This window comes from Streptomyces sp. NBC_00667, assembly GCF_036226825.1.
Lineage (GTDB): Bacteria > Actinomycetota > Actinomycetes > Streptomycetales > Streptomycetaceae > Streptomyces.
This window is the reverse complement of sequence record NZ_CP109022.1, coordinates 6,146,649-6,203,305: the sequence shown is the minus strand read 5'-3', so window position 1 is coordinate 6,203,305 and position 56,657 is coordinate 6,146,649. Positions and strand designations below refer to the sequence as shown.

Annotated in this window: 48 protein-coding genes and 1 tRNA gene (1 of these 49 only partly in view); 22 read left to right on the top strand and 27 right to left on the bottom strand. The window is 72.9% G+C overall.

The window, feature by feature from the left end:
• The 3 genes in view from galK to OHA81_RS28215 are tightly spaced (at most 16 nt apart) and all read right to left on the bottom strand, a layout consistent with a single transcriptional unit that may run on beyond the window.
• On the bottom strand, window positions 1–334 hold the 5' end (the start) of the coding sequence (galK, locus tag OHA81_RS28225; protein WP_329200489.1) for a galactokinase. Its footprint begins 824 nt before the window's first position; only the first 334 of its 1,158 coding nucleotides appear in the window; it begins with the start codon at window positions 332–334; its stop codon lies beyond the left edge, outside the window.
• The gene (gene galT / locus OHA81_RS28220; protein ID WP_329200487.1) at window positions 331–1,395 is read right to left on the bottom strand and encodes a galactose-1-phosphate uridylyltransferase; all 1,065 of its coding nucleotides are present in this window, start codon (window positions 1,393–1,395) and stop codon (window positions 331–333) included. The genes galK and galT overlap by 4 nt, the downstream gene beginning before the upstream one ends.
• 16 nt (window positions 1,396–1,411) lie before the next feature.
• The gene (locus OHA81_RS28215; RefSeq protein WP_329200485.1) at window positions 1,412–3,265 is read right to left on the bottom strand and encodes a glycoside hydrolase family 35 protein; all 1,854 of its coding nucleotides are present in this window, start codon (window positions 3,263–3,265) and stop codon (window positions 1,412–1,414) included.
• A 191-nt stretch (window positions 3,266–3,456) separates the two neighbouring features.
• Here OHA81_RS28215 and OHA81_RS28210 point away from each other — a divergent pair, with 191 nt between their 5' ends.
• The 5 genes from OHA81_RS28210 to OHA81_RS28190 all read left to right on the top strand — a co-directional run bounded on the left by OHA81_RS28210 (window position 3,457) and on the right by OHA81_RS28190 (window position 9,295).
• Window positions 3,457–4,545: a substrate-binding domain-containing protein gene (locus OHA81_RS28210; RefSeq protein WP_329200484.1), complete on the top strand. Its 1,089-nt coding sequence runs from the start codon at window positions 3,457–3,459 to the stop codon at window positions 4,543–4,545.
• Window positions 4,546–4,732: 187 nt separating this feature from the next.
• Complete coding sequence (locus OHA81_RS28205; protein WP_329200482.1) at window positions 4,733–6,091, top strand: ABC transporter substrate-binding protein; 1,359 nt, start codon at window positions 4,733–4,735, stop codon at window positions 6,089–6,091.
• Window positions 6,092–6,513: 422 nt separating this feature from the next.
• The gene (locus OHA81_RS28200) at window positions 6,514–7,362 is read left to right on the top strand and encodes a carbohydrate ABC transporter permease (RefSeq protein ID WP_329200480.1); all 849 of its coding nucleotides are present in this window, start codon (window positions 6,514–6,516) and stop codon (window positions 7,360–7,362) included.
• Complete coding sequence (locus OHA81_RS28195; protein ID WP_443056703.1) at window positions 7,359–8,258, top strand: carbohydrate ABC transporter permease; 900 nt, start codon at window positions 7,359–7,361, stop codon at window positions 8,256–8,258. Before OHA81_RS28200 ends, OHA81_RS28195 begins: the two co-directional genes overlap by 4 nt.
• Before the next feature lie 50 nt (window positions 8,259–8,308).
• Window positions 8,309–9,295, top strand: a complete 987-nt coding sequence (locus OHA81_RS28190) for a hydroxyacid dehydrogenase (RefSeq protein ID WP_329200478.1) — start codon at window positions 8,309–8,311, stop codon at window positions 9,293–9,295.
• 25 nt (window positions 9,296–9,320) lie between these two features.
• On the opposite strand, the gene OHA81_RS28185 is transcribed toward OHA81_RS28190, so the two are convergent.
• From OHA81_RS28185 to OHA81_RS28170, 4 genes are all read right to left on the bottom strand, one after another.
• Entirely contained in the window at window positions 9,321–10,205 is an 885-nt protein-coding gene (locus OHA81_RS28185) for an alpha/beta fold hydrolase (protein ID WP_329200476.1), read from the bottom strand.
• Window positions 10,206–10,499: 294 nt separating this feature from the next.
• Window positions 10,500–10,763 (bottom strand): hypothetical protein, encoded by a 264-nt coding sequence (locus OHA81_RS28180; RefSeq protein WP_329200474.1) that lies wholly within the window; start codon window positions 10,761–10,763, stop codon window positions 10,500–10,502.
• Between the two features lie 157 nt (window positions 10,764–10,920).
• The gene (locus OHA81_RS28175; RefSeq protein WP_329200472.1) at window positions 10,921–11,772 is read right to left on the bottom strand and encodes a sugar phosphate isomerase/epimerase family protein; all 852 of its coding nucleotides are present in this window, start codon (window positions 11,770–11,772) and stop codon (window positions 10,921–10,923) included.
• Entirely contained in the window at window positions 11,769–12,842 is a 1,074-nt protein-coding gene (locus OHA81_RS28170; protein ID WP_329200470.1) for a LacI family DNA-binding transcriptional regulator, read from the bottom strand. The genes OHA81_RS28175 and OHA81_RS28170 overlap by 4 nt, the downstream gene beginning before the upstream one ends.
• A gap of 196 nt (window positions 12,843–13,038) precedes the next feature.
• Here OHA81_RS28170 and OHA81_RS28165 point away from each other — a divergent pair, with 196 nt between their 5' ends.
• The 5 genes from OHA81_RS28165 (at window position 13,039) to OHA81_RS28145 (ending at window position 20,518) form a co-directional block, all read left to right on the top strand.
• A complete protein-coding gene (locus OHA81_RS28165) occupies window positions 13,039–14,223 on the top strand; it encodes a Gfo/Idh/MocA family protein (RefSeq protein WP_329200469.1) in 1,185 nt (394 codons plus the stop codon).
• Window positions 14,220–15,380, top strand: a complete 1,161-nt coding sequence (locus OHA81_RS28160; protein WP_329200468.1) for a dihydrodipicolinate synthase family protein — start codon at window positions 14,220–14,222, stop codon at window positions 15,378–15,380. Before OHA81_RS28165 ends, OHA81_RS28160 begins: the two co-directional genes overlap by 4 nt.
• Window positions 15,377–16,216 (top strand): sugar phosphate isomerase/epimerase family protein, encoded by an 840-nt coding sequence (locus OHA81_RS28155; RefSeq protein ID WP_329200467.1) that lies wholly within the window; start codon window positions 15,377–15,379, stop codon window positions 16,214–16,216. The genes OHA81_RS28160 and OHA81_RS28155 overlap by 4 nt, the downstream gene beginning before the upstream one ends.
• A 121-nt stretch (window positions 16,217–16,337) precedes the next feature.
• Entirely contained in the window at window positions 16,338–18,749 is a 2,412-nt protein-coding gene (locus tag OHA81_RS28150) for a polysaccharide lyase 8 family protein (RefSeq protein ID WP_329200465.1), read from the top strand.
• Between the two features lie 161 nt (window positions 18,750–18,910).
• Window positions 18,911–20,518 (top strand): N,N-dimethylformamidase beta subunit family domain-containing protein, encoded by a 1,608-nt coding sequence (locus OHA81_RS28145; RefSeq protein ID WP_329200463.1) that lies wholly within the window; start codon window positions 18,911–18,913, stop codon window positions 20,516–20,518.
• 104 nt (window positions 20,519–20,622) lie between these two features.
• On the opposite strand, the gene OHA81_RS28140 is transcribed toward OHA81_RS28145, so the two are convergent.
• A tRNA-Trp gene (locus tag OHA81_RS28140) sits at window positions 20,623–20,699 on the bottom strand.
• Between the two features lie 212 nt (window positions 20,700–20,911).
• Between OHA81_RS28140 and OHA81_RS28135 the strand changes: the two genes are divergently transcribed.
• Window positions 20,912–22,558: a GMC oxidoreductase gene (locus OHA81_RS28135; protein ID WP_329200461.1), complete on the top strand. Its 1,647-nt coding sequence runs from the start codon at window positions 20,912–20,914 to the stop codon at window positions 22,556–22,558.
• Between the two features lie 70 nt (window positions 22,559–22,628).
• Here the strand turns inward: OHA81_RS28135 and OHA81_RS28130 are convergent, their stop codons facing one another.
• From OHA81_RS28130 to OHA81_RS28115, 4 genes are all read right to left on the bottom strand, one after another.
• Window positions 22,629–23,108 carry a carboxymuconolactone decarboxylase family protein gene (locus tag OHA81_RS28130; protein WP_329200459.1) on the bottom strand — a complete coding sequence of 160 codons (480 nt, stop codon included), beginning with the start codon at window positions 23,106–23,108 and terminating at the stop codon, window positions 22,629–22,631.
• The gene (locus OHA81_RS28125; RefSeq protein WP_329200457.1) at window positions 23,105–24,184 is read right to left on the bottom strand and encodes an NAD(P)H-dependent amine dehydrogenase family protein; all 1,080 of its coding nucleotides are present in this window, start codon (window positions 24,182–24,184) and stop codon (window positions 23,105–23,107) included. Before OHA81_RS28125 ends, OHA81_RS28130 begins: the two co-directional genes overlap by 4 nt.
• Window positions 24,185–24,361: 177 nt before the next feature.
• Complete coding sequence (locus OHA81_RS28120; protein WP_329200455.1) at window positions 24,362–25,351, bottom strand: PfkB family carbohydrate kinase; 990 nt, start codon at window positions 25,349–25,351, stop codon at window positions 24,362–24,364.
• Window positions 25,341–25,991 carry a bifunctional 4-hydroxy-2-oxoglutarate aldolase/2-dehydro-3-deoxy-phosphogluconate aldolase gene (locus OHA81_RS28115; RefSeq protein ID WP_329200453.1) on the bottom strand — a complete coding sequence of 217 codons (651 nt, stop codon included), beginning with the start codon at window positions 25,989–25,991 and terminating at the stop codon, window positions 25,341–25,343. The genes OHA81_RS28120 and OHA81_RS28115 overlap by 11 nt, the downstream gene beginning before the upstream one ends.
• Window positions 25,992–26,243: 252 nt before the next feature.
• Between OHA81_RS28115 and OHA81_RS28110 the strand changes: the two genes are divergently transcribed.
• Window positions 26,244–28,067, top strand: a complete 1,824-nt coding sequence (locus OHA81_RS28110; RefSeq protein ID WP_329200451.1) for a sigma-70 family RNA polymerase sigma factor — start codon at window positions 26,244–26,246, stop codon at window positions 28,065–28,067.
• A 142-nt stretch (window positions 28,068–28,209) separates the two neighbouring features.
• Window positions 28,210–30,675 (top strand): DEAD/DEAH box helicase, encoded by a 2,466-nt coding sequence (locus tag OHA81_RS28105; protein WP_329200449.1) that lies wholly within the window; start codon window positions 28,210–28,212, stop codon window positions 30,673–30,675.
• A 22-nt stretch (window positions 30,676–30,697) separates the two neighbouring features.
• Here the strand turns inward: OHA81_RS28105 and OHA81_RS28100 are convergent, their stop codons facing one another.
• Window positions 30,698–32,089 carry a glutamate decarboxylase gene (locus OHA81_RS28100; protein ID WP_329200447.1) on the bottom strand — a complete coding sequence of 464 codons (1,392 nt, stop codon included), beginning with the start codon at window positions 32,087–32,089 and terminating at the stop codon, window positions 30,698–30,700.
• Window positions 32,090–32,355: 266 nt separating this feature from the next.
• Between OHA81_RS28100 and melC1 the strand changes: the two genes are divergently transcribed.
• Together melC1 and melC2 are read left to right on the top strand one after the other, a co-directional pair.
• Window positions 32,356–32,754 carry an apotyrosinase chaperone MelC1 gene (gene melC1 / locus OHA81_RS28095; RefSeq protein WP_329200445.1) on the top strand — a complete coding sequence of 133 codons (399 nt, stop codon included), beginning with the start codon at window positions 32,356–32,358 and terminating at the stop codon, window positions 32,752–32,754.
• The gene (gene melC2 / locus OHA81_RS28090) at window positions 32,754–33,599 is read left to right on the top strand and encodes a tyrosinase MelC2 (protein ID WP_329200443.1); all 846 of its coding nucleotides are present in this window, start codon (window positions 32,754–32,756) and stop codon (window positions 33,597–33,599) included. Before melC1 ends, melC2 begins: the two co-directional genes overlap by 1 nt.
• Here melC2 and OHA81_RS28085 read toward each other — a convergent pair.
• Window positions 33,557–34,261 carry a response regulator gene (locus OHA81_RS28085; RefSeq protein WP_329200440.1) on the bottom strand — a complete coding sequence of 235 codons (705 nt, stop codon included), beginning with the start codon at window positions 34,259–34,261 and terminating at the stop codon, window positions 33,557–33,559. The genes melC2 and OHA81_RS28085 overlap by 43 nt on opposite strands.
• A complete protein-coding gene (locus OHA81_RS28080) occupies window positions 34,258–35,910 on the bottom strand; it encodes a sensor histidine kinase (protein ID WP_443056800.1) in 1,653 nt (550 codons plus the stop codon). The genes OHA81_RS28085 and OHA81_RS28080 overlap by 4 nt, the downstream gene beginning before the upstream one ends.
• 155 nt (window positions 35,911–36,065) lie before the next feature.
• Here OHA81_RS28080 and OHA81_RS28075 point away from each other — a divergent pair, with 155 nt between their 5' ends.
• Together OHA81_RS28075 and OHA81_RS28070 are read left to right on the top strand one after the other, a co-directional pair.
• A complete protein-coding gene (locus OHA81_RS28075) occupies window positions 36,066–37,445 on the top strand; it encodes a cation:dicarboxylate symporter family transporter (RefSeq protein WP_329200436.1) in 1,380 nt (459 codons plus the stop codon).
• Between the two features lie 281 nt (window positions 37,446–37,726).
• Window positions 37,727–39,487 (top strand): S8 family peptidase, encoded by a 1,761-nt coding sequence (locus OHA81_RS28070; RefSeq protein WP_329202576.1) that lies wholly within the window; start codon window positions 37,727–37,729, stop codon window positions 39,485–39,487.
• A gap of 57 nt (window positions 39,488–39,544) precedes the next feature.
• Here OHA81_RS28070 and OHA81_RS28065 read toward each other — a convergent pair whose 3' ends face one another.
• Genes OHA81_RS28065 through OHA81_RS28055 form a run of 3 tightly spaced genes read right to left on the bottom strand, consistent with a single transcriptional unit; the run spans window position 39,545 to window position 42,395 of the window.
• Entirely contained in the window at window positions 39,545–40,234 is a 690-nt protein-coding gene (locus tag OHA81_RS28065) for a (2Fe-2S)-binding protein (protein WP_329200434.1), read from the bottom strand.
• 37 nt (window positions 40,235–40,271) lie between these two features.
• On the bottom strand, window positions 40,272–41,510 hold the full coding sequence (locus OHA81_RS28060; protein WP_329200432.1) for an MFS transporter: 1,239 nt from the start codon (window positions 41,508–41,510) through the stop codon (window positions 40,272–40,274).
• Between the two features lie 54 nt (window positions 41,511–41,564).
• The gene (locus OHA81_RS28055; RefSeq protein WP_329200430.1) at window positions 41,565–42,395 is read right to left on the bottom strand and encodes an alpha/beta fold hydrolase; all 831 of its coding nucleotides are present in this window, start codon (window positions 42,393–42,395) and stop codon (window positions 41,565–41,567) included.
• Between the two features lie 140 nt (window positions 42,396–42,535).
• Here OHA81_RS28055 and OHA81_RS28050 point away from each other — a divergent pair, with 140 nt between their 5' ends.
• Window positions 42,536–43,222 (top strand): GNAT family N-acetyltransferase, encoded by a 687-nt coding sequence (locus OHA81_RS28050; RefSeq protein WP_329200428.1) that lies wholly within the window; start codon window positions 42,536–42,538, stop codon window positions 43,220–43,222.
• A gap of 37 nt (window positions 43,223–43,259) precedes the next feature.
• Here OHA81_RS28050 and OHA81_RS28045 read toward each other — a convergent pair whose 3' ends face one another.
• Genes OHA81_RS28045 through OHA81_RS28035 form a run of 3 tightly spaced genes read right to left on the bottom strand, consistent with a single transcriptional unit; the run spans window position 43,260 to window position 46,508 of the window.
• Window positions 43,260–44,291 (bottom strand): TolB family protein, encoded by a 1,032-nt coding sequence (locus OHA81_RS28045; protein ID WP_329200426.1) that lies wholly within the window; start codon window positions 44,289–44,291, stop codon window positions 43,260–43,262.
• A gap of 40 nt (window positions 44,292–44,331) precedes the next feature.
• The gene (locus OHA81_RS28040) at window positions 44,332–45,621 is read right to left on the bottom strand and encodes an MFS transporter (protein WP_329200424.1); all 1,290 of its coding nucleotides are present in this window, start codon (window positions 45,619–45,621) and stop codon (window positions 44,332–44,334) included.
• A gap of 2 nt (window positions 45,622–45,623) precedes the next feature.
• Complete coding sequence (locus tag OHA81_RS28035; RefSeq protein WP_329200422.1) at window positions 45,624–46,508, bottom strand: alkaline phosphatase family protein; 885 nt, start codon at window positions 46,506–46,508, stop codon at window positions 45,624–45,626.
• A gap of 266 nt (window positions 46,509–46,774) precedes the next feature.
• On the opposite strand from OHA81_RS28035, the gene OHA81_RS28030 reads away from it, so the two are divergent.
• Window positions 46,775–48,238, top strand: coding sequence for an alpha/beta hydrolase (locus OHA81_RS28030; RefSeq protein ID WP_443056701.1), 1,464 nt, complete (start codon window positions 46,775–46,777; stop codon window positions 48,236–48,238).
• 21 nt (window positions 48,239–48,259) lie between these two features.
• Here the strand turns inward: OHA81_RS28030 and OHA81_RS28025 are convergent, their stop codons facing one another.
• Entirely contained in the window at window positions 48,260–49,708 is a 1,449-nt protein-coding gene (locus tag OHA81_RS28025; protein WP_329200421.1) for a carboxylesterase/lipase family protein, read from the bottom strand.
• 135 nt (window positions 49,709–49,843) lie between these two features.
• Here OHA81_RS28025 and OHA81_RS28020 point away from each other — a divergent pair, with 135 nt between their 5' ends.
• Window positions 49,844–50,182: a hypothetical protein gene (locus OHA81_RS28020; protein WP_329200419.1), complete on the top strand. Its 339-nt coding sequence runs from the start codon at window positions 49,844–49,846 to the stop codon at window positions 50,180–50,182.
• Window positions 50,183–50,275: 93 nt separating this feature from the next.
• Entirely contained in the window at window positions 50,276–50,554 is a 279-nt protein-coding gene (locus OHA81_RS28015) for a chaplin (RefSeq protein WP_136212270.1), read from the top strand.
• A gap of 108 nt (window positions 50,555–50,662) precedes the next feature.
• Here OHA81_RS28015 and OHA81_RS28010 read toward each other — a convergent pair whose 3' ends face one another.
• The 5 genes from OHA81_RS28010 to OHA81_RS27990 all read right to left on the bottom strand — a co-directional run bounded on the left by OHA81_RS28010 (window position 50,663) and on the right by OHA81_RS27990 (window position 55,278).
• A complete protein-coding gene (locus OHA81_RS28010) occupies window positions 50,663–51,526 on the bottom strand; it encodes a tyrosinase family protein (RefSeq protein ID WP_329200415.1) in 864 nt (287 codons plus the stop codon).
• A gap of 16 nt (window positions 51,527–51,542) precedes the next feature.
• Complete coding sequence (locus OHA81_RS28005; protein WP_329200412.1) at window positions 51,543–51,911, bottom strand: tyrosinase family oxidase copper chaperone; 369 nt, start codon at window positions 51,909–51,911, stop codon at window positions 51,543–51,545.
• A gap of 99 nt (window positions 51,912–52,010) precedes the next feature.
• Window positions 52,011–53,123: an acyl-CoA dehydrogenase family protein gene (locus OHA81_RS28000; RefSeq protein WP_329200410.1), complete on the bottom strand. Its 1,113-nt coding sequence runs from the start codon at window positions 53,121–53,123 to the stop codon at window positions 52,011–52,013.
• Window positions 53,120–54,307: an acyl-CoA dehydrogenase family protein gene (locus tag OHA81_RS27995; RefSeq protein WP_329200408.1), complete on the bottom strand. Its 1,188-nt coding sequence runs from the start codon at window positions 54,305–54,307 to the stop codon at window positions 53,120–53,122. The genes OHA81_RS28000 and OHA81_RS27995 overlap by 4 nt, the downstream gene beginning before the upstream one ends.
• Window positions 54,304–55,278: an NADPH:quinone oxidoreductase family protein gene (locus tag OHA81_RS27990; protein WP_329200406.1), complete on the bottom strand. Its 975-nt coding sequence runs from the start codon at window positions 55,276–55,278 to the stop codon at window positions 54,304–54,306. The genes OHA81_RS27995 and OHA81_RS27990 overlap by 4 nt, the downstream gene beginning before the upstream one ends.
• A gap of 229 nt (window positions 55,279–55,507) precedes the next feature.
• On the opposite strand from OHA81_RS27990, the gene OHA81_RS27985 reads away from it, so the two are divergent.
• Window positions 55,508–56,656: a hypothetical protein gene (locus OHA81_RS27985; protein WP_329200404.1), complete on the top strand. Its 1,149-nt coding sequence runs from the start codon at window positions 55,508–55,510 to the stop codon at window positions 56,654–56,656.
• Window position 56,657 lies beyond the last annotated feature (1 nt).

The window sequence follows — 56,657 nt, the reverse complement described above, 5'->3', positions numbered from 1 at the left end:
CGCCGACCGGGAGCCCCGCCTCGCGCAGCGCCCAGGCCACCCCGGCCGGGTACGCGGCCCAGCCGTCGGCTCCCCGCGGCCGGTGTGCCGGGTCGAGGGCGGCGAGGTCGAGGGTGACCACCCCGGAGCCGGTCGCGGCGGAGTGGAGCCTCAGCAGGCCGTCGGAGCGCGGGGCGGCGGCCACTTCGGTGCGTTGCGGGAGGGCGAAGGGCAGGGCGAAGCCGTCGTTGTAGTCGGTGTGTTCGCCGATCAGGTTGACCCGGCCGGGGGCCGCCCACACCCCGTACGGCCGGTGTCCGTACAGGTCGCGGAACGCGCGCGCCGTCTCGTTCACGGGCTCGCCACCTCGCGCAGGCGCGCGGCCGCGTCCTCGGGCCGGATGTCGTTCATGAAGGCCTCCATGCCGGATTCGGTTCCGGCGAGGTACTTGAGCTTGTCGGCCGCGCGACGGACGGTGAACAGCTCCAGGTGCAGCGCGAAGTCGTCGCGGTCGCGGCCCTCGCCCGTGGGTGCCTGGTGCCAGGCGGAGATGTACGGGGTCGGCTCCGGGCGCTCGAAGAGACGGTCGAAGCGGCGCAGCAGTTCCAGGTACAGGCGGGGGAACTCGGCGCGCGCCTCCTGGCCCAGGGCGGGCAGGTCGGGGACGCGGCGGCGCGGGTAGAGGTGCACTTCGTAGGGCCAGCGGGCCGCGTAGGGGACGAAGGCGGTCCAGTGCTCGCCTTCGAGGACGACGCGGCTGCCGTCGGCCCGCTCGTGGGCGAGTACCTCCTCGAAGAGGTTGCCCCCGGTGCGCTCGCGGTGGGCGGCGACGGTGGCGAGCATGCGGGTGGTGCGGGGGGTGACGTAGGAGAAGGCGTAGATCTGGCCGTGGGGGTGGGCGAGGGTCACGCCCGTCTCGGCGCCCCGGTTCTCGAAGCAGTAGACCTGCCGGACCCCTTCCCTGGCGGAGAGTTCGGCGGTGCGGTCGGTCCAGGCGGCCAGGACCAGTGCGGCGCGCTCCTCGTCCAGTTCGGCGAAGGAGGTCCCGTGGTCGGGGGTGAAGCAGATGACCTCGCAGCGTCCGGTGTCTCCGGCGAGGGAGGGGTAGCGGTTCTCGAAGACGGCCACCTCGTAGTCGGGTGCGGGGACCTCGCTCGTCCGTCCGGGTGTGGAGGGGCAGAGCGGGCAGGCGTCGGCGGGCGGCAGGTGGGTGCGGCCCTGGCGGTGGGAGGCGATGACGACGGCGTCGCCGAGGAGCGGGTCGCGGCGGACCTCGGAGGTGGTGACGAGGGCGGAGGGGTCGAGGGCGCGGGTGTCGGGGAAGGCGCGGGTGGCGCCGTCGGTTTCGGGGTCGGTCTGCGCGTCGTAGTAGAGGATCTCGCGGCCGTCGGCGAGCCGGGCGCCGGTGCGCTTCACGTACGGGCCTTCTCTTTCACTGGAGGGTGACGACCGTGGGGCGGCCGAGGTCGGGCTGGTCGCGCAGGGGCAGTTCGGCGCCGGGGCGTTCCAGTTCGAGGACGACGAGTTCGTTCTCGCCGGTCCGCCACAGGGGCGCGGGGGCGTACAGGGTGCGCTGCGGGCCGCGCGGGGTGTCGTAGTGGCCGAGCAGGAAGCCGTTCAGCCACAGCAGGCCGGTGCCCCAGCCGCCGACGTCGACGAAGCCGTCCGCGGGGGCGGTGGGGAGGGTGTGGGTGAAACGGTGGAACGCGGGGTGGCCCTGCTCGGGGTGTTCGGGTGACCACCGCAGGCCGGTGAGGTCGGTGAGCGGCAGGGGCCGTACCTCCCACTCGAACAGGTGCTGGTGGCCGTGGCGGACGCCGCGCCAGATGCCCTTGCGGTCGTCCAGGAGCGGGCCGTAGTTGACGCGGCCCTGGGCGCGGACGAGCACGTCGAGGACGACTCCGCCTTCGTCGACGGGGAGGTCGATGCCGTCGTCGGGGGCGTTGCGGTCGAGGACGCCGAGGAGGTGGCCGTCGGCGAAGAGGTAGGCGCGGTCGCCGAGGCCGTCGATCCGTACGGGCATGGCGGGGCGGGGGCCGGTGATGGTGGTGCGGTAGTGGATCAGGCCGTGGTCCTGGCCGAGTTTCTCCATGGGCTCGGGCGCGGGGCGCGCGACGGGGGCGCCGCCGAGGAGGGGGAGGTGGGCCAGGAGCGGCGCGGCGCCGGCGGGGGTGGCGAGGGCGGGGGTGATGCGGGGCGGGAGTCCGGGCAGGGGGCCGTCGGGCAGCGGTAGGTACTTGCCGATGACCTCGCGGAAGGCGTGGAACTTGGGGGTGAGTTCGCCCGCCTCACCGATCGGCGCGTCGTAGTCGTAGCTGGTGGTGGTGGGCTGGTAGCCGGGGTCGCCGGGGCGTGAGCCGGTGTGGTTGGCGCCGGCCCAGAAGCCGAAGTTGGTGCCGCCGTGGGCCATGTAGAGGTTGACGGAGGCGCCGGTGGCGAGCAGTTCGCCGAGGGACCGCGCGGCTTCGTCGGCGGAGCGGACGTGGTGCTGCTCGCCCCAGTGGTCGAACCAGCCGATCCAGAACTCCATGGCGGCGAGCGGGCCGGTGGGCTGGTAGCGGCGCAGGTGGGCGAGGCGCTGGGCCGGTTCGGCCCCGAAGGTGGCCGTGGCGAGCCGGCCGGGGAGCATGCCGCCTTGCAGCATGGCGTCTTCGGGGCCGTCGGCGGTGAACAGCAGGCAGTCGACGCCGCGTGCGGTGAGGGCCTGCTCGACGTGGGCGCGGTAGCGGGCGTCGTTGCCGTACGAGCCGTACTCGTTCTCGATCTGTACGGCGACGACCGGGCCGCCGCGGCCGGCGAGCAACGGCAGCAGCTCGGGGACGACGCAGTCGAACCAGCCGTCGACCTCGGCCTGGAAGCGGGGGTCGGAGCAGCGCAGGTGCAGGCCGTCGAGGGCGAGGAGGCGGGCGGGCAGGCCGCCGAAGTCCCATTCGGCGCAGATGTAGGGGCCGGGGCGGACGATGGCGTCGAGGCCGAGGCCGGCGGCGAGGGTCAGGAACCGGGCGAGGTCGCGGGGGCCGGTGAAGTCGGCTTTGCCGGGGGCGGTCTCGTGGAAGTTCCAGGGGACGTAGGTGTCCACGGTGTTGACGCCGAGGGCGCGGAGCCGGGTGAGCCGGTCCTCCCACAGGTCGGGGTGGACACGGAAGTAGTGCAGGGCCCCGGAGACGATGCGGTGGGGGCGGCCGCCACGCCGGAATCCGTCCGGGTCGTAGGTGAGGTCGCGCGCGGATCCGTCCTGGTCGTGGGTTCGTGTGCGCGGGGATCCGTCCTGGTCGTGCGTGAGCATGCGCGGGGCTCCCGGGAGGGGTTCGAGATGCTGGCGTGCGGGGCGGGTCTGTGCCGAATATATGAACGCGCCGCCCACGCCGTCAATGACCGGTTGAACGCCTTCGATCGAATCGATCGTTTCGGTTCTCTATGATGGGCGGGGACCGGCCGCGGGTGCACTGCGGACGACCGCGACCGCAGGGGGAAGCCTTGAGACCACATGTCGACCAGCGCCAGGCGCAGGTGCTCGCGCTCGTCCGGGAGCGGGGCAGCGTGCGCGTCGCGGACCTGGCCCGGGAGCTCGGCATCTCGCCGGTGACGCTGCGGCGGGACATCGAGGCGATGGCGGCCCGGGGCGAGATCCACCGGATGCACGGGGTGATCAGCCGGGTGGAGCGGCGGCCGCCCGAAGCGGCGAGCGCCAAGGCGTCCGAGCGGCCCGGCACGCGGGCCGGTCTGGTGATCGGGATGGTGGTGCCGACCACCGAGTACTACTACGCCGACGTGGTGCGGGGAGCCCGGGAGGTGGTCGAGGCGCGGGGTGCGCGGCTGACGGTCGGGCTGACCCGGTACCTGCCGGGCGAGGACCGTACGCAGGCGGACCGGCTCCTGTCGACCGGGGCCGACGGGCTGCTGCTGACGCCGAACTGGGAGGCGGGTGCGCCCGGCCCCGGGGAGGGCGCCTGGACGGCCGGGCTCCCGGTGCCGACGGTGCTGGTGGAGAGGTGGGCGCCGGCCGGGCACCCGGCGGCCGCGCTGGACCGGGTGGGGTCGGACCACGCGCACGGGGCGGCGCTCGCGGTGCAGCACCTGGTGGAGCGGGGGCACCGGCGGATCGCGCTGGCCAGCCAGGAGACGCCGACGACCGGGCGGCTGCGGTCGGGGTACGAGGCGGCGGTGGCGGCGCTCGGCCTGGAGCCGGCTCCGCCGTGGCCGGCCGGCGGTTCCGCGGAACCGCTGACGGTGGCGCAACGGTTCGCCCGGACGCTGGACTACCTGTGCGAGGCGGTGACGGTGGGCGGGGTCAGCGCCGCCCTGATCCACAGCGACACGGACGCCATCATGCTGATCCCCCGGCTCCAGGCGCGCGGCGTGCGGGTGCCGGAGGACCTGGCGGTGATCACGTACGACGACGAGGTGGCCGGGCTGGCCGACGTACCGCTCACGGCGGTGGCGCCGGCGAAGCGGGAGGTCGGCGCGCGGGCGGCGGGGCTGTTGCTGGACCGGCTGGGGGGCGCGGGACAGGGCGGGGCGGGCCAGCACCTGGAACTGCTGCCGCGGCTGACGGTTCGTTCGTGAAACGACGCCGACGCCGGCTCGCTCGCGGCCCTGGTTGAAGTGATTGTTTTGATCGAGTTGCGCATTCGCTCTTGACGGTGTGTGGGTTCGCGCAAAAGATGGGCGCGTTCTCGCATCCGCCGCGCCTTCCCCCGCCGCAGCGGTCTCCCATCCGCCGTGTCCAGCGGTCGTCCGTAGGAGCCGAACCATGCCGCGCAGCTTCCGCCTCCGTTCCACGTCCCGCCCGTCGGGAACGCCGCGTTCGCCTTTCCCGGGCCGTGTCGCCCTCACCTCCTCGGCCGTCTCGGTGGTCCTGCTCGCCACGGCCTGCGGGGGCGGGCAGGCCTCGCCGGAGCCGGGTCCGGCGGGTACGGCGCACGGGCCCGTGGAGATCACGTACTGGTCCTCCTCGGCGGGCGCACAGCAGACCGCCGACGCCTTCAACAAGACGCACCCGGGCATCCAGGTCCGGTTCTCGGCGGTTCCGGGCGGCCCCGACGGGGCGGCGAAACTGGCGAACGCGGTGAAGGGCGGGAACGCGCCCGACGTCGCGACCATGGACTACTCCGCGCTCCCGGAGTTCGCGAGCGGCGGCAACCTGGAGGATCTGAGCGGGACGTCGGGCACGCTCGTCGCCGAGAAGTTCCCGGCGGCCGTGCAGTCCCTGGTGAAGCCGGGCGGCAGGACGTGGGCGGTGCCGTTCGACGTGACGCCGCTCGAACTCTTCTACCGCAAGGACATCTTCGAGAAGTACGGGGTGGCCGTACCGAAGACCTGGGACGAGTACAAGGCGGCAGCGGAGAAGATCCACCAGGCAGACCCCTCGGTGAGGATCACGAACATGGGCGGCGGTGATCCGGCGGTGCTGGCGGGGCTGTCGTGGCAGGCGGGCGCCAAGTGGTACGGGACGCAGGGCGACAAGTGGAAGGTGGCCATCGATGACCCGGCGTCCAGGAAGGTGGCCGAGTACTGGAACGGGCTGATGGCGTCCGGGGTCGCCTCGAAGACCCCGCTGTGGGGTGAGGGCGAGGCGAAGGAACGATCCTCCGGGCAGGTCGCGACGGTCGTCGGCGCCGCCTGGACGGCCGGGACCTTCCTGGTGAACTACCCGGACCTGAAGGGCAAGTGGGGGATCGCCCCGCTGCCGAGCTGGGACGGGAGAGCGGCGACCGGGATGTACGGCGGCACCTCGTACGTCGTGCCCAAGGGCAGCAAGCAGACGAAGGCGGCCGCCGAGTTCATCCGCTGGGTGACGACCGAACCGGAGGCGATCAGGGCCCGGCTCAGCTCGCTCAAGTCCCCTAGCAGCGCGTTGCCGGCCAACCCGGAGATGCGGGCGGAGGCTGCGAAGCTGTTCGACGCCTCGTACTTCGAGGGGCAGAACCCGTACGCCGTGGCGGGCGAGGCGGCGGCCACGATCGTGCCCGGCTGGAGCTGGGGGCCGGCGCAGCTCCAGGTGAACGCGGCTCAGGGCGCGGCCGGGCCGGACATGGTCAAAGCCCTGTCCGAGGGCCAGTCGGCCGCCGAGAAGGCCATCAGGGACCGCGGCCTCGGTCTGGCCGGCTGATGCCCGCCGACCGGCACACCCCCGCGCCCGACCATGAGACCCCGACACCCCGGGGGACGGGCCCCGCCGACGGCGCGAAGACCCCGGCGGCCCGGAGGACGGGCCCCGCCGACCACGCGAAGAACCCGGCGGCCCGACCGGGGCATCCCACCGACCGCATGGGGCTGCCGACCGACCGGGCAGAGGTTCCGGCGGGTTCAGGGGCGGCCGGTCGCGGCACGTCGGCGCACCTCGCGCGAGCCGGGACCCGGCGCGCCGGTCACGCGTTGGCCGCCCCTCAGGTCGGCGTCGCCGGCCAACGCCGCGGGCCGAGGATCAGGCCGTCCACCCTACCCGGCAGCGGCAGCGGTGCCGTAGCGCGGGCCGCCAGACTGACCGCACGTGCCCCGCGCCGCCGCGGGCCCGGCGTCGCCGGCCTCTTCATGGCCCCGTTCTTCCTCCTCTTCGCGCTCGTCACCGTCGCCCCCATCGGCTACGCCGCCTGGCTGAGCCTCTTCCACGACCAGCAGTCCGGGCTGGGATTCGGCGGCACCGAGCGCGTTTTCAGTGGCAGCGGGAACTACACCAAGGCGTTCGCCGATCCACTCTTCCTGGCCTCGTTCCGCCACATCGCCCTCTACTGCCTCCTCTACATCCCCGTCATGGTCGGCGGCGCCCTCGTCCTCGCCCTGTTGCTGGACTCCGCTCTCGCCCGCGCGAGGCGCTTCTTCCAGATCGCCTTCTACCTGCCGCACGCCGTGCCCGGTCTCATCTCGGCACTCATCTGGCTGTACCTCTACACACCCGGCCTCAGCCCCGTCCTCGACGCACTCGACGGGGCCGGCCTGTCCTGGAACTTCTTCGGCCGCGACGAGGCCCTGCTGTCGGTGGTCAACATCTCGGCCTGGCAGTGGATGGGCTACAACATGATCATTTTCTTCGCCGGGTTGCAGGCCATCCCCCGCGAGACCCTGGAAGCCGCCACCATGGACGGCGCCGGCGGCCTCCGCACCGCTTTCCAGGTCAAGGTGCCCAGCATCAAACCCACCGTGGTCCTGACCGTCCTGTTCACCTGCGTGGGCGCCGTCCAGCTCTTCGACGCCCCCCAGCTCCTCCAGCTCCGCGCCACCGGGATGGGCGAGTCGTGGTCCCCGACCATGTACGTGTTCAGTGCCGCTTTCAAACGCCACGACTACGGACTGGCGGCCGCGAGCGCACTGCTCCTCGCCCTGGCTGCCGGCGCCGCCTCCTACGTCGTGACCAAGCTCGGCAACCGCTGGAGGTCCGCATGACCACCGCCGTGACCCCCGGCCGCCGCCCGCACCCCCGTCCTCGGCTCCGCTCCAGCTCCCGCCCCCGCATCCTGTCCAGGACAGCCGTCAACGCCGCGCTCCTCCTCGTCGCCGCCTACACCCTGATGCCCCTCGCCTGGCTCGTGCTGGCCGCGACCAAGAACCGCCGGGACCTCTTCGCCACCGGCCCGTACTCCCCCGGCGGCTTCAACCTCCTCGCCAACCTCGGCGACGTCTTCACCTACGACAACGGCATCTTCGGGCGCTGGCTCGCCAACAGCCTCCTGTACACCGTGGCCGGCGCCGCCCTCTCCGCCCTGATCAGCGTTGCCTGCGGCTACGCCTTCCACGCCTACGAGTTCCGCCACAAGGAACGGCTCTTCGGCGTGGTCCTCGCGGGGGTGCTCGTACCGGCGACCGTCCTCCAGTTGCCCCTTTACCTCATGGCCTCGGCCGCCGGGGCCGTGAACACCTACTGGGCCTATCTCCTGCCCGCCCTCGTCAACCCCTTCGGCGTCTATCTGGCCCGCGTCTTCGCCGAGGGCTACGTCCCGCACGAAGTGCTGGCCGCCGCCCGCGTCGACGGGGCGGGTGAACTGCGGCTCTTCGCCCACGTGTCGCTGCCGATGCTGTGGCCGGGCTTTGTGACGATCTTCCTGTTCACCTTCACGGCCATCTGGAACAACTTCTACGGGGCCCTGACCATGCTGAACGACGAGCGGCTCTACCCCGTCAGTCTGGGCCTGTTCATGTGGAACCGCAGCGTCTACCAGCAGCCCGAGCTGTACCCGCTCGTCATCACCGGATCCCTCGTCTCCGTCCTCCCGCTCGTGCTCGCCTTCCTCGGACTCCAGCGTTTCTGGCGCTCGGGTCTCACCGCAGGAGCCGTCAAGTGACCCCTTCCTCCCCTTCCGGTACTCCGCGTCGACCGGCCACCGTCCTCGCCATGAGCCCCGGCACCCGGGCAGCCGTTCTCAGCGGCCGGGTGCTGCCCAAGCTGGTACGGGTCGCCGACTTGGACCCCGAACTCCTGTTGAGCGACTTCCGCGACGACGACCCGGGGTTGAGCCACCGCCTCGCCGAAGCGGAGGTGCTGTTCACCAGCTGGGGCTGCCCGTCCCTCGACGCCGACGCGCTGGAGCGGATGCCCCGGCTGCGTGCCGTCGTCCACGCCGCGGGCAGCGTCAAGCACCATGTGACCGACGCCTGCTGGGACCGCGGTCTGCTGGTTTCCAGTGCTGCCGCCGCCAACGCGGTGCCGGTCGCCGAGTACACGCTCGCCGCGATCCTGTTCTCCAACAAGCGGGTGCTGGAGTCCGCCCACGCCTACCGTTCGGCCCGTGGTCCCATGGATCTGCTGGACCGCTATCCGACCGTCGGGAACTACCGCCGTACCGTCGGTCTCATCGGTGCCTCGCTCATCGGACGGCGGGTGCTCGAGCTGCTGCGCCCGTTCGACCTGAGGGTGCTGGTGCACGACCCGTACGCCGACCAGGCCGAGATCGCGGCGCTCGGCGGCGAGTCCTGTGTGCTCGACCAACTGCTCAGCCGTAGTGACGTGGTGAGCCTGCACGCGCCCGAGCTGCCCGGGACCCGTCACCTCCTGGACGCCGCCCGGCTGGCCCTGATGCCCGACGGTGCCACGCTGATCAACACCGCCCGGGGGTCCCTCGTGGACACCGCGGCGCTGACGGAAGAACTGGTCACAGGGAGGCTGCACGCCGTGCTCGACCACACCGAGCCCGAGGTGCTGCCCGAGGGTTCGCCGCTCTTCAACCTGCCGAACGTGCTCCTCACCCCTCATGTGGCCGGCTCACTGGGCGGTGAACTGGACCGCCTGGCCGCGACGGCCGTCGGAGAGCTGGAGCGCTACGCCCGCGGCCTGGCCTTCCGCTACCCGGTCGACCCGGACCGGCTGGCCTACTCCGCCTGAGCGCCGTCGCACCGCGGACACACGGCTATCCGGCGGCGGAGCGAGGCAGCGTCAGCTTGAAGAAGTCGCCCAGGCTGGCGGAGAGCGGGCCGGGGGCTTCCTCGGCCACATGGTGGCCGGCGTCGATGCCGTGGCCCCGGACGTCGTCGGCCCAGTCGCGCCAGATGGTGCGCGGGTCGCCGTACAGGTCCTCCAGATCGTCGCGTAGCGACCACAGGACCAGGACGGGGCAGTCGATCCGCGCGCCTCGGGCGCGGTCCGCCTCCTCGTGTTGGCGGTCCACGGTGAGCCCGGCGCGGTAGTCCTCCAGCATGGCGCGGACGACGTCTGGATTGCGGGTGGCGGTCCGCCACTCGTCGTGAATTTCCTGCCCCATGGCTTCGGGGTCGCCGCGGTACCAGGCGTCGGGATCGGCGTTGATGACGCGTTCGGGGATCTCCGGCTGGGCGAAGAAGAACCAGTGCCACCACGCGGTGGCGAACCGGGCATCCGCACGGGTCAGGTGCTCGCTCAGGGGCAGGCCGTCCAGGAACGCCACCCGGGTCACCGCGGAGGGATGGTCCAGCACCAGGCGGAGCGCCACGGCAACCCCCCGGTCGTGGCCGACGAGACCGAAGCGCTGGTGCCCGAGCGTCTGCATGACCTCGACCATGTCCTTGGCCACCGCGCGCTTGGAGTGCGGGACGTGATCCCTAGCGGGCGCCGGGCCGCGGGAGCGCCCGTACCCGCGCAGGTCGGGGCAGACGACGCTGAAACCGCGCCGCACCAGGACGGGCGCGACCCGGTGCCAAGTCGCCGACGTGCGCGGGTGGCCATGCAACAACAGGAGAGGCGGGCCCTCGCCCCCGTACCGAACGAAGACGGACGCCTCAGTGGTGCGCACCGTCCTGGTGGCGAATTCCTCGAACACGAAACGCCCCTTCCGCTCCGGGGGCCGGTCCGCGCTACCCCACCGTCCCACCTGCCCATGAGGAGCCCCGGCACTCCGCCAACTGTCGAGCTCAGTCGCCAACTGGCTTGCTCGAGCGGCAACTATCGCGCTCAACACACTATGGGGCCGCCGGAGCGGCATCGGCCCGCGCGGCGGCCGCCTCCTCCAGCAGGAGCCAGCCGTCGACCTCCACCGGCCGCCGCTCCCCCGGCTGCCACCCGCGGGCCCGCGCCGCGTCGAGCAGGGCCCGGACGGCGCCCGGCTCGTGCAGGTTCAGCCCGCCGCTCCCCGGACATATCCCACGTCCCCGGAGCCCATGGGCGCTCCACCCGGGACGTAGCGGTCCGGTCCAGCGGCAAAGACGATGCGCAGCGGGCTGCCGGTGCCGGTGCCGGTGGGCTGCGGGTACAGCGTGAGGGTTTCGCGGCAGTCCGCGGACCGGCCGCCGTCCAGCACGCGGTGGCGGTGACGGAGCGTCCACAGGTACTCGCGCCCGTCGGCGACCAGCCGGCGGGGTTTCCTCGGTTTACGGGGCACGGAGCCGAGCGTACGCGGCCTGCTCCATGCGGCGCCTCCGGGCGGCACGGCGTGCACCGGGCTCCCCGCGCGGGCCCGTGCCCCGGCCGCCGGACGGGGACGGGACCACGCTGCACCGAGCACCGGCCTCCCGGCCGACCGCGGGACGGCCGTCTGGTCATGGCGGCCCCCCGACCGGGTCCTGTGGCCCACGGACCGCCTCGGCGGCCGGCACGCCCTGCTCATCGTGCCCGCGCAGCAGCCGCACCAGATGCTCCCGGCCTTGCGTCAACCGGCCCGGGAGGTCCGCTGCTCCGGGGAACCAGCGTTTCTCGTACTCCCAGCACAGCCAGCCGTCCGACGGGATGCGGGCCGTCACTCCGGCGAGCGGCAGGACTCCCTCGCCGAGGCCGAGGGGCGTCAGGTCACGGGCCGAGGCCACGTCCTTGACCTGCACGTAGCCCAGGTGCGGCGCGAGGCCGGGCCACGACTCGGCGGGCTGCTCGCCGCCCAGCCAGGTGTGGAGCACGTCCCACAGCGCCCCGGCGCCCGGATGCCCGACCCGCTCCAGCACCCGGGCGGCGGCGGTCCCGGTGGTGTGCGAGTCGTGGGTCTCCAGCAGGATCCGCACACCGTGCAGTTCGGCATACGGCGCCGCGGCACGCAGTCTGCGGACGGCGTTGTCATCCGCGTCCGCCTCGGGCAGGCTCCCGCCGCCGGGGAAGACCCGGACGTAGGGGGCTTCGAGATCGACGGCGAGCCGGACCAGGGAGTGCAGTTCGGCCAGGACCGGCCCGTCTCGCCCGGCGGCGGCCACCTCGGCGTATCCCGCTACCCCGAGGGCGGTGACCCCGGCGGCGGTGAGGGTACGCCGGGCCACGGCACGGTCGCCGCTGGGGCTGCCGGGATGCAGGGGTTCCTCCGGGTGGGCCCGCAGTTCCAGGCCGTCGTACCCGTGCTCGGCGGCGAGGGCGGCGCTGCGCGCGAGCGGGGTCCCGGGCAGGCCGAGCGTGGAGAAGGCGTACTTCACGGTCGGCTCCCTTCGCTGGGCGGCGCCGTGGACGCCCGCACCATCAGCTCGGTGGGCAGGGTGGTGATGCGGCCCGGGGGCGCCGGTCTGCGGCCGGTGACGAGTTGGGCCGCGAGCACGCCCGCCTCCCGCAGCGGGACCCTGACGGTGGTCAGGGCGGGCGCGGTGTCCACGCTGAACGGCAGGTCGTCGAAGCCGGCGACCGAGACGTCCTCGGGAATGCGCTTGCCTGCTTCTCCCAGGGCCGCGGCCACACCGGCGGCGACGGTGTCGTTGGCCGCGGCGACGGCGGTGAAGGGCGCCCCGCGGCGGAGCAGTTCGCGGGTGGCGTCATACCCGGCGGAGCGTTCGAAGCCGGCGTGCACGGTGAGCGGGGCACAGGCCTCGGGCAGGGCGGGGTCGTGCCGTCGCAACGCGGCGGTGTGTCCGGCGAGCCGTTCCCGGGTGGTGCTCAGCCCCGGCGGACCGGCCACGTATGCGATGCGCCGATGGCCGAGTGTCAGCAGGTGCTCCGCGAGGCGGAAGGCTCCACCGTGGTCGTCGAACATGACGGTGGCGACCGGCAGTGCGGCGGGCACGGCCAGCGGCGGTCTCCCGCACAGCACCACCGTGGTGCCGGCGAGCGCCATGCGGCTGATGCGGGCGGTGAGCGCGGCGCTGTGGTGCGGTTCCTCCACCGCCCCGCCCGTCAGGACGACTCCGCCTGCCCGCTGGCCCTCCAGCAGGGCGAGGTAGTCGAGTTCGGCCGAGGGAACGCCCTCGGTGTTGCAGACGACGGCGAGCCTGCGTCCGTCCCCCTGGCCGGTCGGTGCCAGGGCCTTCTGGAAGGCTCCCGCAATGATGCCGAAGAAGCTGTCCGCGACGTCGTGGACGAGTACGCCCACGAGGTCGGAGGTGGCGGCCGCGAGGGCCCGGGCCGGGCCGTTGGCGATGTATCCCAGTTCTTCGATGGCTTGTTCCACCCGGGTCCGGGTGCCTCCGGCCACCGGGTGGCCCCCGTTCAGTACACGCGAGACCGTGGCGGGCGAAACGCCCGCGTGCGCCGCGACCTCGGCGAGAGTCACCGCCATGTCGCACCCCTCCTCCTGCCCCGCACTCGGTGGCCGGGCCGTCTTCGTCTTGTCCGTCGCAGTCTCAGTCTGCCCGATTAGGAAAGCGCTTTCCATCACTCGTACGGGTGTTGTGCAGGAAGCCAGCCCAGTCCTAGCCTGGAGCGCGTGAAAGCGCTTTCCATCATCGCCACGTGACGTGAAGGAGGGGGACCCCATGGCAAAGGACAGGGCAGTCGAAAAGGCACGCCGCTCGGTGCGCACCATCAAGATCGCCATGAACGGCGTGACCGGACGGATGGGATACCGCCAGCACCTGGTGCGATCCGTCCTCGCCCTGCGGGAGCAGGGAGGCCTCGATCTCGGGGACGGGACCGTGCTGTGGCCCGAGCCGGTGCTGGTCGGGCGGCGGGAGGAGGCGTTGCGGGCCATCGCCGACCGACACGGGCTCGAACACGTCAGCACCGATCTGGCGGAGGTGCTGACCGATCCCGAAGTGGAGGTCTACTTCGACGCGCAGGTGACCGGCGCCCGGGAAGCCGCCGTCCGACAGGCCATCGCGGCGGGCAAGCACGTGTACTGCGAGAAGCCGACCGCCCTCTCCTTCTCCTCCTCACTGGAGCTCGCGCGGCTGGCGGTGGCGGCCGGAGTCAGACACGGCGTGGTCCAGGACAAGCTGTTCCTGCCGGGTCTGCTGAAACTGAGGCGGCTGATCGAAGGCGGCTTCTTCGGTGAGGTCCTCTCCGTGCGCGGGGAGTTCGGCTACTGGGTGTTCGAGGGGGACTGGCAGCCGGCCCAGCGGCCCTCCTGGAACTACCGCGCGCAGGACGGCGGCGGCATCACCGCCGACATGTTCCCGCACTGGGAGTACCTGCTGCACGAACTGTTCGGCCGCGTGTGTTCGGTGCAGGCCCTCACCCGTACCCACATCAGCCGCCGTTGGGACGAGGAGGGCAAGCCGTACGAGGCCACCGCGGACGATGCCGTCTACGGGGTCTTCGAACTGGAGGGCGGCGCGGTCGCGCAGATCAATTCGTCCTGGACCGTGCGGGTCCACCGGGACGAGCTGCTGGAGCTCCAAGTGGACGGGACGCACGGTTCGGCGGTGGCCGGGCTGCGCGAGTGCCGGATCCAGCACCGGGCGGCGACCCCCAAACCGGTCTGGAATCCCGACCTTCCGCAGACCGGGTCGTTCCGCTCCCAATGGCAGGAGGTCCCCGACAACACCCCGGCGGAGAACGGCTTCAAGGCCCAGTGGGAGCTGTTCCTGCGCCACGTCGTCCGGGACGAGACCTGGAAGTGGGACCTGCTCGCCGGGGCACGCGGGGTGCAGCTTGCCGAACTCGGTCTGCGGTCCTCGGCGCAGGGCCGCCGGCTACAGGTGCCGGAGGTGGTCCTGTGAACACCATCCTCCTGCCGGACACGGAGGGCGGATACCGGGAGTACCGGCCGAACAGTGCTCCGCTGCCGCCGCTGACCTGCGGCCCGGCGCAGAGCCGGACGTTCTTCGCGGCGGCGCACGTCGTCGCCGAGCCCCTCCGCGTTTGCGCGGGAGCAGGGCCCGAGGTCGACTGGGACGCCACGCTGGCCTTCCGGCACCGGCTGTGGGCTCAGGGGCTCGGGGTCGCGGAGGCCATGGACACCGCGCAGCGCGGAATGGGCCTGGACTGGCCGACCGCAGCCGAGCTGATCCGCCGCTCGGCGGCCGAGGCCCGGGCGGTGGGGGGCCGGATCGTCTGCGGTGTCGGGACCGATCAGCTGACGGCGCCCGGGCCCCACTCGATCGCCCGGATCACCGCCGCGTACGCGGAGCAGCTCGCGCACAGCGAGGCGTGCGGGTCGGCGGCCGTGCTGATGGCCTCCCGGGCGCTCGCGAAGGCGGCCCGGGGCCCGGAGGACTACCTGGAGGTGTACGGGCAGTTGCTCCGTCAGAGCTCCACACCCGTGGTGTTGCACTGGCTGGGTGCGATGTTCGATCCGGAGCTCACCGGCTACTGGGGGCACGAGGACCCCGAGGAAGCCACCGAGGTCTTCTTGAAGATCATCACGGAGTATCCCGGGAAGGTGGCAGGGATCAAGGTGTCGTTGCTGGACGCGGACCGGGAAGTGGACATCCGGCGCCGGCTGCCGGCCGGCGTGCGCTGCTACACGGGCGACGACCACCACTATCCGGAACTGATCGGTGGTGACGGCGAGCTGGCGAGCGACGCCCTGCTGGGGATCTTCGACCCGATCGCCCCGATCGCGGCGCGGGCGGCGCAGGCGCTCGACCGGGGCGACGCGGTGGCCTTCCGGGCTCTGTTGGACCCTACGGTGGCGCTGGCGCGGCATCTGTTCGCCCCGCCGACCCGCTACTACAAGACGGGTGTGGTCCTGCTGGCCTGGCTGGCGGGGTACCAGGAGCACTTCACGATGCTGGGCGGGCTCCAGTCGGGACGTTCGCTCCCGCACCTGGCCACGACGTACGAACTGGCAGACCGACTGGGCCTCTTCCCCGATCCGGGGCTCGCCGAGGCCCGGATGCGGCAGCTGTTCGCGGTGTACGGGGTGGCGTCGTGAACCGGGCGCCGGCACCGGCCCGGTTCAGCCTCAACCAGGAGACGGTCCGGCAGTGGTCGCTCCCGGAGCTGGTGAGCGGCTGCACGGCAGCCGGGGTACGAGCCGTGGGCCTGTGGCGGGAGCCGGTACGGCGGTTCGGGGTGCGACAGACGGCGAAGCTGATCGCCGGGGCGGGGCTGCACGTCAGCTCGCTGTGCCGGGGCGGGTTCTTCACGGCCGCCGACCCGGCGGGACGGGCAGCGGCTCTCGAGCACAACAGGCGGGCGGTGGAGGAGGCCGCCGAACTCGGGGCGGACACCCTGGTCCTGGTCTCGGGCGGACTGCCCGACGGGGACCGCGACCTGGTCGGTGCGCGCGAGCGGATCGCGGACATCCTGGGCGAGTTGACGCCGTGGGCCGCCGCGCACGGGGTGCGGCTGGGCATCGAGGCCCTCCATCCGATGTACGCCGCGGACCGCTGTGTGGTCTCCACGCTCGGCCAGGCACTGGATCTGGCCGAGCGGTTCCCCGCGGAGCGTGTGGGGGTGGTGGTGGACGCCTACCACCTGTGGTGGGACGAGCGGCTCCCGGAGCACATGCGCCGGGCCGGAGCGGGCGGCCGGATCGTGTCCGTCCAGGTCGCCGACTGGGTGACCCCGCTCCCGGAAGGGGTGCTGCTCGGGCGGGGGCAGCTCGGTGACGGGTGCATCGATCTCCGGGGATTCCTGGAGCTGGCCGACGGGGCGGGCTACCGCGGGCCGGTCGAGGTGGAGATCTTCCATCCGGAACTGTGGGCCCGGGAGGGATCGGAGGTACTGCGGGAGGTGATCGAACGCTATCGCCGGCACGTCGCATGAGGTGGCGACAGCGAGACGGCGGGGCCGGCAGCGGTACGGGCCGGACGGTCGGGGCCGGCGGCGCGGCCCGGTACCGGGTAGGGGCAGCACCAGACGGTGAGGGTGGGAAAAGGAGAAAGCGATGACAGATCCATGGAGTCGGCGCGCCTTCCTCTCCACGGCGGGCGGAGGTGCGCTGTGGCTGGGCGCCCCCCTCACGCGCGCCGGGGGCGAACCGGCCACGGACACGTACACGGCCACGGACACGTACGAGACGATGCGCGCCGTCTGGCGCGGGCTCCTTCTCGGCGCTGGTTTTCCGGCGACGAGCGAGCCGTTCCGGTCGCGGCTCACCGAACTCGGCGAACAGGCCGAGGGCTGGCGGGCCGCCATGGCCCCCGCGCCGGCAGCGCTCTGGCCCGATCTGCGATTCGCCACCGATCCCGAGAAGATGATGCAGAGCTACTACCGGCTGCGCACGATGGCGGAGGCCTACGTCCGTCCCGGTACCGGGCACACGGGCGAGACCGCGCTGCGCACGGCGCTGCTGACCGGGCTCGATCATCTGCACACGGAGGCCTACCACGCGGGCCAGGTGGCGTACGGCAACTGGTACTGCTGGCAGATCGGCGCCCCGCAGGCGCTGCTCGACCTCTGCGTCCTGCTCCAACCGGACCTGACACCGGTGCGCCTCACCGATTACTGCGCGGCGGTCGACCACTTCGTGCCCGACTCCGTCGTCTCCTCCTACAGCGGGACCAGCACGGGGGCGAACCGGGTGGACCTGTGCCGGGTACTGGCCCTGCGCGGGGTGGTCGGCTCGGATGCGGGGAAGCTCGCTCTCGCTCGGGACGCGCTCGCGCCGGTCTTCCCGTACGTCTCCTCGGGTGACGGGCTCTACCGGGACGGTTCCTTCGTCCAGCACACCTGGGTGCCGTACACCGGGACGTACGGAGCGGTGCTCCTCGGCGGGCTCGGCATGCTGTTCGCCCTGTTGCGGCAGACCCCGTGGGAAGTGACCGATCCGGGTGCGCAGATCGTGTTCGACGCCGTCGAGCGGGCCTGGGCGCCGTTCCTGTTCAACGGGCTGGTCATGGACGCGGTGTCCGGCCGGGCGGTCAGCAGGGGCGTGGCGGCGCTGGACGCCCGGCAGGTCCAGCAGGACGACCACGCGCGGGGGCACGCGGTGCTGGCCGGGATCCTGCTGCTGGCGGAGGGTGCGAGCAGCGCCGAACGGGCCCGTTGGCGGGGGCTGGTCAAGGGGTGGATGGCCCGGGCCTACTACAGCCCGCCCATGGCCGATCAGACCCTGGGGCTGTCCGCTCTCGCCCGACTGGCGGAGGTGGCGGCGGATACGGAGGTGGCGGGACTTGCCGAGCCGGTCGGCCACCGGCTGTTCGCGTCGATGGACCGGGCCACGCACCGGCGCCCCGGCTGGGCCGCCTCGCTGTCGATGGCCTCGAAACGGATCGCGCACTACGAGACGGGCAACGGGGAGAACCTGCGCGGCTGGCACACGGGCAGCGGGATGCTCGCCTGGTGGGGAGCCACCTACGGGAACGGCCAGTACTCGGATGCCTTCTGGCCCACGGTGGATCCCCGCCGACTGCCCGGGACCACCGTGTCCCGGCTGGCGCTGGCCGACGGCGCGGGAGGTGACTGGGGCGCCCCGCGGCCAGACGCGGTGTGGGTGGGCGGAACGACCGACGGGGAGTTCGCGTCGGTCGGCCAGCACCTGCGGGGCCTGGGCAGCACGCTGGCGGCACGGAAATCGTGGTTCTTCCTCGCCGACACCATCGTGTGCATGGGCGCGGGGATCCGTTCGACGGACGGGGTGCCGGTCGAGTCGGTCATCGACAACCGCAATCTGGGCGCGGCCGGCACGCATGCGCTCACCGTCGGCGGCGCCGTACAGCCGGGCGCCTTGGGCTGGTCGGCGTCCTTCCCCTCCCCCGGCTGGGCCCATCTGGCGGGCTTCGGCGGGTACGTGATGTGCGGGGCGGGGGCGTTCAAGGCCCTCCGGGAGGCGCGCACCGGCCGGTGGAGCGACATCAACCGGGCCAGTGCGACGACGGCGTTGACCCGGCGCTACCTCACCCTCTGGTACGACCACGGTACGGATCCGGTCGCCGCCGGGTACGTCCACCAGATACTGCCGGGAGCCTCGGCCGGACAGACGGCCGCCCGGGCCGGCTCCACGGGCTGGCTGCGGGTGCTCGCCAACACCGAAGCGGCTCAAGGGGTGTCGGTGGGTTCGCTCGGCTTCACCGGCGTCAACTTCTGGCAGGCGGGGACGGCCGGCCTGCTGGAGGCGAGCGCCGCGTGCTCGGTCACGGTCCGGGAGAGACCCGACGGCACTGCCGTCCTGTCCGTCGCGGACCCGGCCAGGGCCCTGGCCGCGCTGACGGTGGTGTGGGACCGGCCCGTCACGGCAGTGGTGTCCCGGCCGCCGAGCGTGGTGACGGCCGAACCGGGCGCCCGCCTCCGGCTCGCCTTCGGCGACCTCACAGGGGCAGCGGGAGCCGGGCAGCAGGTGGTGGTGCGGCTGGGCTGACGCACCGTCCACCCACGCACCTCGGCGCGGTACCCCTTCGGCCCGACCGCCCCGCCCGCCACTCGGGGCGGCCACGCCGCGGGAGGCTCCGTGGGGCGCCGGCCGCGGCGCGGGTGGAGGGGGTGCGGACGCAGGTGGCTGGGTGGCATAGCGTGCGCCCTATGGAACAGGAGAAGACGGCCGGGGTGGTCGAAGGCGCGGGGAGGCGGCGGTTTCTGGTCGTCGCCACGACCGGGGCGGCGGCCGCCGGGCTCGGGGCACTGGCCGGGTGCGGGAGCGGGAGCGCGAAGGGGAGCGGGCAAGGGGACCGGCCCGCCGTGGGCGCGACGGCCGGCGGATCGGCGCCCGCGGCGCAGGGGTTCGACGTCAAGGCGGAGAACGCCCGCCCCGGCAACGCCGACTGGCACGTGACCAAAGCCGGTCCCGCCCGGGCCATCGAGGGCTTCGCCGACAAGGTGAGCGTCCTGCCCGGGGAGACGTTCGGCCTCCACGTCTCCACCACCGCGCCCCGCTTCACCGTCTCCGCGTACCGCATGGGCTGGTACGGCGGCGCACGTGCCCGGCTGGTGTGGCGTTCGCAGGCCCTGACCGGCATCCGCCAGCCCGAGCACACCGTCGACTCCGCGACCCGGATGGTCCGCACCCACTGGGCCCGCACCGCCACGGTCGACACGAAGGACTGGCCCGAGGGCTGCTACCTCCTGCGCCTCGACGCGCAGGGCGGCGAGGGCCAGCGCTTCGTACCGCTCACCGTCCGCTCGGCTGCCACGACCGGCCGCACCGTCGTCGTGAACGCGGTGGCGACCTGGCAGGCTTACAACCGCTGGGGCGGCTACGGCAGCTACGACGGCCCGAACGGCGGGTACGCCACCCGCTCGCTGGCCGTCACCTTCGACCGGCCGTACGAGTACGACGACGGCGCGGGCCTTTTCCTCGTGTACGAGGCACCGCTGGTAGCGCTGGCCGAGCGGCTCGGCATTCCCCTCGCCTACGCGACGACCACCGACGTAGCGCGGGACAAGCGACTGCTGGAAGGAGCCGCCGCCGTCCTGTCGCTCGGGCACGACGAGTACTGGTCGCCGGAACAGCGGGCGCACTTCACCGCCGCCCGCGACGCGGGAACGAACATGGCCGTCCTCGGCGCGAACTGCTGCTTCCGCCGGATCCGGCTCGAGGCCTCCGACCTGGGCCCCGACCGCACGGTGGTCTGCTACAAGTCCTCCTACGAGCAGGACCCGGGCTTCCGCCGCGGCCATCCGGCCACCGCGGACTTCCGTTCGCCCCCCGCCGCCGACCCCGAGAGCTCCCTGCTCGGCGTGATCTACGACGGCTACCCGGTGGACGCCCCCTACGTCGTGACCAACCCCGGCCACTGGCTGTTCGAGGGCACCGGGGTGAAGGCGGGCGACACCTTCGCGCACCTGGTCGGCGTCGAGTACGACAAGGTCGACACCGGTTTCCCGACGCCCCGGCCGATCGAGATACTCGCCCACTCCCCCGTCGTGTGCGAGGGCCGGCCCAGCCACCAGGACACGGCGTACTACACCGTTCCCAGCGGCGCCGCCGTGTTCGCGACGGGGACGATGCGCTGGGTGGAGGCGCTCGACGCGACCGGCGACGGACGCAGCGGGGCCAACCACGGCCTGGACGCCCGTGCGGGCGCGCTGACGACGCGGGTGACGGAAAACCTGCTGCGCGTCTTCGCGGCGGGACCGGCGGGTCGTACGCATCCCGCCCAGGACAACGTCAAGGCGGTCTACGGGCGTTGATGCGGTCTACGGGCGTGCCTGAACCGGCCCGCCCCGGCCGGACCCCGCAACGCCGGACGCCCGGCCGGGAGAAGGTCCCGGCCGGGCGTCCGGCGCATGCGTCCTGGCAGGGGCGGCAGGAGTCGAACCTGCGACCTACGGTTTTGGAGACCGTTGCTCTGGCCGGCTGAGCTACACCCCTTCGGCGAGACCAACGATGACACGGGCCGGCCCGAAGATCCAACGAAATCCGCAGGGTGTCCGCAGCCTGAGACGGCGAGTCGGTGTGCCACCGGGACAACGGGCGGCCCACACCTGCGGAACCAGCCAGAAATTACCCCGCCGTATGTAGTGACTTACCACGCCACCAACAGTAGAACTTGTTCTCACTCCATCGAGAGTGAGGAGCGTCACATGAGTGACAAATCCCTGAACAGCAAGGTATCCCAGGGCGTATCGCGCCGCGGTTTCATTGCAGGAACAGGTTCCATTCTTGGAGCCCTGGCCCTGGCAGTCAACCCCACCCCCGCACAGGCGAAATCCGCCAACACCCCCTCCGCACCGATCGATGCCGGGGCCCACGTCCCTGCCCTCGTCATCGGCACCGGCTACGGCGGCTCGGTCGCCGCACTGCGCCTCGCCCAGGCGGGTGTCGACGTCCACATGATCGAAATGGGCATGGCCTGGGACACGCCCGGCCCGGACGGCAAGATCTTCTGCAACACCCTCAGCCCCGACCAGCGTGCGTACTGGCTGCGCACCCGCACGAAGGCCCCGCTGAACTACTTCCTCGGCTTCCCCATCGACCGGGACATCCCGAAGTACACGGGCATCCTGGACGCCGAGGAGATGGGCGGCATCATCGTCTACCAGGGCCGCGGGGTCGGCGGCGGCTCGCTGGTCAACGGCGGTATGGCCGTGACCCCCAAGCGGGAGAACTTCGGCGCCGTGCTCCCGTCCGTGAACGCGGACGAGATGTACGACGTCTACTACCCGCGCGCGAACGCCGGCCTCGGCGTCGGCCTCATCGACCCGGACTGGTTCAACACGGTCGACTGCTACCAGTTCGCCCGCGTCGGCCGCAAGCACGCCCAGCGCTCCAACTTCCCCTTCGTGTTCGTCCCCGACGTCTACGACTGGGACTACATGAAGCAGGAGGCGGCCGGCACCGCCATCAAGTCGGCGCTGGACGGGGAGATCCTGTACGGCAACAACCACGGCAAGAAGTCGCTCCAGAAGACGTACCTCGCGGCGGCCAAGGCGACCGGCAAGGTCTCCATCTCGCCCCTGCACAAGGTCACCACGGTCACCCCCACGACCGGAGGCGGCTACAGCGTCGTCATCGAACAGCTCAACACCACCGGCGACACGATCGCCACCAAGACCGTCACCGCGGACCGGGTGTTCTTCGCCGCCGGCAGCGTCGGCACGAGCAAGCTGCTGGTCAAGCTGAAGGCCACCGGAGCGCTCCCCGGTCTCAACAGCGAGATCGGCAAGGGCTGGGGCGACAACGGCAACGTCATGTGCGGGCGCGCGAACCACCTCTGGGACCCGACGGGCAAGCTCCAGGCGACGATCCCGTGCGGCGGCATCGACAACTGGGCGGCGGGCGGGGCGTTCGCCGAGGTGGCGCCGCTGCCGACGGGCATCGAGACGTACGCCTCCTTCTACCTGTCGATCACCAAGAACCCCCACCGCGCCGAATTCAGCTGGAACGCGGCGACGGGCAAGGCCGAGCTGAACTGGCAGACGGCCTGGAAGCAGCCGGCCATCGACATGGCCAAGACCATCTTCGACAAGATCAACGCGAAGGAGGGGACGATCTACCGGAGCGACCTGTTCGGCACCAACAAGATCTGGGGCGACCACCTGACCTACCACCCGCTCGGCGGCGCCGTCCTGAACAAGGCCACCGACAACTACGGGCGGCTGCACGGCCACCCCGGCCTGTACGTGATCGACGGAGCGCTGATCCCCGGGAACACCAGCGTCAATCCGTTCGTCACCATCACCGCGCTCGCGGAGCGGAACATCGAGAAGATCATCGCCACTGACCTGTAGGGGCGCCGACCGGGAACCGGGGCCGGCCGCAGGCCCGCGCAGGGAGGCCGGCCGGCCCCGGGGGGCCGTTTCAGCTCCCCGGCAGTACGCAGACGCTGTCGAGGCCCAGCACATGGTTCAGGCGTCCGAAGGCGAGCCAGGAGCCGATGCTCATGCTCAGCTCCACGATCTCCACCTGGCTGTAGTGGGCCGTCATCCGCTGCCAGAACTCCTCGTCCAGGCCGTGGTGGTCCAGCGCGTAGCGCTCCGCGTATTCGGCGGCCAGCCGCGTGCGGTCGTCGAAGGCCTTCGTGGTGCGCCACTCGGTCACCGCGTCGGCGAACTCCTCCTCGACCTTCTCGCCGTCCCGGTCGGTGCGCCAGTCGAGGCAGAAGACGCACCCGTTGATCTGCGCGATCCGCAGCCGGGCCGCCTCGAACTCGCGCAGGCCCAAGGTGGTGTGGGCGTAGACCGACAGGGAGAAGTTGGCCGCGGCCATGCCGATGCCGGGGACCAGGTCGCCCCAGACGTACTCGATGGGGTGCTGACCTTCCGGGACGTCGATCCTCATGGCTGTTTCCTTCCGAGTTTGCCGACTGCGGGCCGCAGCGGGACGTCGAGCGCGTCGTAGAGGCCCGGTGGCGCGTCCACGAGCCAGTCGATCGCCCCCACCAGCCGGCCGACGGCGGTGGCGTTGCCGCCGGCGGAACGGTTCTCCCCTTCATCGGTGGCCTCGATCGTCACCTCGATGCGCGGCCGGCCCTCGATGATCACCCGGTGTGCGCCGGATCCGTCGGGCGGCTGCGGCCAGTCGGGGGCGCAGGAGGGGTGGATGCGGGTGACGTGTTCGATGACGAGGCGGGCTTCGCCCTCGACGATCCCCTGCACCTCGAACCGGATCGCGCCCTGGGTGCCTGCCTCGAACTCGCCCATCGTGGGGGTGGTCACCGCCGTGTCGAGCGCGCGGCGGGCGGACGTCTCGCGGATCCCGTCCAGTTCGACGCCGAGGGCCCGGGCCATCATCCGTATCTGGCCGCCCCACACCATGGTCGGGACGGACGGCACGAGCATCATCGGCTCGAAGTCCATGGGCTGCCCCATGCCCACCAGGTAGCGGACGGAGTCCGGCTGGTCGTAGGTGGAGTAGTCGAAGATCTCCTGGCAGCGGATCACGTCCACGGTGGTGCCGAGTCCGCTGATGAGCAGCGGCAGGATGTCATTGCCCCAGCCGGGGTCGACCCCGGAGGCGAACAGTGAGCCGCCGCCGGACGCGATGGCCGCCAGCACCGGATCGCGGAACTCCGGCGGTGCGCTGCGGTGGTCGTAGAGGGGGTACAGGGCGGGGCTGACGACGACGGCCCCGGCGGCGACGGCCCTGGTGATGTCGGCGAGGGCGTCGTCGGGGCGGGTGTCGCCGGAGGCCGCGTACACGACGGCGGCGGGCCGGGCGGCGAGCACCGCCTCGGTGTCGTCGCTCGCCGCGACGCCCAGCAGGTGTCCCAGACCGGCGAGTTCACCCGCGTCGCGGCCGGCCTTGGCGGGGTCGTGGACGATGACTGCCGTGAGTTCGAGCGCCGGGTGGGCGGCGACGGCGCGGATCGCCGCGCGGCCGACGTTGCCGGTGCCCCAGACCACCGTGGGAATCATGCGCGGAGGGTAGCGAGGGGCCGTGGAGGTGCCCAGTGCCGTGAAGCAGGTTTTTCGACGGGGTACCGGCCGGGCCGCGCGGGGCCGGCCCGGAGTTCCGCCAGGGCCGGCCCGGAGTTCCGCCGGCGTCGGCTCAGGATCTCGCCAGGACCGGCCCGGAGTACCGCCGGGACCGGCTCAAAGTCCCGCCAGGGCCGCCGTCTCGCTGAACGCGGGAACGCGTCCGGTGCCGCCGCGGCCGGACACTGAGAGCGAGGCGGCGGCCGTGCCGTACGCCACCGCCCGCGCGAGGGGGTCGCCCAGGGCCAGCCGCGCGGTGGTGGTACCGGTGAAGCAGTCGCCTGCGCCCGTCGCGTCGACCGGGTCGGGGTTGACGGGGACCGGCCGGTACGTCGCGCGTACCCCGTCGTCCAGCAGGAGCCGGCCGGGTCCCGCGGTGACGGCGACGGCGCGGGCCCCGAGTGCGCGGTAGCGGGCGGCCGCGAGCAGCGGGTCGCCGGTGTCCACGAGGGCCAGGGCGTCGGCGGGGCAGGACGTCTTGAGCAGCCCCGTCAGCGGGGCGACCCGCGCCAGCAGATCGCGGGCCGCCTCCGGGCCGGTGAGCCGGGGGCGGAAGTTGGGGTCGTACGTGAGGTGCCCCCCGGCCGCGTGGACGGTTTCGGCAGCGGCCAGTACGGCTTCGCGGGCTCCGGGTGAGAGGGCGCCGGTGATGCCGCTGGTGACCAGGGCCGTGGAGGTGGTGAGCAGCTCATGCCAGGAGTCGATGTGCAGCGGGGAGAGGGTGGAGCCGGCGCTTCCGGTGCGCCAGTAGACGAAGGCGCGGCCGCCGTCGGTGTCGGCGCAGAGCAGGTAGGCGCCGTTGGGACGCGGGGAGCGGCGCACGTGGGAGACGTCGATGCCGAGCCGGGTGGCCCGCTCCAGCAGGGGCACGCTCAGCTCGTCGTCACCCACGACGGCGAGGAGCGCGGTGCGGGCCCCGGCGGCGGCCGCCGCGGCCGCCGCGTTGAGGGCGTCGCCGGAGTAGGAGATCCGGGCGGCTGTGCCGTCGGCGGCGGCGTGCGGGGCGCTCTCGGCGTGGATCTCGACCAGGACCTCGCCGAGGACGAGGACGTCGTAGGCAGTGCCGGGCCGGCCTCGGAGGGCGGGCGCGGCCATGTCAGCGGCCATGTCGGCGGTCCTGCCCGGCGGGGTCACAGCAGCACGGCCCCGCCAGTTCGGCGAAGACCGCGGCCAGTTCGCCGGGGTCTTCGGGCAGGCCGTTGCCGACCCCGACGGCGGTCGCCCCGGCGGCGAGCCAGTCCCGGGCCTCGGACGGCCGGATGCCGCCGGTCGGGATGAGGAGTGCCCCGGGGAGCACGGCCTTGAGGGAGCGGATGAAGCCGGGGCCGCCCACGTGGGCCGGGAAGACCTTCGCCGCGCCCCCCGACCGTACGGCGCAGGCGACCTCGCCGGGGGTGAAGGCGCCCTCGATGAACACCGCCCCGCGCTCCGCGGCGACCGCGCGGACCTCGGGGGCCGGGTACGGGGAGACGAGGAAGCCGGCACCGGCGTCGAGAGCCCGCTCGGCCTGAGCGGCGCCGGTGACGGTGCCCACGCCGATCAGGGCGGCCCTTGCGTGCGCGTCGGCGAGCGGGGCGGTACGGGCGACGGCCGCGGCCCAGCCAGGGGTGGAGGTGGTGAGTTCCACGGCGCGGCATCCGGCGGCGAGGAGGGCGGCCGTGCGGCGGACGGCGTGGTCGGCGTCGGGGTCCCGCAGGACCGGCAGCAGCCGTTGGGCGGCCAGGACCGCGAAGGGATGACAGGACAAAGGGACCCCCACCCGTTCTGCGGGCCCGAACCGGGCCCCGCGCAGCGGCACTTCATTGGTCCAGACCTTACCCGCGCGGGGAGCCGCGCTGTCAACGGGAGGCGGACGCCGGCGCCCCGATCGGGGCCGCTAAGGTCGCGGATGATCCGACTTCCGGATAAGAGTTGCCGGATAAGTGTTATCGGGGCCCCTCTCGACGGTCTCCCAGTCGTTGGGCATCATCGACCGCCGGTACGGACAGGGAAACTTCACATGAGTACACAGCACACGGCAGCGCTGGTGGCAGCGGCCCGCGCGGGCGATCCCCGCGCGCAGGACGAGCTCGTCGGTGCCTGTCTGCCGCTCGTCTACAACATCGTCGGGCGGGCCCTGAACGGGTCCTGCGACGTCGACGACGTGGTGCAGGACACCATGCTGCGGGCGCTCGACGGGCTGGCCGGGCTGCGTGCCGACGACAGCTTCCGGTCCTGGCTGGTGGCGATCACGATGAACCGGATACGGGCGCACTGGCAGGACCGCAGCACCGGTGCGACCGGCCTGGAGGCGGCCGCGGACGTGGCCGACCCGGGGGCCGACTTCGCGGACCTGACGGTCGTGCGCCTCAACCTGGCCGGTCAGCGCCGCGAGACGGCCCGCGCCGCGCGCTGGCTGGAGCCCGACGACCGGGCGCTGCTGTCGCTGTGGTGGCTGGAGTGCGCCGGTGAGCTGACCCGCGCCGAGGTCGCTGCGGCCCTGGAACTCTCGCCGCAGCACACGGCGGTACGGGTGCAGCGGATGAAGGCCCAGCTGGAAGCCGCGCGGGTGGTGGAGCGGGCGCTGGAGGCGCAGCCGCCGTGCGAGGCGCTGCGGTCGGTGGCGGCGAACTGGGACGGACAGCCGTCGGCGCTGTGGCGCAAGCGGATGGCCCGGCACGCCCGCGAGTGCGTGCGGTGCTCGGGGCTGTGGAGCGGACTGGTCCCGGCGGAGGGGCTGCTGGCCGGGCTGGCGCTGGTGCCGGTCGGGGCGGCGCTGCTGGCGGGCGTGCGGTCGGCCGTCGCGGGCGCCGGTCTCGCCCCGGCGACCGCGGCGTTCGCGGTACCGGGGGCCGGCGCGGTGCCCGGCGGCGCGATACCGGGGCCGGGCGTGATACCCGGCGGCGCGATACCGGGCGCCGGCGCGGGCAAGGGCTTTGCCACGAGCGCCGGAGCCGGTACCGGCGCCGGTCCCGACGGGGCCTTCGCGGACGCCGTCACGCAGCTCGCGCCCGTGGTGCCGGGTCCCGGCCGGGCGGCCCGGCGCCGGTCGGGCGACGCGGGCGACGCGGGCGCCGACCCGGCGGGCGGCCGCGGGGCGCAGCGCAGACGGCGCCGGCACCGCCGCCGGGTCGTCGCCGGAGCGGTGGTCGCCGCCTGCGTGGCGGGCGGCGGTCTGGCCTACCTCGGCACCCTGCCCGGTTCGGGCTCCGACCGGGCCGACGGCACAGCGCCCGCCTCCCCGCTGGCCGCGCTGTCGGCGACCGGTGCGGGGGCCGCGTCCCCCTCGGCCGCCGGCTCCGCCTCGCCCTCGGGCTCCCCGTCCGCGTCGGTCTCCCCCTCGGCCTCCGCTTCGCCGTCCCCGTCGGCGAGTTCGAGCGCCGCCCCGACGCCGTCGCGGACCCGGACCACCCCGCCCGCGACTCGTGAGGCCGCCCCCGCCCCGGCGCCCGCCGCGCCGAGCGGGACCGCCGCCCAGGTGGTCGCCCTGGTCAACAAGGAGCGGGCGGCGGCCGGATGCGGCCCCCTCAAGGAGGACGCGCAGCTGCGCAACGCCGCCCAGGGGCACTCGGACGACATGGCGCGGCGGGCCTACTTCTCGCACACCGACCCCGATGGTGGCGACCCGGGCACGCGGACGACCGCAGCCGGGTACCGCTGGTCGACGTACGGGGAGAACATCGCGATGGGTCAGCAGACACCGGAGTCGGTGATGAACTCGTGGATGAACAGCCCGGGCCACCGGGCGAACATCCTCAACTGCTCCTTCAAGGACATCGGCGTGGGAGTCCACCAGGGCCCCGGCGGCCCCTGGTGGACGCAGAACTTCGGCGCCCGCATGTGACCGGCCGCGTGTGACCGGCCACGTGTGACCGCCCGCATGTGACACGGGGGCTTTGCCACCCACCTCCCCCTTCTGACTCAAAATCCGGGCAAGATAGGAGCTGGAGCCAAAGCAGCAGATCACAGTGGGCAGGGTGAGGTACGTGGCAAGGCAGGAACTCCGCCCGCACCAGCGCGAGGCCGTGGACGCCGTCGTGCGCGCCCTCGACCTGCCCCCGACCGGCCGGGTGCCCGAGAGGGGCCTGCGCACCCAGGTGATCATGGCCACGGGTTCCGGCAAGTCCCTCGTCGCCGTGCGCTCCGCCGAGGAACTGCGGGCGGGCCGGGTCCTGGTGCTGGTGCCCTCGCTCGACCTGCTCGCGCAGACGACGGCGGTCTGGCGGGAGGGCGGCCGGACCGGCCGGGCGCTGGCCGTGTGTTCGATGCGGCCCGAGGACGCGGGGGTGCCCACCACCACCGACGCGGGGGTGCTGGCGCGCTGGGGCGCGGCCCCCGCGCAGCGGCTGACGGTGTACGCCACGTACGCCTCCCTGGGCCTGGGCACCATCGAGGGCGCGCACCGGGCCGGGCTGCCGGGCTGGGACCTGATCGTGGTCGACGAGGCGCACCGCACGTCCGGGCGGATCGGCAAGCCGTGGGCGGTGGTGCACGACAACGCCCGGATCCCGTCCGTCCGGCGCCTGTACATGACGGCGACCCCTCGGGTGTGGCGCGACGGCGAGCCGCCCGAGGAGCCCCTGGCCGCGGAACGGGCCGGGATCCCGGCGGACCGGGAAGGGCGCGGACGGCGGGAACGCGGCCGCGAAGAGCGCGGACGGGGCGATCTCGTCGCCTCGATGGAGGACGACCCGGACGGCCCGTTCGGGGCGCGCTGCTACACCCTCACGCTGTCCGAGGCCGTCGACCGGGGGATCTGCGCGCCGTACCGGGTGGTGTGCGTGGACGTGTCCGACCCCGACTTCCAGTCGGCGGTCCTGATCGGCCCCGAAGGACGTTCGGACGCGGTGCGCGGGGCCCGGCTCGCGGCGCTCCAGGCGGCGCTGGTGAAGGCGGCCGCGGACCAGGGGTTCCGGCGGACGCTGGTCTTCCACCACCTGACCAAGGAGGCGGAGGCCTTCGCGGCGGGGATCCCGGCGGTCGCGGCCAGGCTGCGGCAGGCGAGCCGTACCCCGCGGCCGGAGTATCCGCGTACCGTCTGGGCGGACTGGCTGTGCGGGCAGCACACCGCTGCGCACCGGAGGCAGGTCCTGGAGGCGTTCGCCGGCGGCGTCGCCGACAAGGCGTTCCTCGGCAGCGTCCGGGTCCTGGGTGAGGGCGTCGACACCAAGGAGTGCGATTCCGTCTTCTGGGCCGACGTGCGGGGTTCCATGCCGGACCTGGTGCAGGCCGTGGGCCGGGCGCTACGGATCCGGCCGGGCGAGGGGAAGGTGGCCTCGCTGGTGGTGCCGGTGCTGCTGGGCCCGGGCGAGACACCGGAGACGATGCTGACGTCCCGGGCGTACGGGGACCTCGCGCGGCTCCTGGAGGCGCTGCGGGCGCACGACACCCGGCTCGTCGAGGCGCTGGCCCAGCCCCAGGCGCCGGGCGCCAAGACCGGCTCGCAGGCCCACCGGCCGGGCGCGGAAGCCCTGCTGAGCTTCTCCACCCCCCGGGACCCGGCCCTGCTGGCGGCGTTCATCCGGCTGCGGGTGCTGAACCCGGAGCACGAGCAGTGGCGGCGCGGGGTGGAGGCCGCGCGGACGTACGCGGCCGTGCACGGGGACTTGAGGGTGCCGTTCGCCTACAAGGTGCCGGCGGGCGACCCCGGGTGGCCCGCCGGGCTGGCCCGGTTCCCGCTCGGGCAGTGGATCGCGGACGTGCGGCGCACCTGCCGGCGCGGCGCCCTGAGCCGGGAGCGGACGGCGCAGCTGGACGGGCTCGGGATGGTGTGGAGCCATTTCGACGTGGCCTTCGAGGAGGGCCTGGCGGCGGCCCGCGCCTGGGCGGCGGAGCACGGGCACCTGCTGCCGCCCGTCGACGCCACCTGGAGGGGTTTCCCGGTGGGGGTGTGGGTCAAGAACAACCGGGCGGCGGCCCGCAGGGAGGGTCCGGGGGCGCTGTCCCAGGAGCGGCGGGAGGCGCTGGAGGAGCTCGACGCGTCGTGGTGCCCGGCCTGGGACATCTCCTGGCAGCGCGCCTTCCACCTGACGCGGGTCCACCTCGACGCGGGCGGCGGGTTGCCGCTCGGCCGGGGCGAGGTGGTGGCGCAGGGTGAGGACCTGGGCCTGTGGGTGCGTGGTCAGCGGTTGTCGTGGGACCGGCTGTCCTGGGCCCAGCGCTGGCTGCTGGAACACACCCTGGGGGTGACTCCGGCGAGCGAGGCGGAGCGGCCCCGGCAGCGGCTGAGCCACGCCGCCGCCTGGGCGGCGCACCTGGCGGCCGCCCGGCAGTTCCGCACCCGGGAGCGGCACCTGCGGGTGCCGCGCACGCACGTGGAGCGGGTGGACGGGCGCGAGGTCCGCCTCGGCTCCTGGATCGCCAACCAGCGCGCCCGGGCCGCCTCCCTCAGCCCGGAGCGGGTGGCGGACCTGACGGCGCTGGACATGGTCTGGTCGGCGCCCGCGTCGTGAACGGACGGTCCGGAGCCGCGGCTCAGTGGTGGAACCCGGACCGGGGCGGGCCCGCCGGGATCGCCTGCGAAGTTGCCCGCAGCTTCTCCACCGACCGTCCGATGTCGGCGACCAGCAGGGCGATCTGGTCGCGGGTCACCCCGTGGCGGATCAGGACCCGCTGGATGACCGTGTCACCGCGGTCGGCGGGCAGCGGGTACGAGGGCACCTGCCAGCCGCGGGCGCGCAGCCGCTCGGAGAGGTCGTAGAGGCTGAAACCGGCGCCCTCGGGGTCGGTCAGCTCGTAGGAGACGGCGGGCAGCGCGCCCTGGCCGTCGTAGAGCAGGGTGAAGGGCCCGAGTGCGTCGATCTCCCGGGCCAGGTACTGGGCGGTGTCGGCGCAGGCCTGGTGGACGCGGCGGTAGCCGCCGCGGCCCAGGCGCAGGAAGAGGTAGTACTGGGCGATGACCTCGCCGCCCGGGCGCGAGAAGTTGAGGGCGAAGGTGGGCATGTCACCGCCCAGGTAGTCCACGTCGAAGACGAGTTCGTCGGGGAGCAGGTCCGCGGTGCGCCACACGATCCAGCCGACGCCGAGGGGCGCGAGCCCGTACTTGTGCCCGGAGGCGTTGACGGATGCGACGCGCGGGAGCGTGAAGTCCCACACGACGTCGGGGTGGAGGAAGGGCGCGACGAAGCCGCCGCTGGCCGCGTCCACGTGGATCGGTACGTCCCAGCCGTGCTCGGCCTGGATGCGGTCGAGTGCGGCGGCGATCTCGGCGACGGGCTCGTAGACGCAGGTGTAGGTGACGCCGAGGATCGCGACGACGCCGATGGTGTTCTCGTCCACGTACGCGGCGACCTGGTGGGGGCGCAGGCCGGTCGCGCCGGGCTCCAGGGGAACCTGGCGCAGTTCCACGTCGAAGTAGCGGGCGAACTTCTCCCAGCAGACCTGTACCGGTCCGCAGACGAGGTTGGGCCGGTCGGCGGGCAGTCCCTCGGCCTGCCTGCGGGTGCGCCAGCGCCATTTGAGGGCGAGGCCGCCGAGCATCGCGGCCTCGCTGGAGCCGGTGGTGGAGCAGCCGGTGGCGGCGCCGCCGGTGGGCGCGTTCCACAGGTCGGCCAGGATGCTGACGCAGCGGGCCTCGATCTCCGCGGTCTGCGGGTACTCGTCCTTGTCGATCATGTTCTTGTCGAGGCACTGGTTCATCAGGCGGTGCACGCCGTCGTCGGACCAGGTGGTGCAGAACGTGGCCAGGTTCTGGGCGGCGTTGCCGTCGAGGAGGAGTTCGTTGCGCAGCAGTTCGTAGACCACCTCGGTGGGCGAGTGGTCTTCCGGCATCCGGTGTTTGGGGAGGACCTGGCCGCTGAGGGCGGACGCGAACACGTCCGTCTCGGCGTCGTCGGCGTGTGCGTCCTTCATCTCATGAAGAGCCATATCGGGACTATAGGTGATGAAAGAACGCAATCCGGTCTGAGCGGATGTCATATCTTCCGGCCGAGTCGCCGATGTGACCCCGTTCATGCGGGGGCAATACGGCCGCAATAATTACCGGCGAGTAGGCTTTCGGTAGCAGATCTTCCCGTGGAAGCCCCTCCCGTCCGCCGGAACGAAAAGATCGCGCGATTCGTTCTATGTACAACTTGTCGGCCGATGTCCGGATAGCGGTCAACTGCCCCGGCACTGCTGGTACTTCTTCGTCCATGAACAAGATCACCCGCCGGCAGGCCCTCGGCACTACAGCCGGCGCACTCACCTTCCTCGGTCTGGCCGGCGCCACCGCGTACGCCGCCGGCACCGACTCCCGCGCCGCGATATCGGCCGGCAACGCCGGAAGTACCGCAAACGTCGACGAGGTCTACCAGGGCCGCCGCATCCAGATCACCCCCGCGGCCGGGGGCTCCCACCACGGCGGTCACCACGCGGCCGGTCTGCCCACCGTACGGATAGACGGCCGCGAACTGCACGTGATGCAGAACGCCGACGGCACCTGGATCAGCGTCGTCAACCACTACGAGACGTTCTCCGACCCGCTCTCGCTCGCCCGCGCCGCGGTGCGCGAACTCCAGGGCGCCGCCCTCGTCCCGATGGGTGACATGTGATGACCGTCCGCAAGAACCAGGCCGCGCTCACCGCCGAGGAGAAGCGCGCCTTCACCAACGCGCTGCTCGAACTCAAGCGCACCGGCCGCTACGACCGCTTCGTCACCACCCACAACGGCTTCATCATGGGCGACACCGATGCGGGCGACCGCGTCGGCCACCGCTCCCCCTCCTTCCTCCCGTGGCACCGCCGCTTCCTGCTCGAATTCGAGGCGGCCCTGCAAGCGGTCGACAAAAGCGTTTCGCTCCCTTACTGGGACTGGACCACGGACCGCACGCCCCGCGCCTCCCTCTGGGCGGCCGACTTCCTCGGCGGCACCGGACGCGCCCGCGACGGGCAGGTCACGGACGGGCCGTTCGCCTACGCGGCGGGCAAGTGGGAGGTGAACGTACGGGTCGACGGACGCGCCTACCTGCGGCGGGCCCTCGGCGAGGGCGTCGCCCAGCTGCCGACCAAGGCCGAGGTGGAGGCCGTCCTCGCCATGCCGGTCTACGACGCGGCCCCCTGGAACAGCTCCTCGAACGGTTTCCGCAACAACCTGGAGGGCTGGCGCGGCGCCAACCTGCACAACCGGGTGCACGTGTGGGTCGGCGGCCAGATGGCCACCGGTGTGTCCCCCAACGACCCGGTGTTCTGGCTGCACCACGCCTACATCGACAAGCTGTGGGCCGAGTGGCAGGCCCGCCACCCGCAGTCCCCGTACCTGCCGGCCGCCGGCACGCCGAACGTCGTGGACCTGAACGACACCATGCGGCCCTGGAACAACGTCACGCCGGCCGACATGCTCGACCACCGCAAGTTCTACACCTTCGACGCCGAGCCGGCCGCCGCCAGCCAGCGGTAGTGCAGTTCGGGCCGGCCGACCTGACCGTACCGGGGGGTACGGTCCGCGCGGCCGGTGTCGACCAGGTGTTCCAGGTAGCGGCGGGCGGTGATCCGCGAGATCCCGGCCGCCCCGGCCGCCCCCGCTGCGGTCAGCCCGTCCGGGGCCGACCGCAGCAGCGCCGCGACCCGGTCCAGGGTCGGGGCGCTCAGGCCTTTGGGGAGTTCGGCGGGGGCCGGGGCGCGCAGCGCGGCGAGCGCCCGGTCGACGTCCCCCTGGCCGGCCGCCTCCCCCGCCGTGGCACGGAAGGCGGCGTAACGCAACAGCCGCTCGCGCAGGGTGGGGAAGGCGAAGGGTTTCAATACGTACTGGACCACGCCCAGCGAGACGCTCTCGCGGACGACGGCCAGGTCCCGCGCGGAGGTCACCGCGATCACGTCGACGGGATGCCCGGCGGCCCGCAGGCCGCGCGCGAAGCGCAGCCCGTTGCCGTCGGGCAGGGTGAGGTCGAGCAGCAGCAGGTCGACGGGACCGCGTTCCAGGACGCGGGTGGCCTCGGCCAGCGAGTGGGCGACGCCGACGGCGGTGAAACCGGGCACCCGGCCGACGTACAGCGCGTGCGCGTCGGCCACCACCGGGTCGTCCTCGACGACCAGCACCCGCACTTCCCCGGCCGCGCTCACGGCCGGGCCCCGTCCACGCCGCGCGGCAGCGTCCCGGTTGCCCCCCGCGGCAGCGTCCCGGCGTCACCCCGCGGCGGCACAGCGGCGTCATCCCGCGGCAACGCGGCGGCGGCGCCCAGCGGCAGCGTCACGGTGAACACCGCTCCGCCCTGCGGCCCCTGTGCGGCCTCCGCTGCTCCTCCGTGGCGGTGCGCGACCTGGCGGACCAGGGCGAGGCCGAGCCCGCGCCCGTCGCCCTTGCCGGACCAGCCGCGCCGGAAGACGTCCACCGCCGGCCCCTCCGGCAGCCCGGGACCGTTGTCGGCGACGCGGATCAGCAGCGTCCGGCCGTCGGAGCGGACGGTGACCTGCACGCGCGCGCCCGGAACCCCGGTGAGGGCGTCGACGGCGTTGTCGAGGAGGTTGCCGAGCACCGTCACGAGGTCCCGCGCGGGCGGGCTCCCGGGGTCGCCGCCCGCGCCGCTGCTGTCGGGGGTGACGACCAGCTCGACGCCGCGCTCGTGCGCCTGCGCGGCCTTCCCGAGCAGCAGCGCCACCAGCACCGGCTCCCCGACCGCGGTGACCACCTCGTCGGTCAGGGCCTGCGCCAGTTCCAGTTCGGCCGTGGCGAATTCCACCGCCTCGTCCACCCGGCCGAGTCCGATCAGGGAGACCACCGTGTGCAGGCGGTTGGCCGCCTCGTGGGCCTGGGAGCGCAGCGCCTGGGTGAAACCCCGCTCGTTGTCCAACTCCCCCGCGAGGGCCTGGAGTTCGGTGTGGTCGCGCAGGGTGACCACCGTACCGCGGCGGCCGCCGCCCGCCACGGGGGAGCTGTTGACCACGAGTACCCGGTCGGCCGTCAGGTGGAGCTCGTCGACCCGGGGCCGGTCGGCGAGCAGGGCCCCGGTCAGCGGTGCGGGCAGCCCGAGCTCGGCCGCGCCGGTGCCCCGCACTTCCCCCGCGAGACCCAGCAGCTCCCGCCCGGCGTCGTTGATCAGGGTGATCCTGCGCCGGCCGTCCAGCATCAGCAGGCCCTCGCGGACGCCGTGCAGGGCCGCCTGGTGGTAGTCGTACATCCGGCTGAGCTCGGCGGCGTTCATGCCGTGGGTGTGCCGGCGCAGCCGGGCGTTGACCACGTACGTACCGGCGCCGCCGAGCGCGAGGGCGGCGGCCGCGACCCAGGCGAGCGCCGTGAGCTGCTGCGCGAGGCGGGCGCTGATCGCGCGGATGGTGATGCCCGCGCTGACCATGCCGACGACCCGGCCGCCGTCCAGCAGCGGGGTGACCACCCTTATGGACGGGCCGAGGGTGCCGGTGTAGGTCTCGCTGAAGGTCTCACCGCGCAGCGCGGGGGCGGTGTTGCCCAGGAAGGGTTCGCCGATGCGCCGCGGGTCGGGGTGGGTCCAGCGCCGCCCGCCCGGCGCCATGATCGTCACGAAGTCCACGCCCGAGTCGGCGCGGACCCGCTGGGCGTAGGGCTGGAGGGCGGCCGAGGGGTCGCTCCCGCGCCCCGCGCCCCGTACCGCCTCGCGGACGGAGGGCGAGTCCGCGACGGCCCTGGCCACGGCCCCGGCCTGGCGCCGGGCGGCGTCCTCGGCCTGCCCGCGCGCGCTCGCGTAGGCGAAGACCGCGCACCCCGCGACGACGACGGCGACCAGCAGCACCTGCATGGCGAAGAGCTGCCCGGCGAGGCTGCGGGGTGGTCGGGGGAGGCGGAACATGCCGTTCAGTGTGCACCGGGCCGTGAACTCAATGAACGCAAGGGTGACCGGGGTCACAGGGTGGGCGATGGTCTCCCGGAACGCATTCACCACCAGGAGGCATCGTGGCCGCCAGGCGCGACAGGACCCACTATCTCTACATCGCGGTGATCGCCGCGGTGCTGCTCGGCGTCGCCGTCGGCTTCGCCGCGCCCGGCGTGGCCGTCGAACTCAAGCCGCTGGGCACGGGCTTCGTGAACCTCATCAAGATGATGATCTCGCCCGTGATCTTCTGCACGATCGTGCTGGGCATCGGCTCGGTGCGCAAGGCCGCGAAGGTGGGCGCGGTCGGTGGACTGGCCCTCGGCTACTTCATGGTGATGTCCACGGTGGCGCTGGCCATCGGACTGCTGGTGGGCAACCTGCTGGAGCCCGGCAGCGGGCTGCACCTGACGGAGGCGGCACGGCACGCCGGTGAGGCGCAGGCCAAGGCGGGCGGCGCGCAGAGCACGCCGGAGTTCCTGCTGGGGATCATCCCGACGACGCTGGTCTCCGCCTTCACCGGCGGTCAGGTGCTCCAGACCCTGCTGGTGGCGCTGCTCTGCGGCTTCGCGCTCCAGGCGATGGGAACGGCGGGCGAACCGCTGCTGCGCGGGATCGGCCACCTGCAGAAGCTGGTGTTCCGGGTGCTCGCGATGATCATGTGGGCGGCTCCCGTGGGCGCCTTCGGCGCGATCGCGGCGGTGGTCGGCGCGACGGGTGTCGACGCGCTGAAATCGCTGGCCGTCATCATGATCGGCTTCTACGTCACCTGTGTGCTGTTCGTGTTCGTGGTGCTCGGGACACTGCTGCGGCTGTGTACGGGGATCAGCGCGTTCGCCCTGCTGCGCTACCTGGGGCGGGAGTTCCTGCTGATCCTGTCCACCTCCTCGTCGGAGTCGGCGCTGCCGCGGCTGATCGCGAAGATGGAACACGTCGGCGTCTCGCGTCCGGTGGTCGGCATCACCGTGCCGACGGGCTACTCCTTCAACCTGGACGGGACCGCGATCTACCTGACGATGTCCTCGCTGTACGTGGCCGAGGCGATGGACAAGCCCCTCGCGCTGGGTGAGCAGATCTCGCTGCTGCTCTTCATGATCGTGGCTTCGAAGGGCGCGGCCGGAGTGACCGGAGCGGGCCTCGCCACACTGGCCGGCGGCCTGCAGTCCCACCGGCCGGAACTGGTCGACGGAGTGGGCCTGATCGTGGGTATCGACCGCTTCATGAGCGAGGCGCGGGCGATGACGAACTTCGCGGGCAACGCGATCGCGACGGTCCTCATCGGGACGTGGACCAAGGAGTTCGACCGCGCCCGGGCCGCCGAAGTCCTGTCCGGGCGCCTCCCGTTCGATGAGAACGCGCCGACCGGGGACGGGCACGCGCCCCTGCTGCCGGGCGAACCGCCCGCGCCCGTGCCCGCGCCCGTCCGGACGGGAGCCGGCAAGGACGGGGTACCGGCCGCCTGAGACCGGGACCGGCCGGGCGGGGTTCGCCCCCACGGTGCCCGGCCCGGCCGGCTTCCCTCACCCTCACCCTCACCCTCATCCGAACCTTCCCGACCGTCGATTTTCAGCCATGCCCCTCGGAACGTCCCTGAACTGAAAGGTACTTCCGTACAGGGCCACGTGTCTGACATCTTGCGTCCACCACTCGTTTCGCACGGCCCGACGGTGCCACCAGCACCGCCGGGCCGTCTTCGGAGGACGCATTGATACCCCACATATCCAGCCGACCTCGACGGACGCTGGTGCTCGCGGCCGCCCTCGGCGCCGCCCTCGCGTTCGGCGCACCCGGCGCCCTCGCGGGCACTCTCCCCGTCGCCCCCTCCACCGCGCCGGCCGCCAAGGCCCACGCTCCGGCCGCCGCGCCGGCTTCCCAGAGTGCGACCTGGGTTGCCGGCACGCGCGCCTACCTCGTCATCACCGCTCCCGGTGACAGCACGGCGGTCCGCTCGGCCATCACGGCCAACGGCGGCACCGTCTTCTCCAGCTTCGACGCCATCGGCGTGATCGTGGCCCACTCCGCGTCCAGCGGCTTCGCCGCGACCATGCGCGGCGTCGCCGGCGTCCAGCAGGTCGGCGCCACCCGCACCTCGGACGTCCCGGCAGACGCCTACAACCCGGCGCTGCCCGCCAACCCGGCCCAGGCGTCGACCCCGGCCGGCGAGCCGGTCCGGGCCGACATGAGCCAGATCAAGGCGGACCAGGCCTGGGCCGTCAACCCCGGCTCCGCGTCGGTCAAGGTCGGCATCCTGGACACCGGTATGGACGACCAGCACCAGGACCTCGCGCCCAACTTCAACGCGGCCGACTCCGTCTCCTGCGCCTACGGCAAGCCCGACACGCGTGCGGGTGCGTGGCGGGACGTGGACACCCACGGCACCCACGTGGCGGGCACCATCGCCGCGGCCAAGAACGGCAAGGGCGTCGTCGGCGTGGCCCCCGGTGTGAAGATCTCCGCGGTCCGCGTCGCCGAGCCGGGCAACGCGTTCTTCTTCGCCGAGAACACCATCTGCGGTTTCGTCTGGGCCGGTGACCACGGCTTCAAGGTCACCAACAACAGCTATTACACGGACCCGTGGCAGTTCAACTGCCCGGACAACGCCGATCAGGCCGCCATCATCGAGGGCGTCAAGCGCGCCCAGGAGTACGCCGAGGGCAAGGGCTCGCTCCAGATCGCCGCGGCGGGCAACGAGGACTACGACCTCGCCCACAAGACGACCGACTCCGCGAGCCCGAACGACTCGACGCCGGTCACCCGCACCATCACCAACGCCTGCCTCGACATCCCGACCGAACTGCCGGGCGTGGTCACGGTCGCGGCCAACGGCACGGGCGTCACCAAGGCCTCGTTCTCCAACTACGGCCAGGGCGTCATCGACGTGGCGGCTCCGGGCAGCAACGTCTACTCCACGGCCCCCGGCGGCGGCTACAGCACCAAGAGCGGCACCTCGATGGCCACCCCGCACGTGGTCGGCGTGGCGGCGCTCATCGCCAGTGCCAACCCGGGCATCACCCCGGCGCAGATCCGCGCCAAGCTGGCCGCCCAGGCCAACGACATCGCCTGCCCCTCGGACAACCGCTGCACGGGCACCACGGCCAACAACTCGTTCTTCGGCGAGGGCCAGGTCGACGCCCTCAAGGCGGTCGGGACCACCCCGCCGCCCGGCAAGTACTTCGAGAACCTCGCGGACTTCGCGATCGCCGACAACGCGACCGTGGAGAGCCCGATCACCGTCTCGGGAGTGACCGGCAACGCGCCGGCCACCCTCAAGGTGGGCGTGGACATCAAGCACACCTACATCGGTGACTTGAAGGTCGACCTGGTGGCTCCGGACGGCTCGGTCTACACCCTGCACAACCGGGCCGGCGGCAGCACCGACAACATCGCCCAGACCTACACCGTGAACGCCTCCTCCGAGGTGGCGAACGGCACCTGGAAGCTGCGCGTCAACGACAACGCCGCCTCCGACACCGGCAAGATCGACGCCTGGAACCTGACCTTCTAGGTCCCCGGCCCCGCGGGCTGTGGGGTGCGGTCCTGCCGCACCCCACAGCCCGCTCCGTCATCTCGTCCGCAGGACGCAGTCCCCGCAGAGGCCGCCGCCGGGCACCCGGTAGTAGAGGCAGCAGCTGCGGCGGACGAAGGCCACGCCGAGGCCCTCCTCGTGGAGGAAGGTGCCCGTCCCGCCGAGCGGGGCGCCGTCAGCGAGCAGGGCCGAGGCCGGCCGCACCGCCGCCCCTCCCGGTATCCGGTCCATCAGTACGCGCAACGCGCCGACCAGGGCCGAGGCGCTGTTCCCGCGCAGTACCAGGGGCGATACCCCGAACCGCTCGCGCAGCTGCGCGTCCAGCACACCGAGGTGGCCGGGCACGATCTCCCCGAGGGACTCGGCGCCCTGTGCGCGGCAACCCGGGTCGGGCAGCCACAGCTCCAGCGAGCCCGCCCCGGGCAGCCGCCACCACACGCGGTCGGGGCCGAGGTCCGGCACGCGCCCGGAGAGCGCCGCGCATCCCAGCCCGAGCGACCACAGCCGCGAGGCGATGCCGAACTGCGCGGTCGAGGCGGCCACCCGGCCCGCCCCGGTGCCGATCCGTCGCCCGATCTCGGCGACATAGGGCCCGAGCCCGTCCCCGTACAGCTCCGCGAGCGGCCGGAAGCCCGCCCCGGGCGGCGTGTCCCCGTACGGCACGCGGAAGAACGGCCCGACGGCGGCCAGGCGCCGCAGCACGTCCTCCATAGCGGTCTCTTCCATCCGGTGATGATCCCAGGCGGCCGCCTCCCGCAGGACTTCACCCTCCTACGACGGCACTCGAGGGCTCGCTCCGCCGGTGAACGGCCCCGGCCCGGCGCACCGCCGGACCCATGGCGTACGACGCGACCGCCAGCACGGCGCCCAGCAGCAGCCACCCCTGGATGCCCCACACCAGGAGCAGCGAGGTCAGCAGCAGCGGCCCCACGGTCCGGGCGACCGGCACACCCGTCCCGAAGAAGCCCTGGTACTGGCCCACCCGCCCGGCGGGGGCGAGCGCGAAGCCGATCTGCCAGGACCCCGCGGACTGGCGCATCTCGGCGTCGACCTGGAGCACGGCGCCCCCCACGAGCAGCAGGGCGGCGGCCCACCCGGCCCCCGGCAGCGCGGAGACGGCGAACACCGCGCAGGAGGCGGCCATCACGAGCCCGGAGCGGCGCACGGCCCGGCCCGCGCTCTCCAGGCCGGTCACCTGCCGGGCCACGCGCACCTGGAACAGCATCACGGCGCCGGTGTTGAGCACGAACAGCGCCGACGCCAGCCAGCCGGGGGCGTGGGTGCGCTCCACGATCCACAGCGGGACCGCCAGGCTCAGCAGCGGCATCCGCAGCAGCAGGACCGCGTTGAGCAGCGTGACCAGGGCGTACGGCCGGTCGCGGAGCACCGCCAACCGCGGCTCCCCGGTCCCCCTCCCCGGTACGGGTGCCACTGCGGGCAAGCGCAGCAGCAGCGCGGCACAGAGCAGGAAGCCGGCCGTGTCCAACGCGAACACCGTGAGGTAGGCGCGCTCGGTGCCGGCGCTCAGGGCGAGCCCGCCGAGGGCCGCGCCCACCGCGAGCCCGGCGTTGAGGACGGCCTGGAGGTGGGCCAGTACCCCGGTCCGCTCCCCCGGCTCGACCACTGCGGCGAGCAGCGCCTGACGGGCGGCTGCGAACCCGCATTGGGCGGTGGCATAGCAGACCACCGCGAGCAGGAACGCCCAGAACGAGCGGATGACGAGGAACGACGCCACCGAGGCGGCGGTGGCCACCGCCAGGAGTACCGAGGTGCCGCGGGGCCCGCGCCGGTCGGCGAGGGCCCCGAGCGGGACGCCGGCGACGGAGCCGATGGCCCAGGCCACGGTCAGGCCGAGGCCGATCCGGCCGGGCGAGAGACCCACCACCTGGTTGAAGTAGAGCGCCGAACACACGTAGTAGGCGCCGTCGCCGACGGAATTGCCCAGCTGGGCGGCGGCCAGGCGGCGCGGCGCTCCGGGTGGGGGCAGGAAGCGTATGGTCACCCGGTCATTGGACCAGCCCACCGGCCCGCCGCCATGGGCCAGTGGGGCAGCATTTCAGCGGGCCACTTGCCGCCCGGACCGGCCGTCCGCGAGGAAGTCCAGCAGCGCCCGGTTGAAGGCCTCCGGCTGCTCCACGCCCGGCAGGTGCCCGGCCCGGTCGATCACGGCGAGCCGGGAGTGGGCGATGAGCGCGTGCAGGGCCCGGGCGTCCGCGACGGGGGTGTAGACGTCGTCCGCGCCGACCAGCACCAGGCAGGGCACGGACTCGGGCAGTGCGGCGAGGGCGGGACGGTAGTCGGGTCGCTCGGCCCGGCCGCGCAGGGCGGCGGCCGCCCCCTCGGGGTCGGTGGCGCACATCATGTTCATGACGGTGGCGGCGGCCTGCGGCATCGCGGCGACGTTGTAGGGCGCCAGCATCTTGTCGATGACCTCGTCGGCGTACGGCTTCATGCCCTCGGCGAGGAGCCGGTCCGCGAGCTCGCGACGGAACGTCTTGCCCTCCTCCGTCTCCGGAACCGGGGACGTGTCGGACAGGACCAGGCCCCGTATCCGACCCGGGTGGCGCAACCAGAGTTCCATCGCGATCTGACCGCCCATGCTCACCCCGCCGACGACCGCCTGTTCGATGTCCAGGTGGTCGAGGAGGGCGACGAGGTCGTCGGCGAACGCGGCGAAGGGAGTGACGCCTGGGCGCGCCGGATTTTCCCCGTATCCCCGCAGGTCAGGGGTGATCACGCGGTAGCCGGCGGCGGTCAGCGCAGTGGCTTGGGGAGCCCACATCGTGCGGTTGAACGGGTGTCCGTGGACCAGGAGCACGGGCTCCGCGCCCCGGCGACCAAGGTCATCGAAAAACATCGTCGCGGCGTTGCCATTTTGGGGGTTCATGGGAGCACTTTAAGGAGCTACATTGAGCCACTCGCGTTCACCTGACAGCCCGTTGCCTTTCACCCGCGTTTTGCGCGGGGGGTGACGTCAGGAGCGCAGACTGTGCAACCACCCCACCGCCCAGAAGGACCGAAGGCTCCGTGCCCGTACCCGTACTCCTCGCCGGCCGCTCCGTGCGGCTGGAGCCCCTCGCCCCCCACCACACCGAGGCCCTGGCCGTGGCCGGTGCCGAGGATCGTACGACTTACGCCTTCACTCCCGTGCCGCACGGGCTGCAGGCGTCCCGCGAGTACATCGACCGCGCGCTGGCCGATCAGGCGGCCGGTCGATCCCTCCCGTTCGCGGTGGTCAGAGCCACCGACGGGCGGGTCGTCGGTTCGACCCGGTTCCTGGAACTCGATTACTGGCAGGGGCCGCTCGTGTGGCCGGCCGTGGTGGGGGTCCCGTTCGGCGATCCGGTGACGGCGGTCCCCGACGCCGCCGAGATCGGCAACACCTGGCTGTCCCCGCAGGCGCAGGGCACCGGCATCAACACCGAGGCCAAGCTGCTCATGCTCCACCACGCCTTCGAGACCTGGGGCGTGCGCCGCGTCTCGCTGCGCGCGGACGCCCGCAACGGCCGTTCGCGGGCCGCGATGGAACGTCTCGGCTTCACCTGCGAAGGCGTGCGCCGGGCCCATTCGCGGGGGCTGGACGGCGCTGTGCGCAGCACGGCCTTCTACTCGATCCTGGACGAGGAGTGGCCGACGGTCCGCTCGATCATCGAGCTCAGGCTGGCGCCCGCCGCGCCGCGCAGGCGGCGGCGCAAGACGCTGGTTCCGGCGTAACGGTCCTTCTCCGGCGGCCCTCGCCCCGGCCTCCCGGCTACCCGCCGAGGAAGGCAGGGGCGAGGGCCGACGTCATGAGCGGGGCCGGGGTGCCCGTGCCGTCGGCGGGCAGCGCGTACAGGTCGGCGCCGAAGTCGCCGGGCAGCGCGTAGACGACGGTCCGGTCGTCCTTCCACACCACTTGGTCGTCCACGCTGCGCTGCTCCGCGAGCGGGGTCTCCTCCATCGTGGCCAGGTCCAGGGCGTAGAGCCGCCACGGCGCGTCGGCGGACAGGCCCGGCACCCGCTTCTTGAACACCAGCCTGGTGCCGTCCGGTGAGAGGGAGGGACATTCCAGGTTCTCGCGGAGCGTGGTCACCGTACGGGCGGTGAGGTCCCCGCGGACCAGGTAGGTCCGGCCGCCGGTGGCGAGCGTCGCGTAGAAGGTCTTCTCGTCGGCGGCGAAGGTGACGCCCCAGAAATTGACGTCGGCGTTCTGGTACGTCCTGCCGTCCTTGACGATGGTGAAGTCCTCCAGCGAGGCGTCGTACCGGCCGGTGCGCAGGTCGAGCAGTGAGGTCCGGGTGGAGAAGTCCGTACCGGCGTACGAGTCCCCGCCGACGAACACCGTCCAGGCGGCGAGGTGCCCGCCGGGCGAGACGCGGGCCCGGGTGGGGATCCCGGCGAGCGGGTGCGAGGAGACCGCTTTGAGGTGGGCGTCCAGCACGACCGCCCGGTACTGCTCCTGGACTCCGCCCTTCTCGGCCTGGAGGCAGATCCCGGTGCCGGCCGCGGAGTGGAAGCGCAGGCAGCTCACGCCGGAGGCGGTGCGGGGTCCGCCGGGCGAGGCGGCCGGGACGGTGACGAGTTCGTCGCGGTGCGGGCCCCACGCCATGTTCCGCAACACGATCCGCGGGCCGCCGTCCGCCGGGGCCAAGGAGACCGCGCCCCGGGTGACTTCGGGGCCTCCCGCCCGGGTCCGGTTCTTCTCGTCTGCCCGCGACGAGGCCCGTACGACGGCGAGCACCCCCACGGCGGCGAGCAGCACGACGGCGGTGACGAGGATCAGGATCCGGCGTGGGAGGGTCATGGGGGCCTTTCGGTCACGCGGGGGATGGCGAGGGGAGGGTTCAGGCGGCGTCGGCGACCGCTTCGGCGTCCGTGTCCGCGGAGTACAGCCGCGCGCAGCCGGCGAGGGCGACGGCCAGCAGCCCGGCGGCCACCACCAGCGCGGGGCGGGCGCCCCAGACGGTCCAGGCCGCGCCGAAGCCCAGGGAGGCGGCGAACCGGGCGAGGGCCTGCCCGGTCTGGACGAGCGCGAGGCCGCCCCCGCGGTGCTCCCCGGGCACGACGGCGGCCGCGGCGGCCATGAGCACCCCGTCGGTGGCCGCGTAGAACCCGCCGTGCAGCAGGAGCACCGCGTACGGCAGGGCGGGGTGTGCACCGCCGGTCAACAGCAGTACGTAGGCGGCGAGCAGCGCGAGGTGGCCGCCGAGGAAGACCCGGCGGCGGCCCACGCGGTCGGCGAGCCGGCCGAGCGGCAGAGCGAGGAGGAAGAACGCGGCGGCGGTGCCGAGCGGCAGCAGGGCGAACCAGCGGTCGGGGATGTGGCCGGCCCGCTGGAGCAGCAGGAAGACGAAGGCGTCGCTGACGGTGCACAGGCCCAGCAGCAGCGCGCACAGGGCGATGCGGCGCAGACCCGGACCGCGCAGCAGCCCGACGGAGGCTTTCAGCGAGACGGGGGCCGCGTCGGCGGCCGGCCGGGTGCGGCGGCCGGGCACGAAGAGCACCAGGACGAGCACGCCGAGGGCGGCCACGCAGGCGCTGACGGTGAAGACGGCGTCGTAGCCGTCGGCGGCGCCGCGCAGGATCAGGAAGGCGAGCATCGGGCCGATGAGCGCACCGGCCGTGTCCATGGCCCGGTGCACGCCGAAGGCCCGCCCGCGTTCGGCGGGGGCGGCGGCAAGCGAGATCAGGGCGTCGCGCGGTGCGGTGCGCAGGCCCTTGCCGGTGCGGTCGAGGGCGAGCACCGCCCCGATGGCGGGCAGGGTGTGCGCGAGCAGCAGCAGCGGTTTGCACACGGCGGAGAGCCCGTAGCCGATGCCCGCGAGGGCCTTGTGCCGGCCGAGGCGGTCGCCGAGGTGGCCTCCGGTGAGCCGGACCAGGGCGCTGACGCCGTTGTAGAGGCCGTCGAGGAGTCCGAAGCCGAGGGGGGTGAGGCCCAGTCCGGCGACGAGGTAGAGCGGGAGCACGGCCGTGACCATCTCGGAGGAGACGTCGGTGATCAGGCTGACCGTGCCGAGGGCGAGGACCGTGGGCGCGAGCGCGGCGCGCCGCCCCGGGCCGGAGCCCGGGACGACGGCCTGTGGCTCGGGGGTCACGGCGGGCGCGGGAGTACCGCGACTGTCCGCAACGTACATGGTCAGGAGGTCCAGATGCCCGTGATGTCCTTGGCGCCGGCGGCGTTCCCGGCGTGGGTGCTCAGGCCGGCCAGGCCCTCCAGGGTGCGCAGCACGTCGTAGTGGTTGTAGGTGGTGGAGGAGGTGCTGCCCGGGGTGACGGGCTGGCCGTAGAGCACGGTCGGGATCTTGTTGCCGGCGAGCCGGTTGTCCTCGTCGAAGGTGACGACGAGCAGGCTGTTGTGGGTCTTGGCCCAGTCCGCGTAGGCCTTGAGGTTGTTCTTGAGCCAGGTGTCGCCGGTGCCGACGGAGCAGTCGTGCGTGTCGCTGCAGAGGTTGGGGACGACGAAGGACACCTTGGGCAGGGTGGTGAAGTCCGTCGGGAACTGCGTCATGGTCTTGGCCGTGCTGGTGGGCACGTTGGAGAAGGCGAACCAGGGGTTGTGCTTGCGGGCGTACTTGCCGCTGCTGCACGTGGTGGAGCCCTGGCTGGGGAGGGTCTCGTTGTAGCTGGTCCAGCTCTTGCCGGCGGCTATCAGCTCGGAGGCCAGGTTGGGCGCGGAGCTGAACGCGGGGGTGTAACAGCTGTCGTCGGTGACGCCCTGGTTGGAGCCGGAGAAGAGCTGGAGGTAGTTGGGCTGGCTGGGGTGGGTGACGCCGAAGGAGTTGGTGAGGTTGGCGCCCCCGCTCTTGAGGGAGTTGATGTAGGGGGCGCTGGAGCTGCCGATGACCTGGTCGTAGGCGTGGTTCTCGAAGACCGCGACGACGATGTGGTCGGGGGCCGGAAGGCCCGCGGCGTGGGCGGGCTGGGCGGCCGCTCCGACGCCGGCCCACAGGGCGGCGCCGGCGGCGGTGACGCCGAAGGCGGTGGCGAGGGCGGTCTTGCGGCGAGTACGTGAAAGGGGCATGCCAAACACGGGGTCTACCTCCGGGCGCGGGGGGTCTGGGCGGCGGCGCGGAGGCAACATACCCAGGGGCATGTGCATGGGCCAGGGATACTTGGCGAACAGAACGGTAACTCCGGCCTGCATCTTGGCCCCGGGCAATGCCACAGCCCGGGGAAGGTCAAGAGAAGGCAAAATGAGGAACCAACAGGTAGTTTCGTTCATCATTCGAACGGAAGCAGTCCACCCCGCCCCGACGGGGCAGTACCAAGCCGGAGAAGCCACCGCACATGTCGTACTCACCCGACGGGCAGCAGTACCAGCCGCCGTACCGGCCGGAAGGACAGCAACCGCAGCCACCACAACCGCCGTACGGGCAGCAGCAGGGCCGGCAGTACGGCGGCCGCCCCGCCGGGCAGCAGGGCCAGGGCGGTCAGCAGCGTCCCCCGCAGCAGTACGGCAACCCGCAGGGGTACGGCCGGCCGGACGGGCAGGGCCACGACCAGCAGGGGTACGACCAGCGCGGCTACGGGCAGCAGGGCTACGGACAGCAGCCGCCGCAGCAGCGCGGGCCGTCCCCGTACGAGCAGCAGCCCCAGTACCGCCGGCCCGGACAGCACGAGCAGCAGTACGACGAGCAGTACGACCAGACCCGGGCGTACGAAACGTACGGTGAACCGCCGTACGACGAGGAGCCCCCGCGCCGCAAGTCCCGGGTCAAGCGCTGGCTGATCGCCGGTACCACCGTCCTGGCCCTCGCGGGTGTCGCGGCCCTGGTGATGAGCCACTTCGACATACCTCCCTTCAGCGACAAGGGCAAGGCGGTCAGCTTCGGCGGGGCCAAGCCCGGCGGCGGCGGGGAAGCCGCCAAGCCGGCGGCGAGCTCGAAGATGTCGATGCCCACGAACCCGACGGCGGTGTTCAAGAACGAGTCGACCCTGTCCGACGGCACCCACGTGGCCGTGACGACACTGGACGGCAAGAAGTCGGGCTTCAAGGGGAAGGTGTGGGTCTGGGCTCCGAAGGAGTACAACGACCCCAAGTTCGCCAAGAGCGGCTTCCCGGTCATGATCGCGCTGCCCGGCGGCGCCGGTTTCCCGGTGAACTACTGGATGGGCACCGACCTCAAGCTCCAGGCCAGCATCAGCAAGTGGTACAGCGAGGGCAAGAGCAAGCCCTTCATCCTCGCCATGCCCGTACTGAACCCGGAGCCGGACAAGGGAATCTACTGGGACGGCTCGGACATCCCCGGCCAGCCCAAGATGGGCACGTGGCTGACCGATGACGTCCCGGACCTGATGCGGGAGAACTTCCGCACGATCAAGTCCCGTGACGGCTGGGCCTTCATGGGCTCCTCCACGGGCGGCTTCGCGAGCCTCAAGGCCGTGCTCAAGTACCCGGAGAAGTTCAAGGCCGCCATCTGCTCCGGACCGGACATCGTCCCCGACTCCTCCCTGTGGAAGGGCCACGACAAGGAGAAGGCCGAGAACAACCCGGAGTTGCTGGCGAAGCAGCTCATCGACAAGAAGGGCAGCCCGGAGGTCTACCTCGCCTTCCAGGTCGGCGACAACGAGAACAACAAGAGAACCCTCCCCGACGTGCAGAAGTTCATCGCCACCTACGGCAAGGGACCGATCCACACCAGCCTGAGGGTCATCGCGGGCGGCGAGCACAACGCCAAGACGTACGTGCCGAACATGGGCGAAGGCCCCATCGAGTTCATCAGCAAGGTCATGGAGGGCCCCGTCGAATGACGGGGCCGGGTGCCCGGCGGCCTACGGGATGAACCCCACGGCCCGCTGAGCGTCCCGCTCCTCCCGCTGCGGCCCGCCGAACACCTTCGGCGGGCCGTAGCCGTCCCACGGAGCCCATCCCGGGTCCCCGGCGACGGCGAACCGGACCCAGGCCGCGTGCATCTCGTCGGCCAGTTCCTGCGGCGCGTCGGGTCCCGCGAGCCAGGCCGACTCCGGCTTGTGGAGGGTGTCGAAGACGAAGCCCAGCTCCAGTGCGTGGCAGGCACCGAGACCCGGCACGCCGCTGGGCCAGCCGAACTCGTACAGGTGGGTCGGAGCGGCCCTGCGGGCTCCGGCGAGCCGGCGCAGCGGATCGCGCAGCAGCCGGTCGGTGAGCAGGTGCCCGGCGAGGTCGGCGGGACCGGCCCCCGGCAGGGCGGCGCGCAGCGCCCGTACGGCGGCGCGGTCCTTGCCGCTGCGCACGCGGGCCAGTTCCACCGCGAGCGGGCCCATCCGGTCCAGCAGCCGCATCGCCCCGGTGGGCGCGAGCCAGAGCCGGTGCTCCTCGGCGGTCCAGCCGAGCAGCAGCGGTACGGCGCAGGCCGCCGCGGCCGACGCCGGGTCCCCGGGCAGCGATTCGGGGTCGGCGACCAGGCCGAAGGCGGGCCCGCCGGTGACCGGGCCGGTGCGGCGCAGCACGGCTGCCTGCGCGGCCAGCAGGTCCGGCAGGGCGACGGCGGTGAAGGCCGTCGCGGTGGCGGGAACCTTGAGCAGCGAGGCCATCTTGCGGACCATCGGACGGGCCCGCTCGCGGGGCAGCACCTCGGGCGGCCCGCTCTGCATGACGGCGCGCGCGAACAGGCCGGCGGCGCGGGGCGCGGCCAGCAGGGCGCCGACGCTGATGGCGCCGGCGGACTCCCCGAAGACGGTGACGCGGCCGAGATCGCCTCCGAAGGCCCCGATGTTGTCCCGGACCCAGGTGAGGGCGGCGATCTGGTCCAGCAGGCCCCGGTTGGCGGGGGCGTCGGGGAAGACGCCGTAGCCGAGGGCGCCGAGCCGGTAGTTGAGCGAGACCAGGACGATCCCGTCCCGGGCGAAGGCCGATCCGTCGTAGACGGGGACGGCGGAGGACCCCCTGGTGAGGGCGCCCCCGTGGATCCACACCATGACCGGCAGCCCGGCCCCGGGAGAGGGGTCGGGGGTCCACACGTTGAGGTTCAGGCAGTCGTCGCCGGGGATCTCCGGGTCCGGGAGCAGCGACGCGTACCGGTCCGGGTAGGGCACTTTGGGAGCGGTGGGCCCGAAGGCGCCCGCGTCGCGTACCCCGTCCCAGGCGGCCGGCGGCCGGGGGGCGGCGAACCGGAGCGCTCCGACGGGCGGGGCGGCGTAGGGGATGCCGCGGAAGACGCTGATGCCGCCCTCCTCCAGCCTGCCCTCGACCACGCCGTACCGGGTGCGGGCCCGGGGCCGGGTGCCGCCCGCTGGACTCATCGTGACCTCCTGGCGGCGCCTTCCCGTCGCGGGGGCACCGAATCCGCTGTTCCGGGCACGGTCGCACACCCTCCCGAAGGGTGACAAGCCGTGACCCGGCCCGGTGCGCGGCGGGTTGGACCGGGCATGCGAGCCATGTCGATCGACCGCACCCTCCGAAGCGTCGTACGGACGGGCGTGGTGCCCGTCCTGCTGTTGGCGGCCGGCGCTGCCTCCGGCGCCGCGGCGGCGGCCGGCGGACCCGACTTCCAGTACGTCGGCCAGGACGACAGGGTCCACGGCCTGGACGCGCCCCGGGGCTGTGTGGCGGCGGAGGGCGGCGGTGGCCGGGCGGTCACCAACCACGGCCGGGCCACCGCGACCTTGTACCGGGAGCCGCGCTGCGCGGGCGCCCCGGTGGCGGTGCTGCGGCCCGGAACGGTGACCCCGGTACGACCGTACTTCGCGTCCGTGCGTTTTTCCGTCACCGGGTAGGAGCAGCGGCCGTGACCCCTCGGCGGCCACGGCGTTGTATGCCATGTCAAATGCCGCAGCTCTGCGGCGATCCAATCTCACGAGGAGATCTTGATGTCGCGTATCGCGAAGGCATTCGCCATCACCGCTGTCGCCGGTACCGCCGTGGCGGCCGGTGCGGGTCTGGCCGTCGCCGATGCCGGAGCGCACGGTGCGGCGATCGGCTCCCCCGGTGTCCTGTCGGGCAACCTGGTCCAGGTCCCCGTGCACGTACCGGTCAACGTCTGCGGCAACACCGTGAACGTGATCGCCCTGCTCAACCCGGCCTTCGGCAACACCTGCGTCAACGCGTCGGGTGGCGACGAGCACCACACCGAGGGTTACGGCGAGTGATCGTCCGCCGGACCGCATGACCGAGTGAACGAGGGCCCCCGCCGACGGCGGGGGCCCTTTCGGTGTGGGGCGGCCGGTACGCGTGCGGCCCGTTGAGGGGGCGCCGGGTCACTCGTAGCGGTACTGGCCCTGGTGGCGGAGCATCTCGCGCGGGGTGACGTTCCACGGCGGCATCGGCTCGTCGAGGGCGATGACCCGGCCGTGCTGGGGGTCGCCCAGCGCAGGGGGCTGCGCGGGCAGGTAGCCGGAATCCGGGTGTTTCTGCTGCCAGCGGTCCCAGACCAGGTCCACGAAGGCGTGGTGCAGCCAGAACACCGGGTCGTTGGGGGCGGTGCCGCCCGTCATGTGGCCGCCGATCCACTGGTGGACCTTGTTGTGGTTGCGCCAGCGCTCGCTCTTCGGCGCGGCCCAGCCCTCCAGCTTGTTGCGGAAGCCGCCGCCCCGCGCGGTGGAGTCCCAGGGCGCGGTGTCGTAGGCGGGGTCGTCGACCGCCCACTGGAGTTCGGCCCTGGTGGGGAGTTTGATCGGGGTCTGCGGGCGGCCGAGGTTGCGGGTGAGGTAGCGGGCCTCGGAGACCCCGACGGTCACCGTCCAGTTGCCCTTGCCGTAGGCGAAGGGGCCGGTCATCACCTGGTGGTCGCCCTCGCGTCCGGTGCCGCCGAGGAAGTCCTCGGCCCACAGGGAGGAGGCGGGACTGTTGTCGGTGGTCCAGTCCCAGTACGGGATGGACACGCCGGCGTCCACGGAGCGCAGCTGCTTCTCGAACTCCAGCAGGAAGCGCCGGTGCCAGGGGAAGAAGGACGGCGACATGTGTCCGACCCGCAGCTTGCGGTCCCGGTCGGGGACGAAGTACTTGCCGTGGGTGCGGACGAACTGGTCGTAGGTGCCGTTGCGCTTGAGCTCCAGCACGGCCGCAGTGAACCGCTGCTTCTGCGCGCGGGTCAGGTCCTTCTGGTTCTGCCGGGTGTACACAGCGGGACTCCTGCCGTCAGCCGTGGTGGGGGGCGGCCATGGCCAGTTGCGTGGTGCCCAGCTCGTCCACGGCCGCGCGGGCCAGCTCCATCGGGGTGGCGAAGGACTGGAAGTGGTTGATCCCGCTCAGGTAGCTGCCGTCGGCCCGGCGCATCACGTGCAGGGGTCGGCCGTCGATGCGCACCGCGGCCGCGACGGGGTCGACGCTGATGTGGCGGCCGCGGTACGACTCCTCCACCAGCGGGGCCGGGGTGAGCGTCTGGCGGGGACGCCGGGCGCGCAGGACGGGTCCCAGGGCCGCGGCCGTTCCGGCGAGCACCGCCGTGGTGAAGGCCGTACGGAGGACCGCGCGACGGGTGAGTGGTGCGGCGGATGCTGCGTGCATGCGTTCTCCTCGCTCGATGGCCCGTGCTACGCGGTCTAACGCGGTCCGGCGGACGAGGTCACCCCTGGGGCACGACTGCCCCAGGGGTGGGGGAACGGTTTACGGCGCGGGGAGTTCGGCGAAGTCGGCGACGAGGCTGCGGTGGTGGCCCGCCGTCCCCAGGGCCGCCGCGGCGGCCTTGGCCCGCTTGAGGTACAGGTGCGCCGGGTGCTCCCAGGTCATCCCGGTCCCGCCGTGCAGCTGGACGCACTCCTCGGCGGCCCGCACCGCGACTCCCGAGCAGTAGGCCTGGGCGACGGCGATCGTCAGCGGTGCGTCGGCGGTGCCCGTCGCGAGGGCGTCGGCGGCCGCGCGCGCCGCTGCCCTGGCGGAGGCGACGTCGAGCCAGAGCCGGGCCAGGCGGTGCTTGAGCGCCTGGAAGGAGCCGATGGGCCGGTTGAACTGGTGGCGGGTGCGGACGTGGGCCACCGTCTCGGTCAGGCACCACTCGGCGATGCCCACCTGCTCGGAGGCGAGCAGCCCGGCCCCGGCGAGCAGTGCCCCGGCGACGGCGGCCCGGGCGGTGGCGGGGTCGGCGAGCCGGGTCCCGATGGCGCCGTCGAGGCCGACGGTGGCGAGCGGCCGGGTCAGGTCCAGCGGGACCAGCGCAGTGAGCGAGACCTCCGCCACCGGCACCGCGTACAGGCCGGTGTCGGCGAGGACGAGCAGCACGTCGGCGGCCACCGCGTCGGCGACGAAGCCCACGGAGCCGCTCAGTACGCCGCCTCCCGCGTCCCGTACGGGCGTCGGCAGCGGTGCGCCGGGGGCCAGGGTCAGCGGCACTGCCGGTACGCACACCTGCCGGCCGGAGGCCACCTCCCGCAGCAGCGTCATCGCTTCGGCGGAGGAGGGGTCGCAGCCGAGCAGGATCTCCGTCGCCAGGACCCCGCTGGTCAGGTACGGGACCGGTGCCACGGCCCGGCCGAGCTCCTCCAGCACCACCGCCGCCTCGCGGTGACCGGCGCCCTGGCCGCCGAGCTTCTCCGGGACGAGCAGTCCGGCGGCGCCGATCCCGGCGGCGAGGGTCTCCCACAGCCCCGGGTCGTGGGGCCGGCCGCCCTCGACCCGGGCGAGGATCGCAGCGGGCGGGCACCGGTCGGTGAGCAGGGCCCGTACGGCGGAGCGCAGTTCCTCCTCCGCCTCGGAGTAGAGCAGGTCGAAGGGTGCGCTCATCGGGCCAGGTCCTTCCAGGCGAGGTCCTTGTCGTCGCGCGGCTCGGGCGGCAGGCCCAGGACGCGTTCGGCGACGATGTTGAGGAGGATTTCGCTGGTGCCGCCCTCGATGCTGTTGCCCTTGGCGCGCAGGTAGCGGTAGCCGGCGTCCCGGCCGGTGAAGTCGACGATCTCGGGGCGGCGCATCGTCCAGTCCTCGTACAGGAGCCCCTCTTCCGCGAGGAGTTCCACCTCCAGGCCGCTGATCTCCTGGTTGAGGCGGGCGAAGGTGAGTTTCATGCCGCTGCCCTCGGGGCCGGGCTGTCCCGCGGCGAGCTGCTGGCGCAGCCGTTCGCCGGTGAGCCGGGCGACCTCCGCCTCGACCCACAGTTCCAGCAGCCTCTGGTGCAGGGCGTGGGTGCGCAGTGCGGGGCGTTCCCGCCAGGCCGCGGCGACGGGGGCGATCATGCCGCCTTCGCGGGGGATCCGCATGCCGCCGATGGAGACGCGTTCGTTCATGAGGGTGGTGCGGGCGACCGCCCAGCCCTGGCCGACGGCGCCGAGCCGGTGGCTGTCGGGGATGCGGACGCCGGTGAGGAACACCTCGTTGAACTCGGCCTCGCCGGTGATCTGGCGCAGGGGGCGGACCTCGACGCCGGGGGCGTGCATGTCGCAGAGGAAGTACGTGATGCCCTGGTGCTTGGGCAGGGAGGGGTCGGTGCGGGCGATGAGGATGGCCCAGCGGGCGGTGTGGGCGCTGGAGGTCCACACCTTCTGGCCGTCGACGGTCCACTCGTCGCTCGCCTCGTCGTGGACGGCGCGGGTGCCGAGCGCGGCCAGGTCCGAGCCGGCGCCGGGCTCGCTGAAGAGCTGGCACCAGACTTCCTCGCCGAGCCACAGGGGCCGCAGGAAGCGGCGCTTCTGCTCCTCGGTGCCGTAGGCGAGGATCGTGGGCGCGGCCATGCCGAGGCCGATGCCGATCCGCCGCGGGTCGTTGTCGGGGGCTCCGGCGGCCTCCAGTTCGCCGTCCACGACGGCTTGCAGGGCGCGGGGTGCGCCGAGGCCACCGAGGCCCTCAGGGTAGTGCACCCAGGCGAGTCCGGCGTCGAAGCGCGCGCGCAGGAAGTCGGCGGGGGCGGTGGTGGCGGGCGGGTGGGCGGCGAGCAGGTCGCGGACGCGGGTGAGCAGCTCCTCGGCGGTGATCACCGGGTACCTCCGTCGAGGGAGGGCACGACGACCAGCCGTCCGGTCGTGGTGCCGTCGGCGACGCGCTGTACGGCGTCGGCGGCCGCGGCGAGCGGGACGCGTTCGCTGACGAGCGGTCTGACGGCGCCCTCGGCGGCGAGACGGGTGAGTTCGTCGTGGCAGGCGAGGATCGCGGCCGGGTCCTTGGCGGCGTACAAGCCCCAGTGCAGGCCGAGGATGGCGTAGTTCTTGACGAGGGCGTGGTTGAGCGCCGGGGCGGGGACGGTGCCGCCGGCGAAGCCGACGATCACGATCCGGCCCTCGAAGGCCACGCATTTGGCGGAGGCGGTGTAGGCGTCACCGCCGACCGGGTCGTAGACCACGTCGGCTCCGCGGCCGCCGGTGAACTCCTTGACGCGGGCGACGATGTCCTCGCCGGTGCGGTCGATGACGAGGTCGCAGCCCAGTTCCTCGGCCGTGCGGGCCTTGGCCTTGCCTCCGACGACGCCGATCACGGTGGCCCCGGCGGCCTTGCCGAGCTGGACGGCGGCGCTTCCGACCCCGCCGGCGGCGGCGTGCACGAGCAGCGTCTCGCCGGCGCGGAGGCGGGCCCGGCGGTGCAGGCCGAACCAGCCGGTCTGGTAGCCGATGTGGAGGGCGGCCGCCTCGGCGTCGTCCAGTGTGCCGGGGGCCGGCAGCAGGGCGCGCGCGGGCGCGGTGACGTACTCGGCGAAACCGCCGTGCGGCAGGCTCGGGTTGGCGATGACGCGGCGGCCGTCCTCGGTCTCGCCGCAGATCTCGACGCCGGGCGTGAAGGGCAGCGGCGGCCGGATCTGGTACTGGCCGCGCGCGAGCAGCGCGTCGGGGAAGTTGACGTTCGCCGCGAGTACCTTGAGCCGTACCTCGCCCTCGCCGGGTACCGGTTCGGGCACCTCTTCGAGGCGCATGGCCTCGCGGGGCTCGCCGGGGGTATGTACGCGCCATGCCTGCATCCGGGGCCTCCAGCCGCCGTCGAGGAACCACACTCCGAGCGCATACTAAGCGGTCGCTTGCCTATTTGGGAACGGTTGCGGCCGCCGGTATCGACGTCATCGGCGCGCGTCGCGGACGCGCTCCGCCGTTCACCGGCGCACAACCGTTCGATCCGGTTAGCATCGAACGGCAGGTGTCAGGGGGACATGACACCGCCGCAACGCACACTTCCCAGGGGGGACTTGACCGATGGGTGACGTTCGCATCCGGCGCGGCGCGGTCACGGCCGCCGCGGCCGTGGTCGTGGCAGGACTGATCACCGCGGGAGGGCCGGCCGCCACGGCCGGCGCGGCGGCCACGTGCACACCGCGGATCCAGGTGCTCGGCTCGCTGGGGGCCGACACGTACGAGCGCGACGCCCGGCGCTCCCAGGGCGTCATGGACCTCGGCGCGGGCGACCTCGCCGTCGGGGTCTCCGGGTACGAACCCGTCTACTGGACCGGCACCACGGTCCACCGGGTCCCGCTGACCGACCCGGACCAGAGGGGGCAGGTGCTCGCCGTCAACGCCCACGGGCTGATGGTGGGGGTGCTCGACGCCCTCGGGAAGACCACCTTGTTCACCTACCAGCAAGGCGCGGCGGCGATCACCCTGCTGCCGGAGAGCGACGGGTCCGACCTGGAGGCCGACGTCAACGACGCCGGGTTCGTCGTCTCCCGCTCCGACAGCTGGGTGGGGACGGTGTGGAAGGACGGCCGCAAGGTGCGGGAGCTGCCCCTTCCGGCGGACGCCGGTCCCGGCACCCGGATCAAGATGGTCACGGGCATCAATCGCGCGGGGGACATCCTCGGCCAGGCCGAGCAGGACCACGAGGTGCCCGAGACCGGCGAGCACCTCCACGGGACCTACCCCGTTCTGTGGCCGGCCGACGGGACGGCCGCCCGGCTCCTGGCCCCCACCGGCACCGGCGCCTACGAGGAGAGCTACGTCCAGGACCTCGACGAGAGCACCCGGATCGTGGGCTACGACTGGCAGGGACCCTGGCACGAGTACACGCCGTGGGTGTGGACTCCCCCGCACACGGCCCCCGGCGCCACCCCGGGCGTCCTGAGCACACACCCGTACGGCACGTTCGAGGCGATCAGTGCGACGACCGGCGTGAGCGTCGGCACCGCCAAGTTCCACCCCGAGCAGCCGATCCTGCCGGACCAGGCGCAGCTGTGGCCGGGCTCCGGCCCGGTCAAGGCGCTGCCGAGGCTCGCGGCGGGCGGGGCCAGCATGGCCGACGCCGTGTCGGACGACGGCCGGGCGGGCGGGGCGGCCGTGAACGCGAGCGGCGGGCTCAAGCCGGTCGTGTGGACCTGTGCGACCAAGCAGGCCTACGACCCGGGGAGTTAGG

Bases quoted from the DNA above. Each gene is read 5' to 3' on its own strand.
- OHA81_RS28030 (WP_443056701.1), top strand. From the start codon at position 46,775: ATGTCGTACTCACCCGACGGGCAGCAGTACCAGCCGCCGTACCGGCCG.
- OHA81_RS28130 (WP_329200459.1), bottom strand. From the start codon at position 23,108: ATGAGGATCGACGTCCCGGAAGGTCAGCACCCCATCGAGTACGTCTGG.
- OHA81_RS27985 (WP_329200404.1), top strand. From the start codon at position 55,508: ATGGGTGACGTTCGCATCCGGCGCGGCGCGGTCACGGCCGCCGCGGCC.
- OHA81_RS28165 (WP_329200469.1), top strand. From the start codon at position 13,039: ATGGCAAAGGACAGGGCAGTCGAAAAGGCACGCCGCTCGGTGCGCACC.
- OHA81_RS27990 (WP_329200406.1), bottom strand. From the start codon at position 55,278: ATGCAGGCATGGCGCGTACATACCCCCGGCGAGCCCCGCGAGGCCATG.
- OHA81_RS28025 (WP_329200421.1), bottom strand. From the start codon at position 49,708: ATGAGTCCAGCGGGCGGCACCCGGCCCCGGGCCCGCACCCGGTACGGC.
- OHA81_RS28150 (WP_329200465.1), top strand. From the start codon at position 16,338: ATGACAGATCCATGGAGTCGGCGCGCCTTCCTCTCCACGGCGGGCGGA.
- OHA81_RS28200 (WP_329200480.1), top strand. From the start codon at position 6,514: ATGGCCCCGTTCTTCCTCCTCTTCGCGCTCGTCACCGTCGCCCCCATC.
- OHA81_RS28000 (WP_329200410.1), bottom strand. From the start codon at position 53,123: ATGAGCGCACCCTTCGACCTGCTCTACTCCGAGGCGGAGGAGGAACTG.
- OHA81_RS28040 (WP_329200424.1), bottom strand. From the start codon at position 45,621: ATGTACGTTGCGGACAGTCGCGGTACTCCCGCGCCCGCCGTGACCCCC.
- melC2 (WP_329200443.1), top strand. From the start codon at position 32,754: ATGACCGTCCGCAAGAACCAGGCCGCGCTCACCGCCGAGGAGAAGCGC.
- OHA81_RS28100 (WP_329200447.1), bottom strand. From the start codon at position 32,089: ATGGCTCTTCATGAGATGAAGGACGCACACGCCGACGACGCCGAGACG.
- OHA81_RS28020 (WP_329200419.1), top strand. From the start codon at position 49,844: ATGTCGATCGACCGCACCCTCCGAAGCGTCGTACGGACGGGCGTGGTG.
- OHA81_RS28035 (WP_329200422.1), bottom strand. From the start codon at position 46,508: ATGCCCCTTTCACGTACTCGCCGCAAGACCGCCCTCGCCACCGCCTTC.
- OHA81_RS28110 (WP_329200451.1), top strand. From the start codon at position 26,244: ATGAGTACACAGCACACGGCAGCGCTGGTGGCAGCGGCCCGCGCGGGC.
- OHA81_RS28195 (WP_443056703.1), top strand. From the start codon at position 7,359: ATGACCACCGCCGTGACCCCCGGCCGCCGCCCGCACCCCCGTCCTCGG.
- OHA81_RS28145 (WP_329200463.1), top strand. From the start codon at position 18,911: ATGGAACAGGAGAAGACGGCCGGGGTGGTCGAAGGCGCGGGGAGGCGG.
- OHA81_RS28120 (WP_329200455.1), bottom strand. From the start codon at position 25,351: ATGGCCGCTGACATGGCCGCGCCCGCCCTCCGAGGCCGGCCCGGCACT.
- OHA81_RS28135 (WP_329200461.1), top strand. From the start codon at position 20,912: ATGAGTGACAAATCCCTGAACAGCAAGGTATCCCAGGGCGTATCGCGC.
- OHA81_RS28125 (WP_329200457.1), bottom strand. From the start codon at position 24,184: ATGATTCCCACGGTGGTCTGGGGCACCGGCAACGTCGGCCGCGCGGCG.
- OHA81_RS28215 (WP_329200485.1), bottom strand. From the start codon at position 3,265: ATGCTCACGCACGACCAGGACGGATCCCCGCGCACACGAACCCACGAC.
- OHA81_RS28190 (WP_329200478.1), top strand. From the start codon at position 8,309: ATGAGCCCCGGCACCCGGGCAGCCGTTCTCAGCGGCCGGGTGCTGCCC.
- OHA81_RS28065 (WP_329200434.1), bottom strand. From the start codon at position 40,234: ATGGAAGAGACCGCTATGGAGGACGTGCTGCGGCGCCTGGCCGCCGTC.
- OHA81_RS28170 (WP_329200470.1), bottom strand. From the start codon at position 12,842: ATGGCGGTGACTCTCGCCGAGGTCGCGGCGCACGCGGGCGTTTCGCCC.
- OHA81_RS28080 (WP_443056800.1), bottom strand. From the start codon at position 35,910: ATGCAGGTGCTGCTGGTCGCCGTCGTCGTCGCGGGGTGCGCGGTCTTC.
- OHA81_RS28205 (WP_329200482.1), top strand. From the start codon at position 4,733: ATGCCGCGCAGCTTCCGCCTCCGTTCCACGTCCCGCCCGTCGGGAACG.
- OHA81_RS28005 (WP_329200412.1), bottom strand. From the start codon at position 51,911: ATGCACGCAGCATCCGCCGCACCACTCACCCGTCGCGCGGTCCTCCGT.
- OHA81_RS28015 (WP_136212270.1), top strand. From the start codon at position 50,276: ATGTCGCGTATCGCGAAGGCATTCGCCATCACCGCTGTCGCCGGTACC.
- melC1 (WP_329200445.1), top strand. From the start codon at position 32,356: ATGAACAAGATCACCCGCCGGCAGGCCCTCGGCACTACAGCCGGCGCA.
- OHA81_RS28055 (WP_329200430.1), bottom strand. From the start codon at position 42,395: ATGAACCCCCAAAATGGCAACGCCGCGACGATGTTTTTCGATGACCTT.
- OHA81_RS28045 (WP_329200426.1), bottom strand. From the start codon at position 44,291: ATGACCCTCCCACGCCGGATCCTGATCCTCGTCACCGCCGTCGTGCTG.